At 39.8% G+C, this 57,671-nt stretch carries 54 protein-coding genes, 2 tRNA genes and 2 rRNA genes (2 of these 58 cut by a window edge); 35 read left to right on the top strand and 23 right to left on the bottom strand.

Features of this window, described 5'->3' with window-relative positions; translation table 11 throughout:
- From ACJJVM_RS05410 to ACJJVM_RS05390, 5 genes are all read right to left on the bottom strand, one after another.
- Window positions 1-108: the start of a thioredoxin domain-containing protein gene (locus ACJJVM_RS05410; protein WP_405211027.1), read on the bottom strand. The gene continues 2,010 nt to the left of window position 1, outside the view; the window shows 108 of its 2,118 coding nt (coding positions 1-108); its start codon is at window positions 106-108; the stop codon falls past the left edge of the window.
- 72 nt (window positions 109-180) lie between these two features.
- Complete coding sequence (locus ACJJVM_RS05405; protein WP_298353223.1) at window positions 181-384, bottom strand: dodecin family protein; 204 nt, start codon at window positions 382-384, stop codon at window positions 181-183.
- Window positions 385-579: 195 nt separating this feature from the next.
- Window positions 580-1,410, bottom strand: a complete 831-nt coding sequence (locus ACJJVM_RS05400; protein WP_299147569.1) for a YgcG family protein — start codon at window positions 1,408-1,410, stop codon at window positions 580-582.
- Window positions 1,410-1,850 carry a TPM domain-containing protein gene (locus ACJJVM_RS05395; protein WP_299147567.1) on the bottom strand — a complete coding sequence of 147 codons (441 nt, stop codon included), beginning with the start codon at window positions 1,848-1,850 and terminating at the stop codon, window positions 1,410-1,412. Before ACJJVM_RS05395 ends, ACJJVM_RS05400 begins: the two co-directional genes overlap by 1 nt.
- A complete protein-coding gene (locus tag ACJJVM_RS05390; protein ID WP_038599204.1) occupies window positions 1,851-2,459 on the bottom strand; it encodes a LemA family protein in 609 nt (202 codons plus the stop codon).
- Between the two features lie 179 nt (window positions 2,460-2,638).
- Between ACJJVM_RS05390 and ACJJVM_RS05385 the strand changes: the two genes are divergently transcribed.
- A complete protein-coding gene (locus tag ACJJVM_RS05385) occupies window positions 2,639-2,818 on the top strand; it encodes a hypothetical protein (protein WP_148305664.1) in 180 nt (59 codons plus the stop codon).
- On the opposite strand, the gene ACJJVM_RS05380 is transcribed toward ACJJVM_RS05385, so the two are convergent.
- Both ACJJVM_RS05380 and ACJJVM_RS05375 read right to left on the bottom strand, forming a co-directional pair.
- Window positions 2,802-3,131 carry a MerR family transcriptional regulator gene (locus ACJJVM_RS05380; protein ID WP_035327266.1) on the bottom strand — a complete coding sequence of 110 codons (330 nt, stop codon included), beginning with the start codon at window positions 3,129-3,131 and terminating at the stop codon, window positions 2,802-2,804. The genes ACJJVM_RS05385 and ACJJVM_RS05380 overlap by 17 nt on opposite strands.
- Window positions 3,131-4,102: a M23 family metallopeptidase gene (locus ACJJVM_RS05375; RefSeq protein ID WP_298353237.1), complete on the bottom strand. Its 972-nt coding sequence runs from the start codon at window positions 4,100-4,102 to the stop codon at window positions 3,131-3,133. Before ACJJVM_RS05375 ends, ACJJVM_RS05380 begins: the two co-directional genes overlap by 1 nt.
- Window positions 4,103-4,218: 116 nt before the next feature.
- Between ACJJVM_RS05375 and alaS the strand changes: the two genes are divergently transcribed.
- Entirely contained in the window at window positions 4,219-6,831 is a 2,613-nt protein-coding gene (gene alaS, locus ACJJVM_RS05370) for an alanine--tRNA ligase (RefSeq protein ID WP_405211026.1), read from the top strand.
- A complete protein-coding gene (locus ACJJVM_RS05365; protein WP_405211025.1) occupies window positions 6,831-7,775 on the top strand; it encodes a GSCFA domain-containing protein in 945 nt (314 codons plus the stop codon). The genes alaS and ACJJVM_RS05365 overlap by 1 nt, the downstream gene beginning before the upstream one ends.
- 20 nt (window positions 7,776-7,795) lie before the next feature.
- On the opposite strand, the gene ACJJVM_RS05360 is transcribed toward ACJJVM_RS05365, so the two are convergent.
- Both ACJJVM_RS05360 and ACJJVM_RS05355 read right to left on the bottom strand, forming a co-directional pair.
- A complete protein-coding gene (locus ACJJVM_RS05360; protein ID WP_038599216.1) occupies window positions 7,796-8,107 on the bottom strand; it encodes a rhodanese-like domain-containing protein in 312 nt (103 codons plus the stop codon).
- Window positions 8,108-8,110: 3 nt separating this feature from the next.
- Entirely contained in the window at window positions 8,111-9,838 is a 1,728-nt protein-coding gene (locus ACJJVM_RS05355) for an aromatic amino acid hydroxylase (RefSeq protein WP_298353250.1), read from the bottom strand.
- Between the two features lie 350 nt (window positions 9,839-10,188).
- On the opposite strand from ACJJVM_RS05355, the gene ACJJVM_RS05350 reads away from it, so the two are divergent.
- From ACJJVM_RS05350 to ACJJVM_RS05290, 13 genes are all read left to right on the top strand, one after another.
- The gene (locus tag ACJJVM_RS05350; RefSeq protein WP_405211024.1) at window positions 10,189-10,788 is read left to right on the top strand and encodes a hypothetical protein; all 600 of its coding nucleotides are present in this window, start codon (window positions 10,189-10,191) and stop codon (window positions 10,786-10,788) included.
- 126 nt (window positions 10,789-10,914) lie between these two features.
- The gene (locus ACJJVM_RS05345; RefSeq protein WP_405202845.1) at window positions 10,915-11,493 is read left to right on the top strand and encodes a TetR/AcrR family transcriptional regulator; all 579 of its coding nucleotides are present in this window, start codon (window positions 10,915-10,917) and stop codon (window positions 11,491-11,493) included.
- A gap of 138 nt (window positions 11,494-11,631) precedes the next feature.
- Entirely contained in the window at window positions 11,632-12,705 is a 1,074-nt protein-coding gene (gene paaE / locus ACJJVM_RS05340; RefSeq protein ID WP_405211023.1) for a 1,2-phenylacetyl-CoA epoxidase subunit PaaE, read from the top strand.
- A gap of 35 nt (window positions 12,706-12,740) precedes the next feature.
- Window positions 12,741-13,703, top strand: a complete 963-nt coding sequence (paaA, locus tag ACJJVM_RS05335; protein WP_035327287.1) for a 1,2-phenylacetyl-CoA epoxidase subunit PaaA — start codon at window positions 12,741-12,743, stop codon at window positions 13,701-13,703.
- Between the two features lies 1 nt (window position 13,704).
- On the top strand, window positions 13,705-13,989 hold the full coding sequence (paaB, locus tag ACJJVM_RS05330; protein ID WP_035327289.1) for a 1,2-phenylacetyl-CoA epoxidase subunit PaaB: 285 nt from the start codon (window positions 13,705-13,707) through the stop codon (window positions 13,987-13,989).
- Window positions 13,990-14,089: 100 nt separating this feature from the next.
- Complete coding sequence (paaC, locus tag ACJJVM_RS05325) at window positions 14,090-14,845, top strand: 1,2-phenylacetyl-CoA epoxidase subunit PaaC (RefSeq protein WP_405211022.1); 756 nt, start codon at window positions 14,090-14,092, stop codon at window positions 14,843-14,845.
- Window positions 14,846-14,934: 89 nt separating this feature from the next.
- Window positions 14,935-15,435, top strand: coding sequence for a 1,2-phenylacetyl-CoA epoxidase subunit PaaD (gene paaD, locus ACJJVM_RS05320; RefSeq protein ID WP_298353266.1), 501 nt, complete (start codon window positions 14,935-14,937; stop codon window positions 15,433-15,435).
- 28 nt (window positions 15,436-15,463) lie between these two features.
- Complete coding sequence (locus ACJJVM_RS05315; protein WP_405211021.1) at window positions 15,464-16,243, top strand: enoyl-CoA hydratase-related protein; 780 nt, start codon at window positions 15,464-15,466, stop codon at window positions 16,241-16,243.
- A gap of 92 nt (window positions 16,244-16,335) precedes the next feature.
- The gene (locus ACJJVM_RS05310) at window positions 16,336-17,520 is read left to right on the top strand and encodes a 3-hydroxyacyl-CoA dehydrogenase NAD-binding domain-containing protein (protein ID WP_405211020.1); all 1,185 of its coding nucleotides are present in this window, start codon (window positions 16,336-16,338) and stop codon (window positions 17,518-17,520) included.
- Between the two features lie 13 nt (window positions 17,521-17,533).
- On the top strand, window positions 17,534-17,944 hold the full coding sequence (locus ACJJVM_RS05305) for a PaaI family thioesterase (protein ID WP_038599247.1): 411 nt from the start codon (window positions 17,534-17,536) through the stop codon (window positions 17,942-17,944).
- Between the two features lie 54 nt (window positions 17,945-17,998).
- Window positions 17,999-19,210: a 3-oxoadipyl-CoA thiolase gene (pcaF, locus tag ACJJVM_RS05300; protein ID WP_405211019.1), complete on the top strand. Its 1,212-nt coding sequence runs from the start codon at window positions 17,999-18,001 to the stop codon at window positions 19,208-19,210.
- Window positions 19,211-19,327: 117 nt separating this feature from the next.
- Entirely contained in the window at window positions 19,328-21,865 is a 2,538-nt protein-coding gene (gene paaZ, locus ACJJVM_RS05295; protein WP_405211018.1) for a phenylacetic acid degradation bifunctional protein PaaZ, read from the top strand.
- A gap of 52 nt (window positions 21,866-21,917) precedes the next feature.
- Complete coding sequence (locus ACJJVM_RS05290; protein WP_299147542.1) at window positions 21,918-22,670, top strand: enoyl-CoA hydratase/isomerase family protein; 753 nt, start codon at window positions 21,918-21,920, stop codon at window positions 22,668-22,670.
- 16 nt (window positions 22,671-22,686) lie between these two features.
- Here the strand turns inward: ACJJVM_RS05290 and ACJJVM_RS05285 are convergent, their stop codons facing one another.
- A complete protein-coding gene (locus ACJJVM_RS05285; RefSeq protein WP_298353282.1) occupies window positions 22,687-22,977 on the bottom strand; it encodes a hypothetical protein in 291 nt (96 codons plus the stop codon).
- Between the two features lie 91 nt (window positions 22,978-23,068).
- Between ACJJVM_RS05285 and ACJJVM_RS05280 the strand changes: the two genes are divergently transcribed.
- Window positions 23,069-23,668 (top strand): transferase hexapeptide repeat family protein, encoded by a 600-nt coding sequence (locus ACJJVM_RS05280; protein ID WP_405211017.1) that lies wholly within the window; start codon window positions 23,069-23,071, stop codon window positions 23,666-23,668.
- Here ACJJVM_RS05280 and ACJJVM_RS05275 read toward each other — a convergent pair.
- Entirely contained in the window at window positions 23,665-24,135 is a 471-nt protein-coding gene (locus ACJJVM_RS05275) for an Lrp/AsnC family transcriptional regulator (RefSeq protein WP_035327315.1), read from the bottom strand. The genes ACJJVM_RS05280 and ACJJVM_RS05275 overlap by 4 nt on opposite strands.
- 165 nt (window positions 24,136-24,300) lie before the next feature.
- Between ACJJVM_RS05275 and ACJJVM_RS05270 the strand changes: the two genes are divergently transcribed.
- Genes ACJJVM_RS05270 through ACJJVM_RS05260 form a run of 3 tightly spaced genes read left to right on the top strand, consistent with a single transcriptional unit; the run spans window position 24,301 to window position 28,809 of the window.
- On the top strand, window positions 24,301-25,596 hold the full coding sequence (locus ACJJVM_RS05270; protein ID WP_405211016.1) for a dihydrolipoamide acetyltransferase family protein: 1,296 nt from the start codon (window positions 24,301-24,303) through the stop codon (window positions 25,594-25,596).
- A 49-nt stretch (window positions 25,597-25,645) separates the two neighbouring features.
- Window positions 25,646-26,692 (top strand): branched-chain amino acid aminotransferase, encoded by a 1,047-nt coding sequence (locus tag ACJJVM_RS05265; protein WP_298353291.1) that lies wholly within the window; start codon window positions 25,646-25,648, stop codon window positions 26,690-26,692.
- A gap of 35 nt (window positions 26,693-26,727) precedes the next feature.
- The gene (locus ACJJVM_RS05260; RefSeq protein WP_405211015.1) at window positions 26,728-28,809 is read left to right on the top strand and encodes a thiamine pyrophosphate-dependent enzyme; all 2,082 of its coding nucleotides are present in this window, start codon (window positions 26,728-26,730) and stop codon (window positions 28,807-28,809) included.
- Window positions 28,810-28,880: 71 nt separating this feature from the next.
- Here the strand turns inward: ACJJVM_RS05260 and ACJJVM_RS05255 are convergent, their stop codons facing one another.
- The 3 genes from ACJJVM_RS05255 to ACJJVM_RS05245 form a co-directional block, all read right to left on the bottom strand.
- The gene (locus ACJJVM_RS05255; protein WP_038599275.1) at window positions 28,881-29,447 is read right to left on the bottom strand and encodes a DUF4136 domain-containing protein; all 567 of its coding nucleotides are present in this window, start codon (window positions 29,445-29,447) and stop codon (window positions 28,881-28,883) included.
- A gap of 11 nt (window positions 29,448-29,458) precedes the next feature.
- Window positions 29,459-31,444, bottom strand: a complete 1,986-nt coding sequence (locus ACJJVM_RS05250) for a urocanate hydratase (RefSeq protein WP_405211014.1) — start codon at window positions 31,442-31,444, stop codon at window positions 29,459-29,461.
- 115 nt (window positions 31,445-31,559) lie between these two features.
- A complete protein-coding gene (locus tag ACJJVM_RS05245; protein ID WP_298353301.1) occupies window positions 31,560-31,733 on the bottom strand; it encodes a DUF5522 domain-containing protein in 174 nt (57 codons plus the stop codon).
- Between the two features lie 117 nt (window positions 31,734-31,850).
- On the opposite strand from ACJJVM_RS05245, the gene ACJJVM_RS05240 reads away from it, so the two are divergent.
- Genes ACJJVM_RS05240 through hemL form a run of 4 tightly spaced genes read left to right on the top strand, consistent with a single transcriptional unit; the run spans window position 31,851 to window position 35,272 of the window.
- Window positions 31,851-32,177 (top strand): hypothetical protein, encoded by a 327-nt coding sequence (locus tag ACJJVM_RS05240; RefSeq protein WP_405211013.1) that lies wholly within the window; start codon window positions 31,851-31,853, stop codon window positions 32,175-32,177.
- Between the two features lie 4 nt (window positions 32,178-32,181).
- Window positions 32,182-33,090: a 1-aminocyclopropane-1-carboxylate deaminase/D-cysteine desulfhydrase gene (locus ACJJVM_RS05235; RefSeq protein ID WP_405211012.1), complete on the top strand. Its 909-nt coding sequence runs from the start codon at window positions 32,182-32,184 to the stop codon at window positions 33,088-33,090.
- A 4-nt stretch (window positions 33,091-33,094) separates the two neighbouring features.
- Window positions 33,095-33,928: a glucosaminidase domain-containing protein gene (locus ACJJVM_RS05230; RefSeq protein WP_405211011.1), complete on the top strand. Its 834-nt coding sequence runs from the start codon at window positions 33,095-33,097 to the stop codon at window positions 33,926-33,928.
- Window positions 33,929-33,985: 57 nt separating this feature from the next.
- A complete protein-coding gene (gene hemL, locus ACJJVM_RS05225) occupies window positions 33,986-35,272 on the top strand; it encodes a glutamate-1-semialdehyde 2,1-aminomutase (protein WP_405211010.1) in 1,287 nt (428 codons plus the stop codon).
- Window positions 35,273-35,348: 76 nt separating this feature from the next.
- Here the strand turns inward: hemL and ACJJVM_RS05220 are convergent, their stop codons facing one another.
- The 3 genes from ACJJVM_RS05220 to ACJJVM_RS05210 all read right to left on the bottom strand — a co-directional run bounded on the left by ACJJVM_RS05220 (window position 35,349) and on the right by ACJJVM_RS05210 (window position 40,044).
- Entirely contained in the window at window positions 35,349-35,789 is a 441-nt protein-coding gene (locus tag ACJJVM_RS05220) for a hypothetical protein (RefSeq protein ID WP_298353315.1), read from the bottom strand.
- 241 nt (window positions 35,790-36,030) lie between these two features.
- The gene (locus ACJJVM_RS05215; protein WP_405211009.1) at window positions 36,031-38,508 is read right to left on the bottom strand and encodes a zinc-dependent metalloprotease; all 2,478 of its coding nucleotides are present in this window, start codon (window positions 38,506-38,508) and stop codon (window positions 36,031-36,033) included.
- Window positions 38,509-38,571: 63 nt separating this feature from the next.
- Window positions 38,572-40,044, bottom strand: coding sequence for a hypothetical protein (locus ACJJVM_RS05210; protein ID WP_405211008.1), 1,473 nt, complete (start codon window positions 40,042-40,044; stop codon window positions 38,572-38,574).
- A 153-nt stretch (window positions 40,045-40,197) separates the two neighbouring features.
- On the opposite strand from ACJJVM_RS05210, the gene yiaA reads away from it, so the two are divergent.
- Window positions 40,198-40,659: an inner membrane protein YiaA gene (yiaA, locus tag ACJJVM_RS05205; RefSeq protein ID WP_298353324.1), complete on the top strand. Its 462-nt coding sequence runs from the start codon at window positions 40,198-40,200 to the stop codon at window positions 40,657-40,659.
- Window positions 40,660-40,732: 73 nt separating this feature from the next.
- On the opposite strand, the gene ACJJVM_RS05200 is transcribed toward yiaA, so the two are convergent.
- Window positions 40,733-41,119 carry a thiol-disulfide oxidoreductase DCC family protein gene (locus ACJJVM_RS05200; RefSeq protein ID WP_405211007.1) on the bottom strand — a complete coding sequence of 129 codons (387 nt, stop codon included), beginning with the start codon at window positions 41,117-41,119 and terminating at the stop codon, window positions 40,733-40,735.
- Between the two features lie 107 nt (window positions 41,120-41,226).
- On the opposite strand from ACJJVM_RS05200, the gene ACJJVM_RS05195 reads away from it, so the two are divergent.
- Both ACJJVM_RS05195 and ACJJVM_RS05190 read left to right on the top strand, forming a co-directional pair.
- Window positions 41,227-42,030 (top strand): helix-turn-helix domain-containing protein, encoded by an 804-nt coding sequence (locus ACJJVM_RS05195; protein WP_038599307.1) that lies wholly within the window; start codon window positions 41,227-41,229, stop codon window positions 42,028-42,030.
- Window positions 42,031-42,087: 57 nt separating this feature from the next.
- Window positions 42,088-43,251: a serine hydrolase domain-containing protein gene (locus ACJJVM_RS05190; RefSeq protein ID WP_405211006.1), complete on the top strand. Its 1,164-nt coding sequence runs from the start codon at window positions 42,088-42,090 to the stop codon at window positions 43,249-43,251.
- Window positions 43,252-43,256: 5 nt separating this feature from the next.
- Here ACJJVM_RS05190 and ACJJVM_RS05185 read toward each other — a convergent pair whose 3' ends face one another.
- The 3 genes from ACJJVM_RS05185 to lysS all read right to left on the bottom strand — a co-directional run bounded on the left by ACJJVM_RS05185 (window position 43,257) and on the right by lysS (window position 46,313).
- Window positions 43,257-43,925 (bottom strand): transglutaminase domain-containing protein, encoded by a 669-nt coding sequence (locus ACJJVM_RS05185; RefSeq protein ID WP_405211005.1) that lies wholly within the window; start codon window positions 43,923-43,925, stop codon window positions 43,257-43,259.
- Between the two features lie 4 nt (window positions 43,926-43,929).
- A complete protein-coding gene (locus ACJJVM_RS05180; RefSeq protein ID WP_405211004.1) occupies window positions 43,930-44,340 on the bottom strand; it encodes a carboxypeptidase-like regulatory domain-containing protein in 411 nt (136 codons plus the stop codon).
- Between the two features lie 278 nt (window positions 44,341-44,618).
- Window positions 44,619-46,313, bottom strand: coding sequence for a lysine--tRNA ligase (lysS, locus tag ACJJVM_RS05175; protein ID WP_405211003.1), 1,695 nt, complete (start codon window positions 46,311-46,313; stop codon window positions 44,619-44,621).
- A 138-nt stretch (window positions 46,314-46,451) separates the two neighbouring features.
- Here lysS and ACJJVM_RS05170 point away from each other — a divergent pair, with 138 nt between their 5' ends.
- From ACJJVM_RS05170 to lipB, 3 genes are all read left to right on the top strand, one after another.
- Window positions 46,452-46,610 (top strand): YqaE/Pmp3 family membrane protein, encoded by a 159-nt coding sequence (locus ACJJVM_RS05170; RefSeq protein WP_081965011.1) that lies wholly within the window; start codon window positions 46,452-46,454, stop codon window positions 46,608-46,610.
- Window positions 46,611-46,612: 2 nt separating this feature from the next.
- The gene (locus ACJJVM_RS05165) at window positions 46,613-47,461 is read left to right on the top strand and encodes a hypothetical protein (protein ID WP_405211002.1); all 849 of its coding nucleotides are present in this window, start codon (window positions 46,613-46,615) and stop codon (window positions 47,459-47,461) included.
- Between the two features lie 82 nt (window positions 47,462-47,543).
- Entirely contained in the window at window positions 47,544-48,260 is a 717-nt protein-coding gene (gene lipB / locus ACJJVM_RS05160) for a lipoyl(octanoyl) transferase LipB (protein ID WP_038599319.1), read from the top strand.
- Window positions 48,261-48,295: 35 nt separating this feature from the next.
- Here the strand turns inward: lipB and ACJJVM_RS05155 are convergent, their stop codons facing one another.
- Window positions 48,296-50,752 (bottom strand): hypothetical protein, encoded by a 2,457-nt coding sequence (locus tag ACJJVM_RS05155; protein ID WP_405211001.1) that lies wholly within the window; start codon window positions 50,750-50,752, stop codon window positions 48,296-48,298.
- Between the two features lie 94 nt (window positions 50,753-50,846).
- Window positions 50,847-51,485 (bottom strand): ribonuclease HII, encoded by a 639-nt coding sequence (locus ACJJVM_RS05150; protein WP_405211000.1) that lies wholly within the window; start codon window positions 51,483-51,485, stop codon window positions 50,847-50,849.
- A 67-nt stretch (window positions 51,486-51,552) separates the two neighbouring features.
- Here ACJJVM_RS05150 and ACJJVM_RS05145 point away from each other — a divergent pair, with 67 nt between their 5' ends.
- The 5 genes from ACJJVM_RS05145 to ACJJVM_RS05125 all read left to right on the top strand — a co-directional run.
- A complete protein-coding gene (locus ACJJVM_RS05145; protein WP_405210999.1) occupies window positions 51,553-53,559 on the top strand; it encodes a putative porin in 2,007 nt (668 codons plus the stop codon).
- A gap of 979 nt (window positions 53,560-54,538) precedes the next feature.
- Window positions 54,539-56,062, top strand: a 16S ribosomal RNA gene (locus tag ACJJVM_RS05140).
- 211 nt (window positions 56,063-56,273) lie between these two features.
- A tRNA-Ile gene (locus ACJJVM_RS05135) sits at window positions 56,274-56,347 on the top strand.
- 133 nt (window positions 56,348-56,480) lie between these two features.
- Window positions 56,481-56,554 (top strand) — tRNA-Ala (locus tag ACJJVM_RS05130).
- A 213-nt stretch (window positions 56,555-56,767) separates the two neighbouring features.
- Window positions 56,768-57,671: ribosomal RNA gene (locus tag ACJJVM_RS05125) — 23S ribosomal RNA — on the top strand; it runs 1,924 nt beyond the window's last position.
- The 16S and 23S rRNA genes sit together here with 2 tRNA genes alongside, the layout of an rRNA operon.

Raw genomic sequence — 57,671 nt, 5'->3', positions numbered from 1 at the left:
TATAAGGTCGTTTGTATAATCGTGTTGCATAGTGGTGTCGGTTTTCCCCTCACAGCTTGTAATGAGAATCGCAGTAATAAAGGCAAGTACAGGGATATGTAATTTCATAAGGTAAAAATACAAACAAAAAAAGTCCCACTTTAGAGCGGGACCTTATATAGCTATTTAAAAAGCCTCTTATTATTTTACTTCAAAAGTAATCTTACAGTTCATACGGTATTCTCTTATTTTTCCGTCGTCGCCCACTACACAGTTTTGCTCATTTACATATAAAGAGCGGATGTTTTTTATAGACTTGCTTGCGTGCTTAAGTGCGTTTTCTGCTGCGTTTTCCCAGCTTTTTTCTGAACTTGCTAATACTTCTATTACTTTTAATACTGCCATTTTATTGGTTTTAAGAATTAATAAATTGTTGTTTTCCTTAAAGTTAAGCAATATGTTAGTAATAAGAGTGCGAGGTGTTTGGAATATGAAGATTAGTCTAATTGTGAGTTACAACGTGAGTTTGTGCAGATTGCCGTCATTTTTTTAATTTTATCAATAAAAAATGCAATAGGCCTGAGTAGATAAAATAAGCATTTACCAACCTCCAGAAGCGCCACCGCCGCCAAAGCCGCCACCGCCAAAACCTCCCCCGAAGCCACCGCCGCCTCCAAAGCTGCCGCCACCTCCAAAGGAACCGCCACCGCCGCCAAAACCGCCGCGCCCCATATTACTGAGTATAATAACGTCTAGTAGTGAGCCAGTTCTTCTAGTACCATTACCACCGTCACGACCACCACCGCGGTGATTGTTACGACTTATGATAATCAATATGATGACAAAGAAGATAAACATTAAGATAGGTTGTATGGGGAAACCACTATCATCTGGTCGAGAGCCTGTAAAATTACCCTGCAACCCTTGAAAGATAGCATCTGTACCTTGGTCTAGACCAGCATAAAAATTACCCTGTTTAAATTGCGGAATCATTATGCGATTTATGATTTGCTCTGCGTCACGATCTGAGATAATACCCTCAATACCATAGCCAGTATTGATATCAATCTTTCGGTCGTCTTTTGCTAGGAGTATAAGAATCCCATTGTCTTCATCTGCCTGGCCTATTCCCCATTTTTGCCCCCATTTTGCACCTAGCATATCGAGACCTTCACCGTTTGATGATGAGATTACAGCAACTACAATTTGTGTTGAGGTTGTATCACTATACTTAATAAGTTTACGTTCTAAAGCATTTTTTTGACCTTCAGAGAGTAAACCTATGTAGTCATAAACAGCATCTGGATTTGCCTTGGTGGGTTTATCTGGTATTGTGTATTGTGCAACTGCCGTCATACTCACAATACAGAGAAGAAGTGTGAGTACGCTTTCGCGAAAGCGGAATCCCATAAAAAAATCTTTTTCTAGCATTAAGAAGTCGTTATTTCGTCTGGAAGTTCATTTACATCTCCGTGCTCCCACGGAAAGTATTGTGCAAGCTTTTCACCAGCACAGCGCACCCCATCTATAAGTCCATCACGGAAGTTGTCTTGCTTAAACTGGGTAATTATTTTGTCTTTTGTAGACTCCCAGAAGTCTGCAGGGACCTTGTTGTTAATCCCCCTGTCGCCACAAATGGCAAGTTTATGATCATCTACAGCTACATAAATGAGCACGCCGTTTTCATCTTTAGTATTGTCCATTTTAAGTAGGTGAAATAACTCTTGAGCACGCACTAGAGCATCCTTTTTAGAATGATGCTCTAGGTGCACTCTTATTTCTCCAGAGGTCTGTTGCTCAGACTCGCGTATGGCTTTAATGATAGCCTGCTCATCTTCTTTGCTTAAAAAGTCTTCTACCGTAGATGCCATCTAGCTTCCAAAATCAAATTCTACATTTGGAGCATCTTCAGATCCAGCGTCTGCCTCAAAGTAATCCATCTCTGCAAAGTTCCCTATAAATGAGTTTATCACGTTATTAGGAAACGTTTTAAGGTGTTTGTTATATGGTTTTACCGTCTCGTTAAATCTGTTACGTTCCACGTTTATGCGGTTTTCTGTGCGCTCAAGTTCGTTTATGAGTTCTTTAAAGTTTTCATTTGCCTTGAGGTCTGGGTAACGCTCAAAAACGGCAAGTAATCTAGACAGGGCAGAGGTAAGTCCTTGCTGCGCTTGTTGAAACTGCTTGAGTTGTGCTGGTGTAATGTTAGAAGGATCTATTTGAATAGAGGTAGCTTTAGATCGTGCTTCTGTTACTTTTATAAGTGTAGACTGCTCAAACTCTGCATAACCCTTTGCGGTGTTTACAATGTTCGGTATCAGGTCTGCTCTACGCTGGTATGAGCTTTCAACATTTGCCCACTGTGAAGTTGCATTTTCTTGTAAATCAATTGCGGTGTTGTAAAATTTAGGCCCTACCATAAATCCTACGATGGCTATAAGAGCGATAATGGCAATGACAGCAATAAGTCCTTTTTTCATAATATAATACTGGTTTTGATTGTTAGTTGTCTTATAGTAGTATTTGTTACACACTACCATTCTAGTAGCAAGGTACTAATTTATGTAACTATTAAGGATAAGGTTTTGTTAAGAGGGCCTAGTCATAACATTTTATGTATGATTTTTGCACTCTTATCGACTTAATGAATAAATTGTTTATGACCTTAAAACTAATACACATACTTGGCTCTATGGGATTGCTCGGTGTTTTTACCGGACTATACCATCTCGTTTATGGAGATTATGCTGTGATGAGTTTTTGCGCTGTGTTAGTAAGTACACTATTTATCATACTCGCTATAATAGATATAGCAAGGCAGTCTAGAGGTCACCTTTAATCTCTAGTAACTGCGCCTTTACGCCTTCTAGCTTGCGTATAATGTCAAAGTTGCTCAAGATCTCCTTTTTTCCTTCCTTAAGATGGATTTTTGCGCCTTCTAGTGTAAAGCCGCGCTCTTTTACTAGGTGATATATAAGCTCTAAATTCTTAATGTCACTTGGAGTAAACTTACGAGTGCCACGCGCATTCTTTTTAGGCTGAAGCACGTCAAACTCTTTCTCCCAGAAGCGTAGGAGCGATGCGTTTACATCAAAGGCCTTTGCAACCTCACCTATACTATAATATCGCTTTTCTGGAAGATCTATGTGCATTAGTCAAGTGATTGATTTTCTAGTGCAGCAGCAGCTAGCATAATATCATACTCCTCAGGAGTAAGGTCATTATGATAAAAATTTACTGGATTTACCACTTTACCGTTTTTCCAAACTTCATAATGCAGGTGTGGTCCAGATGAAAGTCCTGTGTTACCTACATATCCTATAATCTCTCCACGTTTTACCTTGCGTCCTACTTTTGTGTTGTACTTGCTCATATGGGCATAGTAAGTTTTGTAGCCAAAACCGTGTTCTATAATCACCATCTTACCATAACCGCTACCTAAACCTACTTTTTTTACAGTACCGTCACCAGTTGCATAAATAGGTGTGCCTGGAGGGGCTGTAAAATCCATCCCATTGTGCATTTTTCTATACTTTAAAATAGGGTGTACGCGCATACCATAACCAGAGGCAACTCTAGAGAGGTCTTTGTTTTGTACCGGTTGTATGGCTGGTATAGTTTTGAGAAGTGCTTCTTTTTCTTCGGCGAGCTTTGCAATCTCGTCTAGTGATTTAGATTGTATAACAAGTCTTTTTGTGATCTGGTCTATACGTTTTGCACTGTTTGTAATCATTGCAGAGTTATCATAACCCTCAAGGTTTTTGTAACGGTTAACCCCACCAAAACCCGCTAGACGTACATCATTAGGTATAGGGCTCGCTTCAAAGAGTACACGATATACATTATTATCACGCTCCTCTACATTTGCAAGTACACGTTCTATCTGGTCGAGTTTCTTTTCTTGCATCTCAAACTGCAGAGACATATTAGAAAGTTCCCGTTCTAGCTTACGTTCTTTAGGTGTATCTACACCAGAGTTAAATACAGCAATTGTTATAAGAAGCCCCATAAGAGCAGAAGAAGCAATAAATATAAGTGCGGCTCCAAAGGTGCGTCCCTTTTTTCGCTCTACTTTTCGGTAAGATAGTGTCTCACTATCATAGTAATATTTTACCTTAGACATAAGTTAAAATGCTTATTTTTGAGGTTTATTTATGGAGCTGTGCGCTTTCGCGAAAGCGTGATTTCTCAACTTCATAACAGTCAAATATAAAATAAATTATCCACACCTTCTATCGTATGAAATCTCAAGAGGTACGTAAACAGTTTTTAGAATTTTTCAAGTCCAAAAATCATTCCATAGTCGCCTCTGCGCCAATGGTTTTGAAGGATGACCCGACCCTGATGTTTACAAACGCTGGAATGGTTCCGTTTAAAGAATACTTTTTAGGGAACGCTACGCCAAAAAATTCACGACTTACTGACACCCAAAAGTGTTTACGTGTATCTGGTAAGCATAATGATCTTGAGGAGGTAGGAAAAGATACGTATCACCACACGATGTTTGAGATGCTGGGTAACTGGTCTTTTGGAGATTACTTTAAGGAAGAAGCGATTGCTTGGGCTTGGGAGTTTCTTACAGAGGTAGTAAAGGTAGATAAGGACAGTATATATGTTTCGATTTTTGAAGGTGACGAGTCTGAAGGGCTTGAGCGCGATCAAGAGGCATATGATATATGGACAAAACATATAGACGAGAGCCGCATTATAAACGGAAACAAGAAAGATAATTTCTGGGAGATGGGTGCTCAAGGCCCTTGTGGACCTTGCTCTGAGATACACGTAGATATACGCTCTGCCGAAGAAAAAGCAGCCGTAGACGGTAAGTCACTTGTAAATATGGATCACCCGCTCGTAATCGAGATCTGGAATCTTGTATTTATGCAATACAACCGTCTGGCAAATGGGTCGCTCACAAAGCTTCCTAACCAGCACGTAGATACGGGAATGGGCTTTGAGAGATTGTGTATGGTCCTGCAAGGGGTACAATCTAACTATGATACAGATGTGTTTACACCGCTTATGCGTGAGGTAGAAACCATTACTTCATCAAAATGTGGCGAGACAGAAGAAACAGATATTGCTGTACGTGTGATTGCAGATCACGTGAGAGCTGTCTCATTTTCTATAGCAGATGGACAGTTACCGTCTAACACAGGTGCTGGGTATGTGATAAGACGTATACTGCGACGTGCCATTCGTTACGGATTTACATTTTTAGACACAAAAGAACCATTTATATATAAACTGGTTTCTACACTTGTAAACCAGATGGGAGATGCCTTTCCAGAGCTGGAAGCACAAAAAAATCTTATTACAAATGTGATACGAGAAGAAGAGGCTTCGTTCTTGCGCACACTTGATAAAGGACTCATCTTATTAGATAATGTAATTGCAAATACCTCTGGAGATACTGTTTCTGGTGATAAAGCTTTTGAGCTTTATGACACCTATGGCTTCCCAATAGATCTTACAGCACTTATACTTAGTGAGAAAAATCTAAAACTAGACGAAGCTGGCTTTGAAGCTGCGCTTAAAGAGCAAAAAGACCGTTCTCGTGCAGCAACCAAAGTTGAGACAGACGACTGGAATATCTTACAAGAAGATAGCGAAGAGGAATTCATAGGCTACGATACTCTAGAAGCCTCTGTAAAAATCACTCGCTACCGTAAGACAGAGAGTAAAAAAGACGGGGAGTTATATCAACTAGTATTTAATCTTACGCCATTCTATCCAGAAGGAGGAGGGCAAGTAGGTGATAAAGGATACCTAGAAACTCCAAGCGGAGAGGTGGTTTATATCATAGATACAAAGAAAGAAAACAACCTTATTATACATCTTGCCAAAAACCTCCCAAGATCTACTGAGGGAACGTTTAAGGCAGTGGTAGATGTGAAGCAACGTAGCCGCACGGCTGCAAACCATACTGCAACACACTTATTGCACCAAGGGCTTCGTAAGATATTAGGAACACACGTGGAGCAAAAGGGAAGTATGGTACATAGCAGAAACCTACGTTTTGACTTCTCTCACTTTTCTAAAGTGACAAGCGAGGAGTTAAAAGAGGTAGAAGATTTTGTAAATGCACGCATACGCGAAAACTTATCTCTAGAAGAGCAACGTGGTATTCCTTATGATCAAGCTATTCAAGAAGGAGCGATAGCATTATTTGGAGAGAAGTATGGTGATGCTGTAAGGACCATACGCTTCGGGAAGTCTATGGAGCTTTGTGGTGGTACACACGTAAAAAATACAGGAGACATCTGGCATTTTAAAATCACTTCAGAAGGGGCTGTGGCATCTGGTATACGCCGTATAGAAGCAATTACTAGTGATGCTGCCAAAGATTACTTTACATCAGAAACCGAAGCCTATAATCAAGTAAAAGCAACCCTTAAAGGGAATCAAGATCCAGTAAAAGCAATTACTAGCCTACTGGATGAGAATGCTGCTTTAAAAAAGCAAGTAGAAGCACTTATAAAAGAGAAAGCTCAAAACCTAAGTGGTGATCTTGCAAAAGAATTTGTAGACATAGATGGTGTAGATTTCTTAGCAAAAAAGGTAGACCTAGATGCGGGAGCTATTAAGGATCTTGCTTTTAAATTAGGAGAGAATAAAGACAACGTATTCTTGCTATTTGGAACAGAGCAAAACGGTAAAGCATTACTAAGTTGCTACATCTCAAAAGAGCTTGTCGCTTCAAAAAATCTGAACGCAGGTACTGTCGTGCGTGAGTTAGGAAAGCACATCCAAGGTGGAGGTGGAGGACAACCTTTCTTTGCAACTGCAGGAGGTAAAAATCCAGCAGGTATAGACGCAGCAATTGCAGAGGTTAAGAACTATCTTGTATAATGAAACTACAGACCCAAATACCGCTAGAGCCTGCTGCTCGTCAATTTGGGTATGATCATAAATTATTGTTGTTAGGTTCTTGCTTTGCGCAGAACATAGGTGACAAGCTAGCATATTATAAATTCCAAGCGGTTACAAATCCGTTTGGAATTATTTTTAATCCCGTCGCACTAGAACGGTTAGTAGCAGATGCTGTTGCAAATAAAACCTATACAGAAGCAGATGTCTTTGAACTAGACGGCGTCTGGAAATCTTTTTATGCACACAGTGACAAAAATGCCCTTACGAGACTAGGAGCTGTGATACACTTACAAGAGGCGCAGCAATTGCTCAGGCAACAGCTCATAGAGGCTTCTCATCTATTTGTCACATTAGGTACTGCTTGGGTTTATAAACATCTTGAACGTGATGAGGTGGTGGCCAACTGTCACAAGGTTCCTCAACAGGCATTTACTAAAAAACTCCTTTCTGTCACCGAAATTCAACAGAGTCTGTCTCGTATTTGTGAGCTGGTAAAAACACTTAACCCACAAATTGAGATTGCCTTTACGGTGTCGCCAGTGCGTCATATTAAAGATGGTATAGTAGAAAATACCCGTAGCAAGTCACATTTACTTACAGCAGTTCATCAACTTGTAGATAGTCGTGAGGCGAGTTATTTTCCGGCTTATGAGATTGTGATGGATGAGTTGCGTGATTATCGCTTTTATGCAAGTGATATGGTACACCCATCTGAGCAAGCTGTTACCTATGTATGGGAGCGTTTTGTAGAAGTGTACGCTTTCGCGAAAGCGCAACAAACAATGAAAAAAGTAGCTCAAATCCAACAGGGGTTAGCTCACAGACCTTTTAATGAAGACAGCGCTGCGCACCAAAAATTTATTACTGATCTCACAAAAAAACAGCAAGCCCTAACTGAAGTCTATCCTTTTATGAACTTCTAGATAATTAAAGTAAAAAAGGATCACCCATTCATTTTCTTATAAGCACTCATCCAGGCACCTCCATTCATAGCTTCAACACCTTTTGATCTAAGGACCGCTGCGGCTGTAGCACTGCGGCCACCGCTGGCACAAACGCATATTACAGGTTTGTTCCATTTTTTAATCGTTGTGGCTTGGGCGGCTATGTTTTGCACAGGTATGTGCTTTGAGCCTGGTATGGCGCCGCTATCATACTCGGCTTTTGAGCGCACGTCTATAATGATACCACCACGAGAGATGTACTCATTAAGTTTATCCTTTTTATTACCAAAGAGCTTACTTAAAAATCCCATAGTTTACTGTATTAATTCTAGGCCATTTGTGATGAGGTGTGCTACCTTCTCTTTGTGTTTTTGCACCTCTTTAAGATGTGTGAGTACGGCGTTGTCTTTTGTGAGTTCATAAATCTCTAAGGCACATAACCAGTCTTGAGGGTAGTTTTTTTGTAAGCTTGTAAATACCTCAAGAAGTGCTTCTTTGTCTATTTGATTGCTTTCTCTTTGTAATCGTACTTGCTGGTAGAGCCTGTTAAGCGTGTCTTCTTTTTCTGAGAGCGTAGGTTTTACCGTATTAGTCTCTGCGACGTGTGTAATGAGATCAAAAGATAAGAAGTCTGCCGCTCCGGCAAAGGCAGAGACAATTTGTGAGCCTATCACTAGGTCGAAGTCTCCCATAGATGGGTCGTGTAAAATTTTGTCACCATAAGTTACCGTACAATCTGTAAACTGTATAAGCATTAACTGCCCACCTAGGTTACGCATCCCGGTAACATTTAATCCGCTTACGGTGATGCCACTTTCATATTCAAAAGAGATAGGCTTACCATCGTAAAAATCATAAGCTTTTAAGTCTCTTGGCCCCATATTTTCTATAGAGAGATTTATGCCCTTAAGCTTACCTAGAGGAGAGCTAAAACCGTTTTTGTAACGGTTTACTCCGTGACCTATAAGTTCTTTCTCTCTATAAGAAAGTGCTGTTTCACCTTGAGTAGCAAAGTAAACCACCTCATTATCTTCATTTTGAATCATCTCTGTAAATATGCCACTTACTTGTAAACCTGTGTTGAGTTCTAGTGTGCCTATTTGCTTTGATTCTATGAGTTTTTTTAGTCCGCGCCAGCCACCTTTACGTACTGCCATTGTACCTGCAAATTCTTCTAAGACTTGCATTAGGTATGCAAAGTCTGGTGTGACAAAGAGTTGAGGTTGCGGTTTTGTAATGTCAAATTCTTGGTAAGCAGCATCTATCGAGTAAGGTATTTTCTTTACCTCGTCTGTCATACACCAGGTGCTCTCTCCTATAGAAGAGAGTAATCCTGCTCCGTATATTTTTGGGTTTTCTACAGCACCTACCATTCCATACTCTACCGTCCACCAGTGCAGGTTGCGTATAAGTGCAATTTCAGAAGGCTGTACCTCTTTGTTTTGTAATTGTTCTACACTTCTTTCGGCGGCGTCTATGGCCTCTTGTGTGATGCCATCTGCCTCTTTAAGAATAGATAATGTACGTACAGCTTCATACATTTCCATATCGTGGGCACTAGAGATGGCTTTTGCACCTATCTCTCCAAATCTTCTTAAGTACTCTGCATAGTCTGGACTTGCGATAATAGGCGCGTGCCCGGCTCCCTCGTGTATAATATCTGGCGCAGGGGTGTACTCTATGTTTTCTAGCTGGCGTATATCACTTGCAATGACAAGCACTTTGTAAGCTTGAAACTCCATAAAAGCATTAGGTGGTATAAAACCATCTACCGCTACGGCTGCCCATCCTATTTCTTTAAGAATACGGTTCATCCCGTACATAGAAGGGATGTTATCTATAGAGATACCGGTTTTTTCTAACCCCATTACATAGCTCTCGTGGGCTACTTTACTTAGGTAGTCTACGTTTTTGCGCATCACATATCGCCATACGGCTTGATTTATGGGCGTATACTGCTCATAATCTTGTGCTTTGATATATTGTTTTAAGTGCGGCGGAAGCCTGTCTAATAGAGGATTACTCTCAACGTTTGTATGCATAGCGTAAAATTAATTCATAAGTCGTGGTTGTCCTCATATAATTTCAAGATTTGTTTGATAATTGTGGGGAGTGTTGTTGCGCTTTATCGCTTTGCTCTCCATTAGGTAGTGAGTCTCATAAGTTCGCTTTCGCGAAAGCGTTATAAAGCCCATTAGCCCCTTTTTTAGAATAAGGAGTATCATAAGTACTCGTTAATATTTGGAAAAATTATACTAATGCCCCAGCGTTTGTTAAGAGATGGTAGGGTTATGTTAAGGATGTCTCCAGACTTTAGCAAAGGCTTATAACTATATATTTTATGTAGCCTCGATGTCCTTATACATTTGTATCAAACAAAAAATATAAGACTATGAAGAAGACAATAATCACATCGTTATTTGCAATAGCAATAGCAACAGGAATACAAGCACAAACCGAAACAATGGCAGTAAATAATACGCCAGTTGAAATGAATGGTACCCAAGATGATATAAATGAGACAGGCGTGGTAGGGATAAGCGGCTGGACAAGTTTTAATGAGTTGAGCTCACAGATGTATAAACTTAAAGGAGCAAACTACTTTAATACCATTAAAATGATACGCGCTATGGAGCCTACAGTGATGTCACTAGAAGCTACAAAGCCTATGTGGATGAACACAGAAGAAATTAATGAAGACGTAGCAGATTTTAAGAAAGAGTATATGGAACTCACTACAGAGATGAATGTAGGTAATGATGAGTTCAGAGAAAATCTAGAGGAAATTTCAGAGCAGTATGAAGATTTAAGAGAAGAGGCGATGGAAACTTTTATTGACTACCGTAAGACCGTGATGGATGGGAATGAGGAGTATAAAGAAGAAATCGAAAAAGACCGTTCTAAAATGATGAATAGTAAAGATGGTCAAGAAGAATATAAAGAGGAGACTAAGGAGCTCAAGAAGATACGTGATGGTAAAACAAACCAATAGTATTAATTTGATATAATTGTAAAGCCACCCGTTAAGGGTGGCTTTTTTTATGTTGAGTGGGCAATAATCTGGCTGTAATAGTTAAGATGTTTTTACAGTAAGTCGTTGTGCATTATCTTGCACATAATGAAATCTACTACGCTTACGCGAAAACAAGAAATCTGTATCACAGCCGCTAGACTTTTCAAACAGAAAGGGTATAGCGCTGTAACAATGCGTGATCTCGCTGCAGAGGTAGGTGTAAAAGCGGCAAGTTTATACAACCACATTGCCTCAAAAGAAGAAATACTTAACGAGGTGATTGTAAACATAGCCGAAAGCTTTACCGAAGGCATACAAGACATACGCCTTGCAGATACAAAAGTGGCAGAAAAACTTGAAGCCGTTATAGCCCAGCACGTGCATCTCACGGCAGATAATCCTTATGGAATGGCATCGCTCAATAATGACTGGATGCACCTAGGAGAGGGCAAAGAAAAATATCTTGCCTTACGTAGTAGCTATGAGCAGCACTTTAGAGAAATTATAAAAGAGGGTAAAGCACAAAATGTACTTAAGGATATAGATGAGGAAGTGATTCTCTTTTCAACCTTAGGAACTCTAAGAAATCTCTACCTGTGGATTCCTAAAAAGGCAGATTTACAACGATCAAAGCTCATAGATTCTCTCTGTGAGACCCTACTTAAAGGGGTTAAAACTGCATAACTTACTTTTTACTTTTATTGAGATACATTTCATAAACCACTATTTATAAGGGGTAACTTGTTGTGCTTCTGTGGTTTATGTTAAATAGTTGTAATATTAACTAACAATCGTTAGTTTTACATAGTTCTAAACTATACTATGGCACTTTTTCATTCTCTAAGAGTAAAAGATATTTATAAAGAAACCACAGACTGTTCTGTTGTAACCTTTGATGTACCTGTAGATCTCTATCAGGATTTTAGTTTTAATGCTGGGCAGCATTTAACTCTTAAAGCCATTATAAATGGAGAAGATGTAAGACGTTCATATAGCCTCTGTTCTAGTCCGCTAGAGCAGCAGTGGAAGGTAGCTGTAAAGCAAATACCTGGAGGACTCTTTTCTACCTATGTAAATGAAGAGTTGCAAGCTGGAGACACACTTGAGGTAATGGCGCCTAGTGGAAAATTTGGAGTGCCCGTAGATACACAAAAGAAAAAAAACTATGTAGCCTTTGCAGCAGGAAGTGGTATAACACCTATGCTGTCTATCATAAAGACACATCTTGCAGCAGAGCCAGACGCGACCTTCAAGCTGTTTTATTTGAACCGCACGGTTAAATCTATTATCTTTAAAGAAGAGGTAGAACAGCTACGTAATCAATATTTTGGAAGGTTTGAGATATTTTATTTTCTCACAAAAGAGCAACGAGATATCGAGCTTTTTAACGGTAGATTTAATTCAGAAAAATTACAGACGCTTACTAAAACGCTTATCGATGTAAGCACTACAGATGAGGTTTTTATTTGTGGTCCAGAGGAGATGATTTTCTTAATACGTGATGAGCTAGTGGCGGCAGGTTTAGAAAAAGAAAAAGTACACTATGAGCTTTTTGTTACTGGACTCTCAGAAGAAGATAAAAAACGTGCTGCACGACTGGCAGAGCAAAAGGTAGAGGGAGTAGAAGTTACCATTATTGATGGTGGTAAAGAATTTCACTTCACAATGACAGATGAATATGATAATATACTTGACGCAGCACTAGGTGCTGGGGCAGATCTTCCATTTGCTTGTAAAGGAGGAGTGTGTTCTACCTGCAAGTGTAAGGTAGAAGGAGGAAATGTAGAGATGAAAATAAATTATGCGCTAGAAGAAGATGAGGTAGCACAAAACCTAGTATTAAGTTGCCAGGCAGTACCTACAACAGAGCGTGTAAAAGTAAATTTTGATGTTTAAGCTTTCGCGAAAGCGGAAATCTAATACAAATTGCTATGAGTGATAAAGAAGTAAAAAACCTAGAAGATCTTTTTGATGCCCGCATTGCGCGTGACGAAAAGATAGAGCCAAAAGACTGGATGCCTGAGAAGTATCGTAAAACTCACATACGCCAGATAAGCCAGCACGCACATTCTGAAATTGTAGGGATGCTGCCAGAGGGCAACTGGATCTCACGTGCCCCATCGTTACGTCGTAAAGTGGCGTTACTTGCAAAGGTGCAAGATGAGGCAGGTCACGGTTTATACTTATACTCGGCTTGTGAGACTCTAGGTGTATCGCGTGAGGAGTTATATGAGCAACTACACTCTGGTAAGGCAAAGTACTCTTCTATATTTAATTACCCTACGGTTACTTGGGCAGATATGGGAGCGATAGGCTGGCTAGTAGATGGTGCGGCCATTATAAATCAAGTACCGCTTTGTAGTACTTCTTATGGTCCTTATGCACGAGCGATGATTAGAGTGTGTAAAGAAGAGAGTTTTCACCAGCGTCAAGGGTTTGAGATTATGCTTAAACTCTCAAACGGGTCGCAGGAGCAAAAAGATATGGCGCAAGATGCACTTAATAGATGGTGGTGGCCGTCACTTATGATGCTAGGTCCTACAGATGCAGAGTCTGTGCACACAGCACAGTCTATGAAATGGAAATTAAAGCGTAAGACTAATGACGAGCTACGCCAGCAATTTATAGATCAAACTGTACCACAAGCAGAGTTGCTTGGACTTACCATACCTGATCCAGATTTAAAATGGAATGAAGAGACAGGACACTACGATTTTGGAGAAATAGACTGGGATGAGTTTTGGCAAGTAGTAAAAGGTCACGGGCCAAGTAATAAAAAGCGTATGAAAGATAGAGTAGGCGCTTGGGAACGTGGTGAGTGGGTACGTGATGCAGCAATGGCACACGCCAAAAAGAAAGAAGAAAGAAAAAATCAAACTAAGAAAGCAGTCTAGTATGAGCAAAAATTGGCCCCTTTGGGAAGTCTTCGTAAGAAGCAAGAACGGATTGGAGCATAGACACTTTGGAAGTCTACGCGCTGCAGATGCTGAAATGGCAATGGAGAACGCGCGCGATGTATACACACGTCGCAGTGAGGGAGTGAGCATATGGGTAGTAGAAAGCAATAATATCACAGCAAGCAATCCAGAAAATAATGGAGAGCTATTTGAACCAGCTGCAGATAAGGTATACCGCCACCCTACATTTTACGATTTGCCAGATGAGGTAAAACATATGTAATAGTGAAATCGAAATCGAAACTGAAACCCAAAAAATGAAGACATCTACTTAAGATGGTCGATTATAGTTTCAATTTCAGTTTTATTTTTAAAAGTTTATTATGAACAAAGATTTATATAACTACATTATAGGTATTGCAGATAATAGCTTGATACTTGGGCAGCGTCTGGGAGAATTATGTGGTCACGGCCCTAGCCTAGAGACAGATATTGCTGGTACAAACATCTCTTTAGATTTGTTTGGCCAGGTGCGCAGTTATTTTCAATATGCGGCACAAGTCTCGGGTGATGAGAATGCTACAGAAGATACCCTTGCGTTTTTACGTATAGAGAGAGCGTATAAAAACGTGTTACTCGTAGAGCAACCTAATACAGATTTTGCATACACAATCGTACGTCAGTTTTATTTTGATGCCTTTCATCTCTTGTTTCTTAAAGCGTTAGAAACTAGCAAAGATGAGACGCTGGCGGCCATTGCAAAAAAATCCATAAAAGAAGTAAGCTATCACTGGCGTTTCTCATCAGACTGGGTGCGCAGGCTAGGTGACGGTACAGAAGAGAGTCACTCTCGTGTGCTTGAAGCTGTAAATGAATTGTGGATGTATACAGATGAGCTTTTCCACCAGACAGAGGCAGATAAGGCTATGATAGCCCAAGGCGTAGGAGTAGATACCTTAGCACTTAAAGAGACCTATTATAAAATGATAGGAGACGTGCTTGAAGAAGCTACATTACCCATTCCAGAAAGTAAGTACTGGCACAAGGGAGGTAAGCAAGGAATACATACAGAGCATATGGGATATATACTTTCAGATATGCAATATATGCAACGCACCTACCCAAATATGGAATGGTAGAGAATTATGAACACAGAATATTGAATTTTGAACATCGAAGTATTACTTCGGCGTTTCATATTTGTTATTCTTTATTCGATATTTAAAAATTGATATTAGAAACGCAAAACATACAACCGCATTTGATCTCAATACTTGAAGGAGTAAGCGATCCAGAGATTCCTGTGTTGTCTATTATGGATATGGGTGTGGTACGCGAGGCAATAGAGCAAGACGGTATTGTACGTGTAAAAATAACACCTACTTACTCCGGTTGCCCTGCAATGGATGTTATAGGAGATGATATTGTTTCCGCTTTCGCGAAAGCGGGAAAAACCGCAAAAATCCAGCTCGTACTCGCTCCGGCCTGGACCACAGACTGGATAACTCCACGTGGCAGAGAAGCGCTTGAAAAATACGGTATTGCAGCACCATTATCTCCAGAAGCAGATAAAGAAGCCCTGCTGGGAAATAAGAAGATAGTAAAATGTACCAACTGTGGCTCTACAGAGACACATTTGGTCAGTCAGTTTGGGTCTACCGCCTGTAAAGCATTGTTTAAATGTGATACGTGCCAAGAACCTTTTGACTATTTTAAATGTTTAAAATAATTCCCGCAGCAGCGGGATTCTTTGTTATATGAGTAGTATACAGAAATCAATAGAGAATGGTGTAGCAACGCTCACCATTAATCGTCCAGAAGTATTTAATAGTTTTAACCGTGAGATGGCATTCTTACTGCAAGATGAGTTAGATGCTTGTAATAAGGATACACAAGTAAGAGCTATTGTTCTCACCGGTAGTGGTAAGGCATTTTGTGCCGGTCAAGATTTAAAAGAAATTACAGATCCAGAATTAAATCCAGGGTTTAAGAAAATACTAGAAGAGCACTACAACCCGATTATAGAAAAAATACGAGCGATTGAGAAACCTATCATTGCTGCTGTAAATGGTGTTGCCGCTGGAGCTGGGGCAAATATTGCACTAGCCTGTGATATTGTTATAGCACACGAGAAGGTGAGTTTTATACAAGCCTTTAGCAAGATAGGACTTGTGCCAGATAGTGCAGGTACGTTTTTCTTGCCTAGGCTCATAGGTTTTGGTAAAGCAAGCGCATTGATGATGCTGGGTGATAAAATCTCTGCAACAGAGGCAGAGAAGATGGGTATGATTTATAAGGTAACTACGCTAGACGAGTTTAATAATACTGTAACAACGACTGCAGTGACACTAGCACAAATGCCTACAAAGGCAATAGGTCTCACCAAGAGATTACTTAATGTATCTATGACTAATAATCTTGAAGATCAACTTGCGCTAGAAGGTAAATTACAAATAGAAGCATCAGAGAGTGAAGATTTCAAAGAAGGGGTAGACGCTTTTGTAAATAAAAGACGCCCGGTTTTTAAAGGGAAGTAAAGACTGACGAACCGTTTTTATACGAGTGAGAAAAACTTCTGCATTCGATATTCATTAATCGATATTCGGTGTTCAAAAAATAAGCATTGTTAATGATAAATAACATAGGAATTATAGGCGCTGGTACAATGGGTTCTGGCATTGCTCAAGTAGCTGCAACTGCTGGTTGTGATGTAAAACTCTTTGATGTAAATCAAGAGGCGCTTGATAAAGCAAAGGCAGCACTAGAAAAAGTACTCAAACGTCTTATAGAGAAGGGACGCATAGACGCCTCAGAAAAAGATAGAATACAAGCTAATATTACGTATGTTACTGCGCTTAAAGAGTTAGCAAACGCAGACCTTACCATTGAAGCTATTGTAGAAAATCTGGAGGTCAAGAAAAAAGTATTTCAAGAGTTAGAAACCTACGTTTCTGACACAGCGATAATAGCCTCAAACACTTCAAGTCTTTCTATCGCATCTATTGCAGCATCATTGCAAAATCCAGAGCGTTGCATTGGGATTCACTTTTTTAATCCTGCGCCATTAATGAAGCTAGTTGAGGTGATACCTGCGGTACAAACCGCACAAAACGTTTTAGACGCTTGCGTTGCCGAAATTACACGTTGGAAAAAAGTTGTAGCCATCGCAAAAGATACTCCAGGGTTTATTGTAAATCGCGTTGCACGACCATTTTATGGGGAGGCGTTACGTATGTATGAAGAAGGTGTGGCAAATTTTGCAACCATAGACGCAGCTATGAAAAGTGTGGGAGGTTTCCGTATGGGACCTTTTGAGTTGATGGATTTTATAGGTAACGATGTAAATTATACGGTTACAGAAACCGTGTTTAATGCCTTTTATCAAGATCCAAGATACAAGCCGTCTTTTACCCAACAGCGATATAGCCAGGCGGGATATCTAGGTCGTAAATCGGGACGCGGTTATTATGATTATAAAAATGTCGAGGCAGATAACGCTTTCGCGAAAGCGTCATCACAAGCAGCAATAGCTACTCAAGATAAGGAAGCAATTTTTGAGCGTATTCTAGTAATGCTTATTAACGAAGCAGCAGATGCCTTGTTCTGGAATGTAGCAAGTGCCGAAGATATAGATAACGCGATGACCAAAGGGGTAAACTACCCAAAAGGGTTACTAGCCTGGGCAGATGAGAAAGGAATAAGCTGGTGTGTGCAAAAAATGGATGCTCTGTATGATGAGTATAGAGAAGATAGATACAGATGTAGCCCCCTTTTAAGAAGGATGGAAAAAGAGGGAAAACAATTTTTTGCCTAATCTAGATGCTATTATGACTGGAGCCCAAATACCTTATAAAATGTTATCTCAAGACGCATACAGCAGTTGGCTAGGTATTGAGATTATAGAGGCACAAGTAGGTTTTGTAAAAGTGGGGATGACTATACGCAAGGAGATGCTTAACAGTATGGGCAAGGCTCACGGTGGGATAAGTTACTCACTGGCAGATACGGCTTTTGGATTTACTGCAAACACGCACGGAAAATATGCCGTGTCTATTGAGACAAGTATAAATCATATAGAAGCTTTAGAAGAAGGAGATTACATCACTGCAGAGGCAACAGTAAATCTCCAGAAAACTAAAGTAGGTTTTAATATTGTTGAAATTAAAAGAGGTGATGAGCTTGTTGCACTTTTTAAAGGGGTAGTATATCGTACTTCAAAAGATTGGGAAATAGATTAAATAATAAAAAAAGAACTTCGATTTCGACTTCGATTTCGACTTCAATTTCAAAATATGGAAGCATATATCATAGACGGAGTTCGTACTCCTATAGGAAATTATAAAGGAACATTAAGTGCTGTGCGCACAGACGATTTGGGAGCGCAAGTGATACGCGAGGTCGTAAAACGTAACCCAAATATCCCAAAAGAAGCATATGACGATGTCATTATGGGGTGTGCAAACCAGGCTGGAGAAGATAACCGTAATGTAGCGCGTATGAGTTTGCTACTTGCTGGACTACCTTTTACCGTACCTGGAGAGACCGTAAATCGTTTATGTAGTTCTGGACTTTCGGCCATTATACACGCAAACCGAGCTATAAAAGCTGGAGACGGAGACCTATTTATCTCTGGTGGTGTAGAAAATATGACACGTGGCCCGTATGTGATGGCGAAGCCTTCTACAGCTTTTGGTGGTGATAGTAAGATGTATGACTCGACTTTTGGGTGGCGTTTTATAAACCCAAAGATGAAAGAACTATACGGAGTAGATGGAATGGGAACCACTGCCGAAAATCTTGTAGAAAAATATAACATCTCACGTGAAGATCAAGATGCCTTTGCATATCACAGCCAGATGAAAGCTGCAGCAGCTCAAAAAAATGGCCGTCTAGCAAAGGAAATTGTACCTGTAGAAATCCCACAGCGTAAAAAAGATCCCATCATCTTTAAGGATGACGAATTTATAAAGCCTAATAGCTCAAAGGAAGTGCTTGCAAAGCTTCGTCCAGCTTTTAAAAAGGAGGGCGGAAGTGTAACCGCAGGTAACAGCTCAGGACTTAATGATGGTGCAGCTGCAACCATTGTAGCAAGTGAAGCTGCTGTAAAAAAATATGGCCTTACACCACTTGCAAGAATTGTAAGTTCTGCAGTAGTAGGTGTCGAGCCACGCATTATGGGAATAGGTCCAGTACAAGCTTCAAACAAGGCGCTTCAAAAAGCAGGTCTTACACTTGAAGATATGGATGTTATAGAACTTAATGAAGCATTTGCCTCACAAGCTCTAGCTTGTATACGTGAGTGGGGACTGGCAGATGATGATGCGAGAATAAACCCTAACGGAGGCTCTATCGCAATAGGTCATCCGCTAGGTGTAACAGGGGCGCGTATTGCATATTCGGCGGCTGTAGAGCTTAAAGAAAAAGGGAAACGCTATGCACTTGTGACAATGTGTATAGGTGTAGGTCAAGGCTATGCCGCAGTGATCGAAAATATGGCTGTTTAGTACTATAATTCCTACTCGATTGTAATACGAGGGTAGACCGCTTTCGCGAAAGCAAAAAAAAGAATAACATCGGCGCTGATATCGATTTCAGTTTCCGATTTCAAAAACGAGCGTTTTATGATTTTAGAATCTTATATAAATGGCCATTGGGTAAAAGGTGATGACAGCAATACACGTAATATGTATGACGCCATCACTGGAGATATAATAGGTCTCACAAGTACCGAAGGTTTAGATATTGCCAGTGCATTACAATTTGGACGTGATAATGGAAAGGCGTTACGAGATATGACCTTTCAGCAGCGTGGTAATATGATTAAAAAACTGGCGCTTTACCTTAACAAGCGCAAGGAGCAGTTTTATGAGATTAGTTACAAAACCGGAGCAACAAGAGCAGATAGCTGGGTAGATATAGAAGGAGGTTTTGGAAACCTCTTTGCAAATGCTAGCTTGCGTAAGCTCTTTCCAGATCAAAGCTATGCTGTAGAAGGTGATGCAATAGATTTATCAAGAGGTGGGCGTTTTATGGCGCACCATATTTTGGTTCCAAAAAAAGGTGTTGCGGTTCATATTAACGCTTTTAACTTCCCTGTATGGGGTATGTTAGAAAAATGTGCTGTAAACTGGATGGCAGGTATGCCAGCAGTTGTGTTACCAGCACCACAAACCGCTTTCTTAACAGAGGCTGTTGTGAGAGAGATTATAAACAGCGGTATATTACCTAAGGGGTCTTTACAATTACTCTCAGGTCTTACAACATCTATACTAGATACCGTAAATAGTCAAGACGTGGTAACCTTTACTGGAAGCGCGCATACTGGGAGAAAGTTAAAAGTACATCCTAGACTTACAGAAGAGAGTGTGCCTTTTACAATGGAGGCAGATAGTCTTAACGCATCAATACTTGGTCCAGACGCTGTACCGGGTACACCAGAGTTTGCTATTTTTATTAAGGAGGTACGTAAAGAGATTACGTCTAAGTGTGGTCAAAAATGTACGGCAATACGCCGTGTGATTGTACCAGAAAACTTGATGGAAGATGTGCAGATTGCTCTAGGCAAACAGCTAGAACGCACGGTTATAGGAGATCCAAAATTGCGTGAGGTAAGAATGGGAGCCCTCATTAATAATGACCAGCGTGATGCTATAAAAACGCAAATTGCCAAAATAGCCCAAACAGCAGATATGGTGTATGGATCTACAGATACCATAGAGGCGATGGGTGCAGACGGAGCAAAGGGTGCTTTTATGAGCCCTATTGTGATGCGTGAAAATAATCCGTTTAAAAATACGCAGGTGCACGAGATTGAAGCCTTTGGCCCTGTAACGACACTTATGCCATATAACGGTGTGGAGGAAGCTATAGAACTCGCCCAGATGGGTAGGGGGTCTCTTGTGAGTAGCGTGGTTACTGCAGATGACGCTTTCGCGAAAGCGTACACCATAGAAGCAGCATCACACCACGGAAGAATATTAACACTTAACCGCGACAGTGCGCCACAAAGTACGGGTCACGGCTCACCATTACCATTACTGGTACACGGAGGTCCAGGTCGTGCCGGTGGAGGTGAAGAGATGGGAGGAATACGTGGTATAAAACATTATATGCAACGTTGTGCCGTGCAGGGAAGCCCTACAAGCCTTACGGAAATTACAGGTATCTACCAGCCTAATGGAGATTACAAGGAGGCAGAACAGCATCCTTTTGCATACCATTATGAAGATATTAAACCAGGGATGAGTTTAAAAACTCATAAGCGTACGATTACTGATAATGATATACAGAATTTTGCAAACCTTACCTGGGATCACTTTTATGCACATACTGATATTACAAGTTTAGATGGAAGTATCTTTGAGAAAAGAACAGCGCACGGTTACTTTATTATTTCGGCTGCTGCAGGATTATTTGTGTATCCTAATAAAGGTCCGGTGAGTGCAAACTATGGGCTTGAAGATATTCGCTTCTTGAGACCGTTATATCACAATGATACCATCTATGTGCGCCTTACCTGTAAGGAAAAGCGTGAGAGAGATGTGAGCGGTAGGGAGCACCCTAGCGGTATTGTAAAATGGTATGTTGAGGTGTTTGACGCAGAGCCAGTAGATTATGAAAATGGAAAGACAGATGAAGAGGCAGAGGCGCTAGTAGCAGTGGCGACCATCCTTACAATGGTAGAAAAGAAACAAACTACCTTTGTTGAGATGACAGAGAGTCGCATTGATACTTGTCTCTCAAAACTTAATGAAGATACAAAGCCAGTCTGGGGAACAATGACGCCACAACAAATGGTAGAGCACCTTGAGTTAACCTACCGTATAGCCGCTGGTGAAATACAAGATTTTGAGGTGGCCACACCAGATAAAGTACTTGACAAGGTGGCTGCGACACTCTGGGATTATAATAAAATGCCTAGAGATTACAACTTCCCGCTATATGAAGCAGGAATTCAACCGGCTTTACAACACAAAGACCTAGATGAAGCAAAAAAAGCGATGCTAGACGCAAGAAAGGCATATCTAGATTTTTACAAGAAGAATAAAAAGGCCACGACTAACAATGCAGTCTTTGGCGAGCTTAACAAATATGAGTGGTACTTAATGGAGCGCAAGCACCTTAATCACCACTTTGAACAATTTAACCTTATAGATTAATAAACGTATTGCCTGTGATTTTTACAAGCAACGATAATAGTAATTTTACAATATGAGTGATCCACACGTAAAAGAACATATAGAAAACGGAATTTCAACGATTGAGTTTTTTCACCCAGCGCATAATAGTTTACCAGGTGATATACTTGCAAAACTAGCCTTGACTATAAAAGAAGCTGGTGAAAATGATGACGTAAAAGTAATTGTACTTAAATCTGGAGGTGACCGTACTTTTTGTGCAGGAGCAAGTTTTAAGGAGCTTATAAGTATTAACGATAAAGAGACGGGACGTGTGTTTTTCTCGGGCTTTGCAAATGTGATTAATGCAATGCGCAAGTGTCCTAAGTTTATTATAGGTCGCGTGCAAGGTAAAACTGTAGGTGGCGGCGTAGGTGTTGCTAGTGCTACAGACTACTGTATGGCTAGTAAATTTGCCAGTATAAAACTGAGCGAACTAAACATAGGGATAGGCCCTTTTGTGGTAGGTCCAGCTGTAGAGCGTAAATTAGGGCTTACAGGGATGTCTCAAATCGCTATCGATGCAAATACTTTTTATGATGCAGAGTGGGCAAGGCAAAAAGGGTTATATGCACACGTTTATGATAGTACAGAAGAGCTAGATGCTGCCGTACAAACCACTGCCGAAAATCTGTGCAAGTATAATCCAGAGGCAATGCGTGAGATGAAAAAGATGATGTGGGCTGGTACAGAGCACTGGGATGAGCTACTTGCAGAGCGTGCTGCTATATCTGGAAAACTCGTATTATCAGACTTTACAAAAGAAACCCTCAAACGCTTTAAATAAGCGTTTGAGGATTATATTACTCTACGCGCTCTATACTATGTATAGGGATGAGTGTTCCTTTTTTAAGTATGACATCCTTCTGGGTAACACCCCAAATGGTTGTGTTTACTTTTATAAGACGGTTTAATGAATCTCTAAAGTATATGGAGACTTTGTTTTTAAAGAGATTGCCTAAGCGCATAGCTCTAATAAGTGCTAGCGATCTTTTACGTTTTTCGGTCTCGTTATTTATTACTTCTTTATTTGCAAATCGTAATAAGTGAATCCTTTCTTTTGTAGTGTTATATATGCTTGTTTCTCCTTTCATAATCCTTCTCGTTTTTAAATACGTCGTATTTTTATCTTAAAGCTAACAACTCTTTCTATTTTAGAGTTCCATTTTAAAACAACTTTAGCATATGGTCTATTCATTTAAAGGACACATTCCCGTGGTTCACGAGTCTAGTTTTGTGCATCCGCTGGCTGCGGTTACTGGTAATGTAATTATTGGTAAAAATTGCTACATAGGTCCTGGAGCAGCAATACGTGGTGATTGGGGTGAGATCATTCTTGAAGATGGTGTAAACGTACAAGAAAACTGTACCGTACATATGTTTCCAGGTAAGAGTATACGCTTTCGCGAAAGCGCACATATAGGTCACGGAGCCGTCATACACGGAGCAAACTTAGGGCGTAACTGCTTGATAGGGATGAATAGCGTGATTATGGATGATGCCGTTATAGGTGATGAATGTATAGTAGGTGCAATGGCATTTGTAAAAGCCGAAAGTGTTTTTGAATCTCGCCAGCTCATCGTAGGAAATCCTGCAAAGGCTATTAAAGAGGTTACAGATCAAATGATAGCTTGGAAAACTGCAGGAACAAGGTTATACCAGCAGTTACCTGCAGACTGTCACGAGAGCTTAAGAGAGGTGGAGCCTTTACTAGAGATACCCCTAGACAGACCAGAGCAAGAAGATTTTTATAAAACGCTGCAAGACTTTAGAAAAGAAAACTAAAACAAGGAGCTCAAGTCTAGCCTATTAGTTTCCTTACTACTGGATAGTACAATGTGACTTTGTAAATTACCTATGTATGGGAGCAGGGTAAGCTTTGTGATGATAAAGCGCTCATAGGCTTCTATATCTTCAACCACAAGTTTGAGTAGGTAGTCAAAACCTCCACTCACACGGTGACATTCTATTACTTCTGGAAAGCCGTTTATCTCATTAACAAATTTCTCTAGGTAGCTACGCGTATGTCCTTGCAGCGATATAGCGATAAAGACGGTTTGTTTAAGCCCAACTTTTTTTGCATTTATACGAGCAGAGTAGCCATCTATCAATCCTTCTTTTTCTAACTTTTTAATACGTTCAAAAATGGGCGTTGTAGACTTACCTAGCTTTTCTGCCAGGGCTTTTACCGTTTGGTTAGAATCCTCTTGTAGTAATATGAGTAATTGCTGGTCTGTAGCATCTAGTCGCATAATAAATCACTTTATTTAGACTGTAAAGATGAGCTATTTAGAATAAAAAAACAATTAATAAGATAAGATAGTGGTTTATTCTATTATGAAAGTATAAGGTAGATTTTATAAATAAAATTAGCTTATTCTGTAGTAATTTGTATGGATATAGAAATACCTATACTTATGAGCGCTACATCTTTATTAATGCCCAAAATGGGAGAGTCTATCACAGAGGGAACCATCATAAACTGGCTTGTTGCCGAGGGTGAATCTTTTGAAGAAGGTGATATCCTTGTAGAGATTGCTACAGATAAAGTAGATAACGAGGTGCCTGCTACCAGCGCAGGAGTGATGCAAAAGCACCTTTATGATGCAAATGCCGTTGTTGCTGTAGGCGAGCCTATCGCAACCTATCTAGCACAAGGAGGAGATGCAGAAAAAGCTATCAACCCTTCAGAAAAGAAAGAAGCGCAGCCTACTAAAGCGCAAGCACCAAAAAAACAAGCAAAACCAAAAGTAGCACCAGCTAGAAGAGCAATTGTCTCAAACGAGAATGTTTTTGTGAGTCCGCTTATAGATAGTATTGCGCGCAAGCATCATATATCTTATGAAGAAATCGCTAGAATACCTGGTACGGGTACTAAAGGCAGATTAAGAAAGAAAGATATAATGCAATATATAGATGATGGTAGACCATTTCAATTTGCACAGCCAGTAGCTCAACCAGATCCAGATGCTTATAAAATACCAAATCTCAAACTCGATAAGGGTAAAGGTAAAATAGTAGAGATGGACCGTATGCGCCAGATGATTGCAGATCATATGGTCTACAGTAAGCATACCAGCCCGCACGTGACCGCATATGTAGAGGCAGATTTAACAGAGATGGTACAATGGCGCAACGATAATAAGGTTGCCTTTCAAGAAAAACACGGTGAGCGTCTTACGTTTACACCTCTTTTTGTAGAAGCCGTAGCAAAAGCCGTCGAAGAGTTCCCAATGATAAACGTATCTGTAGATGGTAAAAATATCATTGTCAAAGAAGATATAAATATAGGGATGGCGACTGCATTACCCTCTGGAAACTTAATTGTACCAGTAGTAAAAAATGCAAATCAAAAAAACCTTGTAGAAATCGCAGCAGAGGTAAACAGACTTTCGTCACTAGCTAGAGAAAATAAACTAGGAGGTGATGATGTAAAAGGGAGCACCTTTACCATAAGTAATGTAGGGACCTTTGGGAGCGTGATGGGAACACCTATTATAAACCAGCCAGAGGCGGCCATTCTTGCCACAGGGATTATTAAGAAAAGAGCTGAGGTAATGGAACGCCCAGAAGGCGACACCATAGAGATACGCCAGATGATGTACCTGTCTCTAAGTTTTGACCACCGTATAGTAGATGGTTATCTGGGCGGGAGTTTCTTGCGTAAAATAGCAGACCATCTCGAGCAGTTTGATACCACTAGAGCATTATAAAAACCAACCAGCACACCACTGCATAACGCGGCGGTAAAAACCTATTGCTATGAAAATAGAAGTCACAAAAACAACAAATTCTAAACTAGCGAGTATAGATTTTGATAACATCCCACTAGGAAGAACCTTTACAGATCATATGTTTATCTGTGATTATGAAGATGGTAAGTGGCAAAACCCCCGTGTAGAGCCTTTAGCAATGATACCTACACACCCAGCAGCAATGGCGCTTCATTATGGTCAAGCAATTTTTGAAGGGATGAAGAGTACGCTTTCGCGAAAGCGTGAACCCCTACTTTTTAGACCATATGAAAATGCTGCCCGTCTTAACGCGAGTGCAGAGCGTATGGGGATGCCGGCATTTCCAGAAGATCTTTTTGTAGACGGTTTAAAAGCGCTAGTTAGTATGGAGCAAGACTGGATTCCGCCGGTAGATGGTAGTGCATTATACTTAAGACCATTTATGTATGCAGATGAACCTTTTATAGGGATGCGCGCAGCCACTAGTTATAAGTTTATCATCATAGGCTCACCAGCAGGACCATTTTTTACAAAGCCTGTAAAGCTTTGGGCAGAAAAGCATTATATACGTGCTGCCAGTGGAGGAACTGGAGAGGCAAAAGCCGCAGGAAATTATGCTGCCGCCATACGCCCTACAGAGATTGCAAAGTCTAAAGGGTATGATCAAGTGCTATGGCTAGATGCACAAGAGCACGCCTATATACAAGAGGTAGGTACAATGAATATTTTCTTTAAAGTAGATGGCAACTTTATAACGCCTACGCTAGACGGGTCTGTGCTGCACGGTATCACTCGTAAAAGTGTGATAGATGTTTTAAAGCACAAAGGCTATACGGTTACAGAGCGTAAAATATCGATACAAGAAATAAAAGAAGCTGCAGCACAAGGAACGCTTGAAGAAGCTTTTGGTACAGGTACTGCAGTAGGTATTGCTCATATACAAGAAATAGGTTGGGGTGATGATGTAATACCTGTTTCTACAGAGTTCCCTGTAGGTAAGGCGGTAAATGATATGCTTAACGATATCAAAACAGGAGGCGAAGACCCTTTTAACTGGATGACACCGGTACTTTAATAATAGTTTACTACAGCACATTAATACATTGTAAGATGAATAAAGAGGTATTAAAAAAAGCATTTCATAACGTAAGTACGGCGAAAGCACTCACAGAGTTATATGAAGAAAATTTTAAGGTGGTATCAAAGTATGTACACGCTACAAGCCGTGGTCACGAGGTGATACAAACCGCTATAGGGATGCAGTTGCAACCGCAAGATTATGCTTTTCCTTACTACAGAGATGATAGTATGCTTCTTGCCATAGGGATGAAGCCTTATGAGTTAATGTTACAAGTGCTAGCAAAAAAGGATGATCCATTTTCGGCGGGGCGTACGTATTACTCACACCCAAGTTTACGAGATGATGATAAGCCTAAAATACCACACCAGAGTAGTGCTACAGGTATGCAAGCCATACCAGCAACGGGTGTTGCAATGGGTTTTTATTATAAAGAAGGACTGTCTGAAAAACTGTCGACTGCGCTCAATGAGACAGAAAGTGCAATTTCCAGCACAGAAGCCCCTTTTGTAGTTTGCTCACTAGGAGATGCATCTGTGACTGAGGGTGAAATCGCCGAAGCATTCCAGATGGCAGCGCTCAAGCAGTTACCTATCTTATATTTAGTGCAAGATAACGGCTGGGACATTTCTGCAAATGCTGCCGAGACTCGTGCTCAAAATGCATTTGAGTACGCACAAGGTTTTCACGGTCTTGAGGCAGTAACTATAGACGGGACAGATTTTAAAGAGAGTTACACGACGCTCGAGAAGGTCATTAAGACCATCAGGACAGAGCGTAGACCATTTTTAGTACACGCAAAAGTTCCCCTGCTTAATCACCATACCTCTGGTGTGCGTATGGAGTGGTACAGAGATGATTTAGAAGAGGCACAAAGCCGCGACCCGTATCCAAAAATGATTGAGCTACTACTCAATAATGGATTTGATAAAAAAGAGATTGAGGATATGACCGCTTTCGCGAAAGCGGAAGTCCAAAAAGATTTTGACAAAGCACAACAAGCCGAAGATCCAGTTCCAGCAGATTTATTTACACACGACTTTGCTCCCACACCAATCACCGAAGAGCGTGGCGAGCGCTCTCCAAAGGATGGAGAAAAGGTAGTGATGGTAGACTGTGCATTGTTTGCCGTAGAGGAGCTTATGCGTAAACATCCAGAATGCTTGATGTATGGTCAAGATGTAGGAGGTAGACTGGGAGGTGTTTTTAGAGAAGCGGCGACACTTGCTCAAAAATTTGGTGATAACCGTGTTTTTAATACACCTATACAAGAAGCTTTTATCGTAGGGTCTACAGTAGGGATGAGCGCCGTAGGGCTCAAGCCTATCGTAGAAGTTCAATTTGCAGATTATATATGGCCGGGCCTCAATCAACTATTTACAGAGGTGTCTCGATCGTGTTACTTGAGTAATGGTAAATGGCCAGTCTCAATGATTTTGAGAGTACCTATAGGAGCTTATGGTTCTGGAGGGCCGTATCACTCATCTTCTGTTGAGAGTGTGGTGACTAATATACGTGGTCTCAAAATTGCATATCCTTCTAATGGAGCAGACCTTAAAGGACTTCTTAAGGCGGCTTACTATGATCCTAACCCAGTTGTGATTTTTGAGCACAAAGGGCTATACTGGTCTAAGGTAAAAGGAACGCAAGGCGCTACATCTGTAATGCCAGATGAAGATTATGTACTTCCTTTTGGGAAAGCAAATGTGCTGCAAGAAATTTGGAAGCAAGAAGATGAAGAAACAATTTCTATCATCACTTACGGTATGGGTGTGCACTGGGCTATGAATGCTAGTGCAGAGCTAGGGCTGCAAGATAGCGTTGAGGTGGTAGATTTAAGAACATTACATCCACTAGATTATGAGACGGTATTTAAGTCTGTAAAAAAATGTGGCAAGTGTCTTGTTATAACAGAAGAGCCTTCTAATAATGGCTTTAGCAGAGGACTGCAAGGAAGTATACAAGAAGAATGTTTTCAATATCTAGATGCGCCAGTAATGCTCATAGGATCTGAAAATATGCCAGCAATACCGCTCAATTGTGTGTTAGAACAAACGATGATACCTAGTACTGAGAAGGTAAAGAAAAAGATAGAAGAGTTAATTGCTTACTAGGACGCCTAGCGTGAGTAATAAAAAAAGCACCCATCTGGGTGCTTTTTTTATTGTTACTATTAAACTATGGATTAGTTACCCGCTACTTGTGGAGGGTATACTTCCATAATTTCTTGTACGATGAGGTTAATACGCTCCTCACGTTTGTTTACATCTCCAGATACGAGTGGTGCTGTACCTTGCCCTTGCCATATAAGTTGTTTCTTATTTGCATCTATAAGGTCTATGTACAATGTTCCTTGTGTAGTTCTTGAGACGGTATTGCTATTAAAGCCGTTATTCCATCCCCAAGGGCCGCCCCAGAAGCCGCCTCCCCAGCCCCAACCGCCGTTGAAGCCAAAGTTGTTTTGATATACATCCACACGCTCTTTTGCTTTTGTAAAGATGCTTACAAGCACAGCTGGGTTGCTAGATTTTGTAAAACCTTTTGCGAGCATTTGTGCCTCTACGGCGCGTAGCACACGTTTTTTATCAAGATCAGATATCTCTGCTTTATCTATACCTGGCTTGTAGAAGGCAAATGTTTTGTAATCACTAAAGTTTGTGTCTTTGTCGTAGTCTGATGCTACGCGCACAGTGCTACAAGAAGCCAGTAATAATACGGCTCCTAGTAAGGGTAAAAGTCTTAATGCTTTCATAGTAGTTTTTTTTAAATGTTATTAAATAAATCTTCTTCTACAATATTTGGTATGGTGACCTTAAGATTTGGTTCGATTTCCATTGCTCTTTTTATGGCAAAAACAGCACCTTCATTACGAGCCCAACTTCTTCTTGCAATTCCGTTGTTTACATCCCAGAAAAGCATTGATTGTAAGCGTCTTTCGGCTTCCTTACTACCATCAATTACCATACCAAAACCACCATTTACAACTTCTCCCCAGCCTACACCACCACCATTGTGAATACTCACCCAGGTAGCTCCTCTAAAGCTATCACCTATTACATTGTGAATTGCCATATCTGCCGTAAAGCGACTGCCGTCATAGATATTACTCGTCTCGCGGTACGGAGAGTCTGTACCAGATACATCGTGATGATCACGACCTAATATAACTAATCCTATCTCGTTGCGAGCAATAGCATCGTTAAAGGCTTGTGCAATTTTTGCACGTCCCTCTGCGTCTGCATACAGTATACGTGCTTGTGAGCCTACTACGAGCTTGTTTTGTTGTGCACCTTGTATCCAGGTGATGTTATCTTGTAATTGCTGTTGTATTTCTGCTGGAGCATTTACTGCTAGTTCTTCCAGAACAGCGCAGGCTATAGCATCAGTTTTTGCAAGGTCTTCTTCCTTTCCAGAAGCGCAAACCCACCTAAAGGGGCCAAAACCGTAATCAAAACACATAGGTCCCATTATGTCTTGTACATAGCTGGGGTATTTAAAGTCAATGCCATTTTCGGCGAGTACATCTGCTCCTGCACGGCTGGATTCTAGTAAAAAAGCATTTCCGTAATCAAAAAAGTAGGTGCCCTTTGCGGTGTGTGCATTTACTGCTGCGGCGTGACGACAAAGGGTGGTTTTTACGCTTTCGCGAAAGCGCTCTACATCATTTGCCATCATATCATTTGCCTCCTCAACAGTGTATCCCATAGGGTAGTAACCACCAGCCCAAGGATTATGTAAAGAGGTCTGATCGCTACCTATATCAATCTTTATATTGTGCTCATTAAAGGCCTCCCATACTTCTACCACATTACCGTGATATGCGATGGAGACCGTCTCCTTATCAAGTTGTGCCTGCTGTACACGGGTAACGAGAGCTGTTGTGTTATCAATTATTTCATCTACCCATCCTTGTGAGTGCCTAGTGTGTACCGCTTTTTTATTTACTTCTGCACATATGGTGATACAGCCTGCAATATTACCAGCCTTAGGTTGTGCCCCAGACATACCGCCTAGTCCAGAAGTGACAAAAATACCTCCCTTGGGTGATTTGCCTATTTTTCTAAAAGCGTTAAGAACAGTAATTGTGGTGCCGTGTACAATGCCTTGAGGACCTATGTACATATAACTGCCAGCCGTCATCTGGCCGTACTGGGTGACACCTAGTGCGTTGTATTTTTCCCAGTCGTCTGGTGTGCTGTAGTTAGGAATCATCATTCCGTTTGTGACAACTACTCTAGGTGCTTCTTTGTGAGATGGGAACAAGCCCATAGGGTGACCAGAGTACATAACCAGCGTTTGCTCATCTGTCATCTGAGCGAGGTATTGCATCGTGAGGCGATACTGAGCCCAGTTTGAAAAAACTGCTCCATTACCACCATAAGTGATAAGCTCTAGCGGGTGCTGTGCCACAGCGTGATCTAGATTGTTTTGAATCATAAGCATAATAGCTGCCGCTTGCTTAGATTGAGCCGGATATTCTTCTATAGGTCTCGCATATATCTTATATTCTGGCGCAAAACGATACATATAAATGCGGCCATACGTTTCTAGTTCATTTTTGAATTCAGGTAATAGTGTTGCGTGATGCTGGGGTTCAAAATAGCGCAGGGCGTTTTGAAGTGCTAGTTTCTCTTCACTAGGAGAGAGTATCTTTTTTCTTTTTGGGGCGTGGTTTATAGCTGGGTCATATTCCTTTTGTGTAGGAAGTACTGCAGGAATCCCTTCAAGTATTTGTTGTTGAAATGTCATAAGTAGTGATATTAAGTAAGTACTAGTTTAAAAACTCTTACTCACACACTATGGATAACGTATATCTACTCTATGGTAGCTTCTATAAACACACTTACGATATAAGAGTAGCAGTCTATCCATTTTGAGTATTTGTCTTTTTACTATAGCCATAAGGGCAATGACGGCAGCCACTCTCACAACAGTATCCTCTTTTGAGATGATACTGTTCTGTAAAACATCTATAGCCTTCTGGCGTTAAGTAATAGTCGCCGTCTTCTATAGGGATATGTTTTTTTAAGTAAGACATATACAAAGATAAGGATACGGCACAAACTTTGAATACTGCTTAACCTGTTAACAATGCGGTAGATAAATATATGGCCGGCGTTGTTTTTTAAAAAAGATATTAAAGTACTTTTGACTTATGTTTTTTGTTGTAAATAAATACTTGTTGCGCAGGCGCTTTGTGGGAGTTACACTCTGGCCATTTATTGTGATGCGCACATCAGATCTCAAAAAGGATGAGGTATTTATTAATCACGAAAAAATACACATAAGACAGCAAGCCGAGATGCTGGTGATTCCTTTCTTTATATGGTATGCAATAGAGTACCTATATAGGCTTATACAGTATAGAGATAATTATGTGGCATATCTTAATATAAGTTTTGAGCGAGAGGCTTATGCTCGTGAGTGTGAAATTAATTATCTTAGAGAACGCCCGTTCTGGAGCTTTATAGCCTATTTATAAACTTGTGAATTTTACTTCAAAAAATCAATTTGTCTTTGAGCAAAATGGCTGTACGCTTTACATAAAACGTGAGGACGAGTTACACCCCACCGTTTCTGGTAATAAGTTTAGAAAACTTAAGTATAACCTACTTCAAGCCAGAGCACTTGGTCACGATACATTGCTCACCTTTGGTGGTGCATACTCAAATCATATTGCTGCTACCGCGGCGGCGGGTAAACTAGAAGGGTTTAAAACCGTAGGTGTTATAAGAGGTGAGGAGTTGGGCCGTGATCTTAAAAAAACACTAGCTCAAAACCCTACGCTTGCATTTGCTCACTCTTGTGGGATGGAATTTTATTTTGTTACTAGGGCTGAGTATAAGGAGAAAGATAAATTACGCTTTCGCGAAAGCGTAAAAAAAACCTTTAATAACCCATTTATTATACCCGAAGGAGGCACAAATGCGCTTGCAATAAAAGGGTGTGAAGAGATTCTAACTACAGAGGATAGTCAGTTTGATTATATAAGTTGCCCTATAGGAACGGCAGGTACGATATCTGGTATCATAAATAGTGCGGGTAAACATCAAAAGGTACTAGGCTTTCCCGCGCTAAAAGGAGATTGGGTTCGTGATGAAGTAGCACAATATGTGGATAGTGAGCAATGGGAAATCATAGCCGACTATCATTGTGGAGGATATGCAAAAGTAAATAGAGAGTTAATCACTTTTATAAATGATTTTAAGGAAGCATACGGGATTCCGCTTGATCCTGTGTATACGGGTAAGATGCTTTTTGGGCTTTCAGACTTGATGAATCGTGGGTATTTCCCAGAGAATTCTCGTATTTTAGCCATTCATACGGGAGGTTTACAGGGCATCTCGGGTATGAATACTCGACTTGCAAAAAAGGGACTCCCACTCATACAATAGATTTATGTTAAAAAGAATATTAGTCGTTCTAGTAATAGGATTGCTCTCAGTAGGTTGTGGGGGTTCAAAAAAAGCAACACGTAGTACAAAACGTGTAAAAAAGACACGTACTGTTGTAAGAACAAATTCTGAGCTCGACGTAGAGGAAGCTGCAACACCAGATGATAATCTTGATAATGGTGTAAATCCTGTACCAAAAGGCGGAGTAGATGGTTATATAGAGCAATATGCTGCCATAGCAAAAGAAGAGATGGAGCTTTACGGCATACCAGCCTCTATCACACTGGCACAAGGAATTCTAGAGTCTGGAGCAGGAAAAGGAGAGCTTGTGCAAAAGGCAAATAATCATTTTGGTATAAAATGTCACGACTGGAAAGGTCAAAAAGTATATCACGATGACGATACACAAGGCGAGTGTTTTAGAAAATATAGCTTACCAAAATTCTCATATAGAGATCACTCTTTATTCTTAACTGGACGCAAGCGATACACAGACCTTTTTAAACTCCCAAAAGACGATTATGAAGGGTGGGCAAAAGGACTACGTAGAGCAGGATATGCTACAGATAAAAAGTATCCTCAAAAATTAATAAGTCTCATAGAACGTTATAAACTTTATACCTATGATGGTGAAGTGCTAGGTAAAGCTGTAGAAGATTATGATAAGGTTACAGATAATAACAACCAGCATACAGTTAGAAAGGGAGAAACACTTTTTCGACTAGCAAAGAAGTATAAAGTTACCGTAGATGACCTTAAGAAATGGAATGGTATCGATGGCGATAACATCTTTGAAGGACAGGTGATATACATCAAGCCTTTTGATAGAGGTTACTAGATAATTGTCACAAACGTAGAATAAAGAAACACTCTAGCGGAGTGAAACATACAGCATATGATTTATAAAAGAAGTAGTGAGTTATTTGTAGCGGCTCAAAAAGTAATACCAGGTGGAGTAAACAGCCCAGTAAGAGCTTTTAAATCTGTAGGTGGTGACCCTGTTTTTATAAAAGAAGCAAAAGGAGCTTATTTATATGACGAAGATGGTCGCAAGCTTATAGACTATATCGCATCTTGGGGGCCTATGATACTAGGTCACGCACATAAGCCTGTGGTAGATGCCGTAGTACAAAAAGCTCAAAAAGGAACCTCTTTTGGAATGCCTACAGAGATAGAGACAAAAATAGCAGAGCTTGCTATCTCAATGGTGCCAGGGATAGATAAAATACGATTTGTAAATAGTGGTACAGAGGCTTGTATGAGTGCTGTACGACTTGCTAGAGGATTTTCTGGAAGAGAGAAAATTATAAAATTTGCAGGTTGCTATCACGGTCACTCTGACTCGTTTTTAATACAAGCAGGTAGTGGGGCAGTGACTTTTGGGTCTCCTAATAGTCCGGGAGTAACTACCGGTACGGCAAAAGATACTTTACTAGCAGACTATAATAATCTTGATCAAGTAAAAGCGCTTTTTGCAGCAAACCCTGGAGAGATTGCGGCCATTATCATAGAGCCTGTTGCAGGTAATATGGGGTGCATACTCCCAGCCGAAGGTTTCTTACAAGGACTTCGTGAGCTATGTGATGAAAATGGTGCCTTACTTATATTTGATGAGGTGATGACAGGTTTTCGTCTTGCAAAAGGAGGTGTTCAAGAACTTATGGATGTAAGAGCAGATATTGTAACCTTTGGAAAAGTAATAGGAGGTGGTCTACCTGTAGGAGCATTTGCAGCTCGAGCAGAGATTATGAGTCACCTCGCACCAGAAGGGCCAGTTTACCAAGCCGGTACACTTAGTGGTAACCCGCTAGCGATGGCAGCAGGTCTTGCAATGCTTACAGAACTTAATGAGAACCCAGAAGTATTTACAAGCCTTAAAGACAAGACCGAGTACCTACATAAAGGTATAGAACAGGCACTTACAGAAAGCGGTGTAACATTTACAATAAATAGACTAGGGTCTATGATCTCTGTGCACTTTGCAAAAGAGACTGTAGTAGATTTTAAAACAGCGGCCGCTGGGGATAATGATACCTTTAAAAAATTCTTTCACGGTTTACTTGCAGAGGGTATTTATATAGCACCTAGTGCGTATGAGAGCTGGTTTTTAAACGATGCACTGTCTTATCAAGATCTTGATGATACAATTGCTGCTGTAGCAAAGGTGAGTAAAACCTTATAAGTTTACATAAAAAAGAAAACGGCATCCTAACTAAAGGATGCCGTTCTCAAACCAAATTAATCAATCAATAAAAACATTATTTGCCACGCTGGCCTCTACCACGTTTGCCACCGCGTCTTCCTTCACCTTTGCGCTTTGCGCTCATCTTCTTAAACTGCTTAAATTGGTCTTCAGATAAGATACTTTGCATCTCTTGTTGCATAGCTATTTGTTTATCTAGACGTTCATTTGTCTTAGCAAATTTTTGCTCTTTTGTAAGCTCAGGTTTTTCTGTTTGAGCTTTGCGAGCTTCCATCGCTTGCTTGCGGTCTTTTGCTTGTGCAAGTAGTACGTTATACACTTTTTTAGACTGATTATTGTCTAGAGCAAGTGCTAGGGTCATTTTCTTAGTTTTAAGCGTAGCCATTTGTTCTACAGTAAGGTCTTTTCCTTTTCTGTCTTCTCCGCCTCTTGGTCCTCTTTGTGCAGACATTGATATAGTAGCTAGTACTAAAAATGCCATTATTAACTTTTTCATATTCTTTATTTTTTTAATTACTGAACACTTATATGACTGTGTAAAATGCACAAAGTTTAATCCATTTTTATTTTTAGGATTTATTTGTGATTTGTTACGCTTTCGCGAAAGCGTATATATCTTCAGTAATTTATGAACTCTAGAGTAGTCTGGTAACGAGAATTTTTTACATAAAAAAAAGCCGACTGTCAATGACAGCCGGCTTATATGTGAAGGGGAAATCTTAGGGGTAAATTATCCCTTATTTAGGGTCAAGTATTAAATTGATGCGCTCTACAAGATCTTCTGTGTGTATGCGACTCATACGATCACGCAGTCTGCTGTTTTGTAAATCACCTTTAAGATCTTTAAGCTCTGCACGTACTACGGCTCTAATGTCACTCTGGCTTACATCAATAGAAGTTCTAGTGCTAAAACGGCTAGAAGCTCCTTGCTCTCTAGTCATTAAGTATGCTAGACGCTCTACATATGCACGCTGTAAGTTACGGCGGTAGATGTCTATGGTACTTCTTGACTTTAACTCACTAAAGAGGCCATCACGAGTATCTTCCATCATATCCATAAAGGTATATGCACTGTTGCCATTAAGAGTTTCGTTCTCTAGCATACGTCCCATTCTTCCAAAATCTAGAAGGTTGTTAAGCGTTCTAGTCTGGAAACGTCTTATACGTTCTACACTACCTGCATTTTCTATTTTATCAAAAATGTTTGTGTCTAGTAACCACTCTGGTGTCTCAAAAAGATTTTCTTGTAAGAAGGTAAGTGCTTCTTTTTGTTTCTCTTTAGGTACGTGTGTGTATACAGCTCCATCTTGATCATAGGTTTTATACATCTCATACACACCACCTACATTTGCGGCAACGTGACCCATATAGCGGTTATACTGAGAGAGTACTTGACCATACATTTTATCTAGCTCATCATAGTTTTGGCCCTCTTCTGCAGTCCAAGTGATAAGGTTAGGTACAATACGTTTAAGGTTTGCAATACCATAAGCACTTGCTTTCATAGCATCATCACCTAGATCTTCTGTTTGAGAACTAGGGTCTATGACTCCAAACTGCTGTCTCCCAAAACGGTACATAGGGTCTCCAGCGTGCTCTAGTATCCAGCTGTCTAAGGTTTTCTTTTCATCTTCTGCACTTTTTGCCTCAAGTATAGGGCGGTATCCCCACTTAATAGCATACTTGTCGTAGATACCTATGTTAGGCATCAAGGCAACATCACCATCACCTGGTTGTGCGATATAGTTAAAACGAGCATAATCCATAATAGAAGGTGCTGTTCCATACTTTTTTGTAAACTCAGGATTACGTAAATCATCTACAGCATATGCTACACTACTTCCCATATTGTGAGGAAGACCTAGTGTGTGACCTACCTCGTGAGAACTCACAAAACGAATCAATCGTCCCATAATCGCATCTTTAAACTCGTTAGATCTTGCTTCTGGATTAATCGCTGCTGTCTGTACAAAGTACCAGTTATGTAATAAGGTCATAACATTATGGTACCAGTTTATATCACTTTCTAAAATTTCTCCAGATCTAGGATCACTCACGTGTGGTCCATTTGCATTAGGAATAGGAGACGCAAGGTAGCGCACTACACTATAACGTACATCTTCTGGGCTCCAGTCTGGATCTTCTTCTACAGAAGGAGGATCTGCCGCGATTATGGCATTTTTAAATCCAGCAGCTTCAAAAGCTACTTGCCAGTCTTCTATACCTTGTTTGATATATGGCACCCATTTTTTTGGTGTTGCTCTATCTATATAATAAACGATTTGCTTTTTAGGCTCAACAAGCTCACCTCTTTTAAAGGCTGCCATATCTTCGTCCTTAACTTCTAGTCTCCATCTGTCTAAGTAACGTATGGTTTTACTTTTTTGTAAGTCTAGACCGTAATCTGTTTGCCCGCGGCCAAACCACCCTACACGCTCATCAAACATACGGCGTTGCATAGGTACTTCTGGTAATAAAATCATAGAGTTACTCATCATAAGTGAGAGTGTACCTGTAGCATTATTAGACGGTAATGCACTACCGCTGTATGTCTTTACGGTACGTACTTCTATATTTTGCGGGTAACTTCTTATTGTATCTATGTAAGAGCGCTTTGCATCTAGCTTAGAAACCTTAAGACTTTTGCGACGTCTCTGTGGTAAACCGAGTGGTTTAACATCTGTTTCAAATAAAGGGCTCGCGTCTATCACAATATTCTTATTGCCAGAAACAGAATCCTTCTTATATGCCTTTACATCAAAAGCATACAGCACTGGCTCAAAATTACTGTTCTTTACAGCCTCAGAAATAGGAAGTGAGTCTGCGGCATAAATTTGATGTGACACCACACGTAGTAATACCTTTTTATCTTTTACTTCCCAGCGTAGTACAGAGGTGTTTTGTTTTCCTCCCCCAAAGCCAAGTCCTGTGGCAGTCTTTGCAATACGAGTGACCATAAGCATCTCGCGACCCATCAACGTGTCTGGAATCTCATAAAAGTACTTGCCGTCTAGTTTATGTACGGTAAAGAGACCTTCGTCTGTTTTTGCTTCTTTTGTGATTACTTTGCCATAAGGTTTTATGGCACCTTTCTTGTCTTTTTTTGCAGATTTTGAGGCACTTGCCTTACTGGCAACTTTAGATTGTGATGCGCCACAACTCGCAATTGTAATAGCTAGTAGTGTAGCAATTACGTAGGATAATTTTCTATTCATTCAATTGGATATTTTACAAGGGTAAAAGGTACTGCCCAGAACCCGCCTATCTTGTTAAGAAAATCATAACAAGTGAAGGGTAGTGTCATAAAGTGGTGTATTGTCAAGCTTAGATTTTATCCAGGCAAAAAAGCTCACCATAAAGATGTCTTCTTCTTTAAGGGTGGAGGTGGTAAAGTTATTTTTTACGCTTTCGCGAAAGTGGTCTTCATCTATCACAAGAGGATTATTATGCATAGCTGTGTAAACTGCAATAAAAGAATGTAACCTCGCCTCAGAGCGAATAATAGATTTATGCTTGCGCTTAAAACTTCTCAAAGTAGCGTGCGCCAGATCTACATACTCTAGTTCATAATAAATAATAAGGGTGAGAAGATCTCTTTTTATTAACCAGTCTTTGCCTAATTGCGTCTCATACCATTGGTCTGAGTGTTTTAATTTATTAAGCTGGCCTAAGGCTTCTTTATATAAACCTTGCTGGGTGAGAAAAACAACAAGCGCTAGTATGGTGTCTGGGTGGGATTTTCCTTTAGTATTTTTTATGTATTCTTTTAAAGAGGTGATGGCGGTTGTATAACTGCCACTATAATTCATAACAAAACTGTGTATGAGTAAGTAGCTTTCGCGAAAGCGGGATTCCCATTTTCTTCTATCTGCACCTATTTGCTCGTCCATAAGCTTGAGATATGACTGAGCCTGTGTAAAATCACGCACTCTAAAATGTGCATTTGCCATAAAATAGAGGACCTGTATATGGTAAAAACGATGCTTTGCAGCAACGTGATCCTTCTGCTCTATAAGTTTATAAACCTTTGTTATAAACGGTAATGCCTTGCTAAAGTTATGATCTAGATGTGCTGCTGTATTAATAATCTCAAGGAGTTGGTAGAGGGACTTATAGGTAAGATCTTTTTGTATGTCTATTTTAAAATCTGCTAGAATTTGTTCTATAGTTTCTTGTACGCCTTGTTGTAATAGGGCTGTGTTAAACTGGACGGTTCTCTTAATGTGAGCATATGCCATATTGAGCCTTTCTTGCTGTAAAAAGAGCTTGTGACACTGCTGTGCCGCTGCCACAAGCTCAGGTAGATCTTGCTCAGGGTGAAGGTGGCTGTATTGTATTTGTGTATGATATGCCTCGACTAGTGCTGTGTAGAGGTCTAGTTGTTTTGCTTTTTTAATGGCCTTTTTGAGTAGTTTATGGGCAGGGTTAATATGGTCTTGCTCATAAAGTATACGTGCCGTAAGTATCCACTTAAAGATGGTCATATCTTCTGAGGTTTCTGTCTCAAAACTGCGTGTAGCAATAAAGTCTATGAGTGAGTCTTGCAGTCGCTTTGATAATGCGTGATAGGCATTTCTATTTGACGAGCCATATAATGTGGTGATGATATCATTTACAGGTACTCCTTTACGCAAGAGCATATAGAGATCTATGTTTTTTGTGTCCTTTCTTTTATTTCTGGAGCGTATGTATTGTATAAAAAGATCACTTTCTTCTTTAGAAAAACTAGTAATAATAGAAAATAATGACATTTTATATCGTAAGTTATATGTGTGTAAAAGCTTATTTTGATTGTATAAATGTAATATTAGTATATTATATATCGTAAGTAATAATGAAATTATTGATTTTTTGATGTGAGGTTGGGTTGCATCTTTGACCTCGTTAAACAACAACAAAACATTATGGAAAATCAATTTGAAACACCAGTAACTGAGAAGAAAGTAAAAGAAAAACCTTCATTTTCAAATAAGCCTACCGGCGCTTTTATAAGTGCATCTTGGAGTGCCTTATTTGTTGGGATGATATCGTTCTGTGTAGGTTTATGGAACGCAGATATGTATCTCAATGAAAAAGGATATTATTTTACAATTTTACTCTTTGGTCTTTTTGCAGTAGTCTCTGTGCAAAAAAGTGTACGCGATAGGCTAGAGGGAGTACCTGTTACAGACATTTATTATGGCATAAGTTGGTTTGTGACCATTATTTCAATCTTATTACTCGTAGTAGGTCTATGGAACGCAGATCTAGAGTTAAGTGAAAAAGGTTTTTACGGGATGTCATTTACGCTAAGTCTCTTTGCTGCTATTGCAGTTCAAAAAAACACGAGAGATGTAAAATTTATAGATAATCAAGAAGATAAGTAACAAAATGCGGTGCTCTAGGGCACCGCATTTTGTTGTTTGATAACCCGATGCTCCCTAGGGAGTGTTGGGTTTATTATTTAAAATTAATAGTACAAGAGGAAGATGTACCAAACCATCGTACCCTATTGCGAGAAGCCGTACGGTATACAAAGTCTCTAAGCATTCTAGGTATAAAAGCGAGTAAGGCGGCAACACGCTGCCACTTTGGTATTTTTGATACAATCTTTAAAAACCCATCAGAGTGTGTGTGCAAAACATTATTATCTATAAGAATTACCGTGTCTAGACTATCTGTAGGTCTGTTGTTATCTCTCAAAATATGTTGACCTCTAGGAGATTGATACGCTACAAATTCAAAGAGGTCTTCTGGAGCAAATTTTAATAACCACCCCACAACGCCATTGCAAAGGTTACACTCTCCGTCAAAAATTATAAGGCTCTTAGTAGCTAGACTCTTCATAGTAAATCAATTTTGTAATTAACCATTGAGTCGAAAAAAAATAGTAAACTTTTCAAAAACAGTTTTTTAAGAGTAGGTTTCTATTTTTTAATGAGTAGCTTGGTCTTATGATTTTTGAGCCACATATAGCAGAGGTAAAAAAGCACATAGACCATTACTGGATTGTAAAAGATGCTGCGCTCTTGTCTATGGGAAGCCCAACAATGTATGCATACCCTGGCATTACTCCAGATATGATTATCGTGCTAGATGGTCATTACACAATGAGCTATATGGGTAAAACCTATACATCTAATAGAAGTAAGCTGTATAGCTTTATTCATAAAGAAGTGGTTGTAGATCTCTCGCATCTCAAAAGCTGTATCATCATTAAATTTAAAAGCAGGGGACTGTCTTCGCTCAAACCATTTTTAGATCTCAAGACAGAAGCCATTATGAAAGACAGCGTCGCCTTTGCAGATGATGTTTTTGGGATGGATGTCGAGCTACTTAAGATTCATCTACTTACATTATCACCTTCAGAAATTGCAAGTGAATTAGATCAATGGTTTGCAGAGAGGTATAAAAAGGAGCGAGAAGGTTTTGTAGTGGCAATGGCGCAAGAAGTGAGTGCTAGTTGTGATATACAAACTATTATTAAGGCTACAAATTACTCCTATTCTACACTAGAGCGTCACTTCAAGAGAGATACAGGTCTCACTCCAAAAAAGTTTCAATCACTCCAGCGATATAAAAAAGCCATACGAGAGTTATATGTCACTCGCAATAGCGACTGGCAGCATTATGTAGTAAAGTATGGATATTACGATCAGAGTCATTTTATTAAAGAGATAAAAAGATATACAAATCATACACCGTCGCAACTCTTAAAGACACCATCTTTTATAGAAGTAAGACCTAACTACTTTTGACGAAAATTTACAATGACCGCTTTCGCGAAAGCGTAATCTTTGTAAAAAATAACACGAATGAAATATATCCCATACCTAATTGCACTTTGTTTTATAACCCTAAGCTGTAACAGTACACAAGAGGTAAACTATACTCAAGATACTGATAAGCAGCTGCAATTTTTTCTAGATGACACTTTTACTGATACAAAGCAAGATGTAACCGGTGTCTCATTATCTGTAATTGCCCCTTTTGCCGAAATAGATTTTTCTGGAGCGGCTGGATATGATAGTATAGATAAGGATGCGTTGTTAAAGGCAAATCAGCCTTTTAGGATAGCGAGTGTGACTAAGGTGTTTGTAGCCGTGGCTATATTACGTCTGTATGAGCAAGGAGAAGTATCGCTAGAAGATGCTATCTCAAAATATATCTCTGCGGAGCATATCGCATTACTTAAAAAGGGCGGTTATGACCCAGATAAAATAACTATACGCCACTGTCTAGGTCATACAAGTGGTTTATATGATTATGCAGAGGGAGGGCCAGAATATATAGAAGCCGCCTCAAAAACTCCAAACAAAATATGGAGCCGTACAGAGCAAATACAATTTGCAATAGATAATGGGAGTCCTTATGCTGCTCCCGGAGTAGAAAATAATTATAGCGATACAGGTTATATCTTACTTGGCGAAATCATAGAGCGCACAACTAAGCTTGATCTTGCGGCTGCACTTAGGTCATTACTTAAGTTTGACGAGCTAGGTATGACTTCTACCTATTTACAAAGTCTAGAAGAACCTACGCAAGAGTTACCACAAGAAGTGCATCGCTATGTAGGTAGTCTTGATGCTACAAAGTGGCATAATTCTGTAGATTTATATGGAGGAGGTGGTCTGGTTTCTACTACAAGAGATTTAAGTGTATTTCTTCAAGCGGTTTTTAATAATCGTGTTTTTGAAAATAAAAATACCTTAGACACAATGCTATTACTAGATGGCAAGTATGATGAAGGAAATATCCCTAAGCAGCGTCTAGGTTTTGATAGCTATTACAGTAAAAAACTAGACGTGGAGACCTATTTGCATTCTGGTTTTTGGGGAACGCTGTTTGTTTATATCCCCAGTTTTAATGCTAGTATAGCAATAAATAATACACAAGATGGTGATGTAGATGGTGATGTGTTAACAAACGTAATTTATTACCTGCAATGGCTAGATAAACAACCCAGTGGTAAAATGTAATGTCATTATTGCATTACAAGTAAGTCGTTCCATTGTTCATTAGTAGCGTGATGCTTTTTTAAAAACTCCTCTGGTTCCATTAAAAAGTAGCTAGGGTCAAAGTCGTAAATAAAAAGCTGGCTTTTTACATCAGTATATCCACTAGACCAGGTAGCATCGCATACATACCATTTCCCGTTAAGTCGTACGCTATTCCACGCGTGATTTGCAATAAGTTTCCCATTTGATTTAAAAGTACTTGTAGGATCATATCCATTTATGACCTCACAAGTAATTCCAGATAATAGGGCAAGCTTTTTAATTAGATAGGCATATCCCGTACACAGGGTTTCCTTATCATTAACTAACGTTGTAAGAACTTCTTGCTTAAATAAAGAACGCTTTGCATCTGAGTAACTTTTATCCAGATACATCTTCTTGCTCTTGCGTGTAAGTGCATCATTGCCTTTTATATTATGAGTAACCCAGTAATAGATTGCTCTAAATTTTTCAACATCTGTAGTAAGCGTTGAGGTGAGTTTGTGGCTTAATAGTGGGAGATTATATAATTCTTCACCTTCAAGAAGTGATGCCTTATAATCGGCAGTAGTAAATTCAATGTGCGCAAAGTCTGAGCGCTGTGCACTTGTCACTGTTGTGAAGATGAAGAATATAAAGAACGTAAGCTTGTACATATAGTTACATAGATTTAGGTATAGCTTTCTTTTGGGCAGGTGCAGTTCTCAAAGCTCCTACTATAACAATGGCTGTACCTTCTAAAAATGGTTCGATGTAGGTAGTGCCACGTTCAATTTTTACCTCCATATCTTCAAAAGCCATTGAGCTTACGATAAGAACATCATTATCCTTAAGCGGTTGCGGAAAGGTAAAAGCGCCATCGTCATCTGCCATAACACCTATGTTTGTTCCTTTAAGAACGATTGCCGCTCCCGGCACAACGCTATTATGCGTTTTTACTACGCCAGATACTGTGCGCTCTACAGCTTGTGCTTGTGCCGTTTGAGATGTAAACACGAAGGCTAGCATCATACAGATAGTCGCAATGGCGCCTGTTACCTTCTTCTTTGTTGTGATGTGTTTTGTTTTCATAATAAATGTGTTTTTGTTTATATCAAAACTATGAGGAGAAGCTCTTTCTTAAAATTATAAATGCGCAAATGCCAGTTATATGACTGTAAACTGTCCTTTTCACTTAGGGAAGTATAATGCTGCTGGATCTAAGTGCGCTTTCGCGAAAGCGTAATAAAGCCCCCATAAACTCATATAATGAAGATGTAGTTATCAACTATAACATTGAGCACATCACTAAAAATAAGAAAACCCCTGCCGATAGACAGAGGTTTTATATAGTAAGAAAGGCGGTTGCCTTAGTCTGCGATGGTTACAAATAGACCATCATCTGTTTTTGAAACTTTTGCGGCGCCCATTTTTGTAAGCCCTTTTATTCCTTTATCCCAAGCCTTGTTGCTTAATCCGGCTGCTGCCTTTAAAGCACTAAGCTCCTGCGGACTTTCCTTTTTAAGTAGCTCATAAATGGCTTTTTCATTTTCATTAAGGTCAAGCGCTTTCTTCTCTGGTTTCATCTGTGGGAAGAAAAGTACTTCTTGTATAGACTGGTTATTTGTTAAGAACATTATTAAACGATCCATCCCTATTCCCATACCAGAAGTAGGAGGCATTCCGTACTCTAATGATCTCAAGAAGTCATAATCTATAGAGGCTGTTGCTTCATCATCACCTCTCTTTGCAAGTTCTAGCTGCGCTTCAAAACGCTCTCTTTGATCTATAGGGTCGTTAAGCTCTGAGTATGCATTTGCAATTTCTTTACCACATACCATAAGTTCAAAACGCTCTGTAAGCTCTGGGTTGTCACGGTGCTCTTTACAAAGCGGACTCATCTCTTTAGGGTAATCTGTAATAAAGGTAGGCTGTATGTAGTTACCCTCACACTTCTCTCCAAAAATCTCATCTATGAGTTTTCCTTTACCCATTGTATCATCTACCTCGATACCCATACCCTCTGCAGCGGCACGTATCTCATCTTCGGTCTTACCATTAATGTCAAAACCTGTGAAGTGCTTGATACTATCTGCCATAGTAACGCGGGCATATGGAGCTTTAAAGTCTACCTTGTGCTCTCCAAAGGTAGCCTCTGTTGTACCATTTACTGCAATGGCACAAGTCTCTAGTAATTGCTCACAGAAGTCCATCATCCAGTTGTAATCCTTATAGGCTACATAAATTTCCATTGCGGTAAATTCTGGATTGTGCGTGCGGTCCATTCCTTCATTTCTGAAGTTTTTTGAGAACTCATATACTCCTTCAAAACCACCTACAATAAGACGCTTTAAGTATAACTCATTTGCGATACGCATATATAATGGCATATCTAGTGAGTTATGGTGCGTTATAAATGGTCTTGCAGCTGCACCACCTGCGATAGGTTGTAATACTGGTGTCTCAACCTCAAAGTATCCTGCGTCGTTAAAGAAATTACGCATTGCGTTAAAGAGCTTTGTACGTTTTACAAAAACCTCTTTTACGTGCGGGTTTACAGTAAGGTCTACATATCGCTGTCTGTAACGCATCTCTGGATCTGTAAATGCATCGTGCACTTTACCTTCATCATCTGTACGTGGTTGTGGTAATGGCTTGAGTGCTTTACTTAATAGCGTGAAGTCTTTTACTAGCACAGTGATCTCTCCTACCTTAGTGGTAAACATCTCACCTTCTATACCTATAAAGTCTCCTATGTCAAGAAGCTTTTTATAAACCTCGTTATACTTAGATTTATCTTCTCCTGTACAGATTTCATCACGGTTAAAATATACTTGTATGCGACCTTCACCGTCTTGTATTTCGGCAAAAGAGGCATTTCCTTGTATACGTCTTGACATTAGCCTTCCAGCCATTACTACTTTTTCACCTTCTGTGTAGTCATTTTTCGCTTTCGCGGAAGCGTGAGTCACGTGGTATTGTGCTGCGGGATAGGGGTTGATTCCTATTTCGCGCAAGCGAGATAATTTCTGACGGCGTACTTGTTCTTGTTCTGACAGTTGCATACGGTAATTTTTAAGCTTGCAAAGATAGTCATAGCAGGGTCAGAAACGAAATGGTTGTAACAATTCTAATAATATGTAGACATATTAAGTACATCAATCAAGCGTTACCTTTGTGGTAACCTATCAAAATCAAATTATATGAGTATCTGGCGTGTCTTACTAGCCATCTTTTTTCCGCCCCTTTCTGTTATAGGTAAAGGGTGTGGGTCTGTATTAATAGTTTTCTTACTTTGGCTCTGTGGCTGGGTGCCTGGCGTGATTGCAGCACTCGTTATTTTAAACAATCCCAAAAATTAAAAATGAATAAAAAAAATTACCTATCACTAGTAGTGCTACTTGTATTACTGGTGAGTTGTAGTATGCAAGAGCGTATCGTCTTTAATGAAGATATGGGTGGTCGATATGAGTCTGTAGTAGACTTGTCTCAACTTATGGCGCTGGGAGCCCAAGGAAGACCAGCATCTGTCGACAAGAAAAAGGAAAAGATGGACACACTTGTTGTGTTTAATGATTTTCTGGAGACGTATAAAGATAGTATTGCAACCTTACCAGCGGCTAAACAAGAGGATATAAAAGCGCTAAGAGACTTCTCTATGCAAATGAATATAGATGAGGATAATGGTGTTATGGTACTTACCATCATAAAGGACTTCAAGCAGTTTAATGAAATAGAGCGCATCGCTTATGATATAGAGAAGGTATTTGATACAGCAAAGAAAACAACACCAGGAAGTGAGAAAGCTACTAGCAGCCCTGCAAGTAGTATGCTTAGTACAGATAAGGTGATATATACATTTACAGATAATACCTTTAGAAGAACAGACCCAAAAGCACTTGCAGAACACCTAGGTGAAGAGGTTGTCTTGTCACAAAAGACGCAAGAAACTATAGGGCAAAGCTCAAGCGGAGAAGTAGGAGATGAAAATGATATGATGTCTGGTATGCTCGCCCAGATGGATAAGGAGCTTAGTAAGTCTACAATGACACTTGAGTATGTGTTTCCTAGAAAGGTTATTTCTGTAACGCCAGATGGAGCGAGTATAGGAGCAGATGGTAAGACGGTTACTTTTGAAATAGACTATCACAGCTTGCTTAATAATAAGAGCAAGGTATTAGAAAATTTTGAGGTGGTTCTTGAAGAGCAGTAAGAGCTGTTTTTAACGATATTTTATAACCTCCTACCATCTGGTAGGAGGTTTTTTAATGTGAAGTAATTCTTACCTTTGCGGCGTGAATAAAAATATCATTTTTCAGGATTTAGGACATCGCGATTACAAGGAAACTTGGGACTATCAAGATGAGCTTTTTAAGAAAACGGTTGCGATGAAAATCGCAAACAGAAGAGAAGATGCAGGATTAGTAACTCCTAACCATTTTCTCTTTGTAGAGCATCCACACGTTTTTACGTTAGGTAAGAGTGGTGATATGTCTAACCTGCTTGTGAGCGAAAAAGAGCTAGCCGAAAAGAATGCTACATTCTATAAAATAAATAGAGGTGGTGATATTACCTACCACGGGCCGGGTCAGATAGTGGGATATCCTATATTAGATCTTGATAACTTCTTTAGAGATATACATAAATATTTACGGCTACTTGAAGAGATGGTTATTCTCACTCTAGCCGAATACGGACTCAAAGCCGAGCGTTCTCCAGGGGAGACAGGAGTTTGGTTTGACGTAGGGACGCCATTTGCCAGAAAGATATGTGCTATGGGTGTGAGAGCGAGCCGCTGGGTTACTATGCACGGCTTTGCACTTAATGTAAATGCAGATTTAGGCTATTTTGACCTTATGATACCTTGCGGTATAAAAGATAAGGCCGTTACCTCACTTAATGTAGAGCTAGGGAAAGCTACAGTAGATCAAGAGGAGGTGAAGGCTAAGCTTAAAAAGCATTTTACAGCCCTTTTTGAAGCGGAGTTTGTTACTCCAGAAGTTGCAGAGTAATCTCCACATCTCTCAATTACTTGAAACCCATTTTACTAGTTTATTTTATAAATAAGGATAGACTTGTCACCACCCTGTGTGACAAAACCTAGTGACTTGTTTTTTTCTAGTAAACCTACAGAGGCTTTTGATGTGCCGTAAATAGGGAAGTTAGGAAGTAGATTTCCTTTGCTGTCATATAGATACACCTCACTGGATTCTGTATTAGTAAGTGTGATGTATTGCTTTTTTGCAGCTTCAAAAACTTGTGGAGCACTATAAGAACCATAAGCTATTTCTTTTTTCTTACCGTTTATTAATAGTAGATTCTCTCGCTGTCCTACCGCAAGAGACTTGCCTAGCGCTATACGTGAGTCTGAGTCAAAATCTGAGATGGTCTGTATGACTTCTCCCTTTGTAGTAACTCTTACCTTCTCTCCGTTTACAGTATATGTTTCAAACGTATTTCTGTTTCTATAAACTGGCACATCACCAAAGTTTATATTTTTCTTTACCTCTATACGAGCTGTACCAGTACGACTCAAGATGTTGAGTTTTCCATTGTTTTCGGCAATTACGATATAATCCTTATTTGCAATACGAATGTGTGCTGGCGGAAATATAACTGTACTCGTAGCTTCCTTAAAAGTAAAACCAGAAACAGGGCTTGCCTTTTTATCATACATAAGTACCTTTTCACCCTGCACAATAACAAAACGATAGTTGCTATTATTATCGTAATCAAATATCGCAAGTGGTTGTGTGATGGTGTCTTTAAAAGACAGTGGGTATGGTCCCACATCATTACCATTACGGTCTAGAATGTAGAAAGACTTCTCTGTGGTGAAGGCTAGCTGTAATCTCCCGTTACGGTAGATGTCTACCTGCTGCATATCGCCCAGTATTTGACCATCCAGATCCTTTTGCCATAACACCTTGCCAGCATTACTTATAAGGTATAGGGTATTATTTATGTCTTGCACAACAATATCTTGTCCATCTGTACGATGATTTTTTACCAGCTGTGGAGACATTGTAATAGGTGCGCTAAGCTTCACATTTGCAATTTGTGCAATGCTAGCATCTGCAGTATTGTCTTCATTTTTAAGTATTGTCGTGTTGAGCAGTAGGTAATCTTTCTCTTGCACGAGTTGTAGAGCGGCATAGTGATAGCCTTCTAGCGTAGTTTCTTTTAGGTTTTTTTGTCCCTGTTGAGATACAAGTCGCTGGTAGTTTTTGCTATCAAGGTTTGTGATGTGTAAGTAACTTGAGGCACGACTCAATGCGTTTTTTGTAGGAGCAAATGCCGCACTGGTAGCTAATATTGCTTGGTTCTGATAATTTGCAATAACAGTTTCTAGTGCTTCTTGATTTTTGGCAAAGAGATAAAAGTCATCTATTGTGGCATACATCTTTGGAGAAGAGAGGTTGAGTAGAGGTGAGTACGCTTTCGCGAAAGCGGAAGCATTTTCAACTTCATAGATCTTAACTTTTCTAAAGGTCGCTAGCTCTGATCCGCTTGCAAGCACATTATCTGTAACACTCACATCTGCCGAAACACCCACAATTACCGAACTCTTTGCAAGATGAATAACACCTATCTCTGTAAAACTAGCAAAGAGATCTTCTTGCGGGATATTATATTGAGCAAGGTCTACCTTGAGCAAGTCTGCTTTATTAGATTTAAGTTGTTCCCAGCTATCATAGCTTATAGCTTCTACAGCTACGGCAGCGGTGGGAGTGATGCTAGTGATTCTGTTTACCACAGGGTTTGTGTTCTTGAGTAGGGAGAGACGCAAGTTTGTAGAGTCTTGTACGAGTACTACGCCATTGAGACGTACATCATTTTGGTCAAGGTCAATATCTGCCGTGGCCCAAGTAAAGGAGTCTTTAAGTGCATTTACGCCAGCCGCAGGAAAGAGTGTTTTGTATAAATCTCCTCCTTCAGATCCTTTTATAAAAATAGAAGCAGTCGCACTGTTACTAGAAGAATTATAGGCGCGGTCAAACATAGGGTCTGTGTACGTTTCTCTATTTTTCTCTCTCAGTACATTCTCAAGCAAAATTTTTGAGGTGCTTGCTATAAAAACATCGTTATATATAAGGTAATGAGCATTTGCTCCTAGTGACTTAATTTTTTTGTCATTGAGTGAGGCTTCTCTTATAAGTGTTGAGTCATTTTTAAAAAGGCCTAGGTGGTTTTTTGTAATAATGCTCAAATCGTAGGCTTTGCGCCCTAGCTTAGTATAGCAAAACAGTGTCTCTCCATCTGGTTGTACAGCTGCAAATGCGGCTTGGTTATCTACCAGTGTTTTGTATAGACTAGTGGTGCCCAGCTCTTGTATGAAATCATTATTGACTAGTGCACTTTTAAAATCTTTAAGATTTGTAGTTTTTATAACAACAGATGCCTTACGAGGAATGTATTTTGTGAGTGAAGACGAGTTCTTTGTTGAGGTTGTGCAGCTAGCTAGCAATACAACAACGGCAGAGAGGTATAATAGAATTTTCATAAATAGTAAAGACTGGTTGTTCAAAAATACAGTCTTGTGTGAGACCTACGGCCTTTGTGGTCATAATATTATTGACCACCTTTTCAACAGTATATTACTTATGGTCTTTAAAAGTAAAGTCTAGCGAGTATTGTTCGGGTAATAGTTTAAAGCTTTTGCGGTGGTATTTTGTAATACCATAGGTGCGTATCGCTTCTCGATGTTCTTTTGTAGGATACCCTTTGTTTTTTTTCCAGTTATACATAGGGTACTCTTCGTGTATGCGGTCCATAAATAGGTCACGCTCTGTTTTGGCAATGATAGATGCCGCGGCTATGGGGAGGTATTTTCCATCACCTTTAATAACAGTTGTGTGATCTAGGCCAGTAAATGGTTTAAAGCGATTACCGTCTACAAGTATGTGTTGCGGTTTTTTTTGCTTTCGCGAAAGCGTACCTATCATACCTTCAATACTACGATGCATTGCAGTGATAGAGGCGTTAAGGATATTAATTTCGTCTATTTCCTCCATCATCACGTGAGAAAAAGAGTAGGCAATTGCTTGTTGCTCTATAATAGGTTTGAGTAAATCACGTTTCTTCTCTGTGAGTTGTTTTGAATCTGTAAGAATCTCGTTTATAAAACTATCGGGCAGCATCACAGCAGCTGCCGTAACGGGTCCTGCAAGACAGCCACGACCAGCCTCGTCTGTGCCACATTCTATAAGATGAGTATGATATTTAAGTTTAAGCATATATTGAACGGGTCAAAATACTAGAATCGGTGCAAATAATGTAATTTTGACACATCAAATTGTTTATATGAATAAGATTTTTGGGTTTATTTTTTGTCTAGCGCAAGTAGCAGTCTTTGGGCAAACATCACCTATACAGCAAACACCTACATTACAAAGAAGTGAAGGTCTTGGTGATAATAACGACCCGCTTAATGCTAGAGATGCAAAATCTACAAATATTAAAGAGTTTGAAAGACCACCTGTAGAGGATTATAAGATTATCTCTGTAAAAAGAGATACCTTATATGTAGATACGACTCTTACTATAGAAAAGGATTATAAATTTAATTACCTGCGTAAAGACCGGTATGGTTTATTGCCGTTTGCAAATACCGGGCAAACTAATAATACGCTCATACATCATTTTGATAACAGGCGCACCACGCCTGGCTATATTGCAAATGCTAGACACTTTGCTTATCAAGAGGTAGAAGATATAAAATATCACTACCTACCTACGCCACTCACAGAGTTGTTTTATAAGAGCGCTTTTGAGCAAGGACAACAACTAGATGCTTTCTTCACTCTTAATATACACCCTAGACTTAATATGTCTATAGCATATAAAGGAGTGCGTAGCTTAGGTAAATATCAAAATGCATTAACCAGTTCTGGTAATTTTAGATTTGCGGGTAGCTATAACACAAAAAATAAGCGATACTATATAAAGGCACACTGGGTTGCTCAAGATTTAAGTAATCAAGAAAACGGAGGATTAACCACTTTAGGTATAGAGCAGTTTAATAGTGGTGACGAAGATTTTGATGATAGATCAAGATTGCCAGTAAACTTTGAAGATGCCGAAAATATACTAGATGGTACAAGAGTGTATGTAAACCATCACTATAATATTATTCAAAAACAAGATAGTCTTAAGGACTATAGTTTGAGAGTAGGTCACATTTTTAATAGCGAAAATAAATTTTATAGATATAGCCAAGATGCAGCAAATGATCTTTTTGGAGAAGCATTTAGACAAACCGACTTTTCAGACAGAACAGATCACGAAGAAACCTATAACGAACTTAACGTTGTTTATGAAGATAAAAAACTAGGGCAACTCAAGTTTCAAGCAAATGCTACGTATTTTAATTATGGCTATGATGCAGTACTTATACAAGGTATAGATCAAGATGGTGATGGTATAGACGAGCAAACGGTAAGAGTACCTAATAGAATACAAACCACCACAATTGCAGTAGGAGGAGGGTATAAAAATAAAATAGGTGGTTTTGATATACTGGGAGATGCTCAAATAAATGTCTCAGGAGATTTTGATGGATACAATATATATGGAGAGGCTGGATATGCTATTGATAAAGACAAGCGCTTTTCGGCAAGTATATTGAGCAATGCAAGACCAGCAGGATTTAACCATCTACTTTTTCAGAGCAACTATATAAACTATAACTGGTCTAATCAAGAAGCTTATGCAACTGTAAAGACTAATACACTCACGGCTCAGTTAGATTCAAAAAAGTGGGTAAACCTCAAAGCCTCTGCTGCTACTATAAAAGACTATGCATATTTTGCATTAGATCCTGTAGACTCACTTGTAAACTCTTTTCAAACCAGTGAGTCCATAAATCATCTTCAGGTCACAGCTAGTAAAAATATCAAGTATAAGAAGTTTAATCTAGATCTCACCGCCACATATCAAAACGTGAGCGGGTCAGAGGGTGTGCTCAATGTTCCAGACTTCGTGGGTAGAGGAAGCTTATATTTCACAGACCGTCTGTTTAAAAAAGCACTCTTTTTACAAACAGGGTTTACTGCAAACTACTTTACAAAGTATAATCTCAATGCATATGACCCTATACTTGCGGAATTTTATGTGCAAAACTCTCAAGAGTTTGGGAACTTTCCCCTATTAGACTTCTTTATTAATATGAAAGTTCGCCAGACAAGAATCTTTCTCAAGGCCGAACACTTTAATAGTAGCTTTACAGGTAACGACTTTTATAGCGCACCAGGATATCCATATAGAGACTTTAATATACGTTTTGGTATCGTTTGGAACTTCTTTCTTTAAATAATTACGCTTTCGCGAAAGCTTAAGTAGATCCACAAAAAGCTCTATAATAAGACACCTTTACTATTTGTAGGAAGAAAAAAGCCTTTGTGGTCTATTTACGGGTATCTTTTTTAGTAGTAAATGAGTGATAAAAATGCTTTAATAAAGAAATAATAAAGCTAGACTAAACAAGGTCAAAGGATTAGGTTTTTATTTGAATTAAATATCAAAAAATACTTGTCAGACTTGAACTTCTGTGTATCTTTGCCGTCCGTTTAAATGTGAGCGGTAGTTCTTATAAACGTCTGTTTAATTGGCTTTAAAATTTATTTCAAATTATTTTCAAAAGATAGTTTGTAAAGTCAAAAAAGGTTGTAGTTTTGCAGCCGCTAACAAATGGAGGTTTATTTGTAGGAGTTGTTCTTAGAATTGTTGTTTTTATTGCTTCAGAAAAAAATAATTTNCTTGTCAGACTTGAACTTCTGTGTATCTTTGCCGTCCGTTTAAATGTGAGCGGTAGTTCTTATAAATGTTTGTTTAATTGGCTTTAAAATTTATTTCAAATTATTTTCAAAAGATAGTTTGTAAAGTCAAAAAAGGTTGTAGTTTTGCAGCCGCTAACAAATGGAGGTTTATTTGTAGGAGTTGTTCTTAGAATTGTTGTTTTTATTACTTCAGAAAAAAAATAATTTTTTTTTCAAAATAAAGTCGTCAGTATTAAAAACAGTTGTATATTTGCACCCGCTTAGAGAAACAGTAACATATCTAGCGAAGTTCAAGTAATTTTTTTGAATGTTTTGGAAGGGTAAAAAGGGGTTCGATTCCTCTTGCATTAACATTGATTTTCTAGTTTTTAGGGATTAGGAAAAGTTCATTGACTTATTGAATTGACAGCGCGTATTAATACTTTCGGGTATTATTACAAAGAATTTGAAAACTAGAAGTTTATTATTGACCGGATATTTCGAGTTGTGAGGAGTTAAATTATTAACAACACACGATGAAGAGTTTGATCCTGGCTCAGGATGAACGCTAGCGGCAGGCTTAACACATGCAAGTCGAGGGGTAACAGGAGTAGCTTGCTATTTGCTGACGACCGGCGCACGGGTGCGTAACGCGTATAGAATCTACCTTATACTGGGGGATAGCCTTTGGAAACGAAGATTAATACCCCATAGTATTATTTTTTGGCATCATTAAATAATTAAAGTTTCGGCGGTATAAGATGACTATGCGTTCTATTAGTTAGTTGGTAAGGTAACGGCTTACCAAGACTTCGATAGATAGGGGTCCTGAGAGGGAGATCCCCCACACTGGTACTGAGACACGGACCAGACTCCTACGGGAGGCAGCAGTGAGGAATATTGGACAATGGAGGCAACTCTGATCCAGCCATGCCGCGTGTAGGAAGACTGCCCTATGGGTTGTAAACTACTTTTATATGGGAAGAATAAGGTCTACGTGTAGATCGATGACGGTACCATAAGAATAAGCACCGGCTAACTCCGTGCCAGCAGCCGCGGTAATACGGAGGGTGCAAGCGTTATCCGGAATCATTGGGTTTAAAGGGTCCGTAGGCGGGCATATAAGTCAGTGGTGAAAGTCTGTGGCTCAACCATAGAATTGCCATTGATACTGTATGTCTTGAATTATTGTGAAGTGGTTAGAATATGTAGTGTAGCGGTGAAATGCTTAGAGATTACATAGAATACCGATTGCGAAGGCAGATCACTAACAATATATTGACGCTGATGGACGAAAGCGTAGGTAGCGAACAGGATTAGATACCCTGGTAGTCTACGCCGTAAACGATGGATACTAGTTGTTTGGCCTTCGGGCTGAGTGACTAAGCGAAAGTGATAAGTATCCCACCTGGGGAGTACGTTCGCAAGAATGAAACTCAAAGGAATTGACGGGGGCCCGCACAAGCGGTGGAGCATGTGGTTTAATTCGATGATACGCGAGGAACCTTACCAGGGCTTAAATGTAGTCTGACAGCTTTAGAGATAGAGTTTTCTTCGGACAGATTACAAGGTGCTGCATGGTTGTCGTCAGCTCGTGCCGTGAGGTGTCAGGTTAAGTCCTATAACGAGCGCAACCCCTGTGGTTAGTTGCCAGCGAGTAATGTCGGGAACTCTAGCCAGACTGCCGGTGCAAACCGTGAGGAAGGTGGGGATGACGTCAAATCATCACGGCCCTTACGTCCTGGGCCACACACGTGCTACAATGGTAGGGACAGAGAGCAGCCACTTAGCGATAAGGAGCGAATCTATAAACCCTATCTCAGTTCGGATTGGAGTCTGCAACTCGACTCCATGAAGCTGGAATCGCTAGTAATCGGATATCAGCCATGATCCGGTGAATACGTTCCCGGGCCTTGTACACACCGCCCGTCAAGCCATGGAAGCTGGGGGTACCTGAAGTCCGTCACCGTAAGGAGCGGCCTAGGGTAAAACTGGTAACTGGGGCTAAGTCGTAACAAGGTAGCCGTACCGGAAGGTGCGGCTGGAACACCTCCTTTCTAGAGCTTGTCCCTGTTATTGTGCGTTATATATTTTATATATGTAGCTATATCTTTAACAAACAGCAAACGACTTACAACCGAATGGTTAGTAATAGGTTTTAGTTTTCAATAGCTGTCGATTTAATTATTAATAAGGAAGTAGGGATTGAGTAAGTGGGAATTAGTTTTTGCTAACAACTACCGCTTAATTACTATAGACTATTAAGACAGTCTCATAGCTCAGCTGGTTAGAGCGCTACACTGATAATGTAGAGGTCGGCAGTTCGAGTCTGCCTGAGACTACTTTTTATGCTTTCGCGAAAGCTTTATAAATCGTGACGTTCATACGTATTACATTTTGAAGGAAATTTTAGAAGTTGAGAATCATTACTTCGTCATTCGAAATCTGATGTCATCATCTTGATTTCATAGAAATGGGGGATTAGCTCAGCTGGCTAGAGCGCCTGCCTTGCACGCAGGAGGTCATCGGTTCGACTCCGATATTCTCCACATCAGCTATCAATTTTAAATTGTTGGCGATTAGTTATGAGTTTACTTGTAATTAATACCGTTCATTGACATATTGGGAAATAATTAAAGAATACGAGAAGTCGTGTATAGCCTAGCCGCTATATACGCAAATTAATAATAATATGAATAACTCATTATAATATAAAGGTTTATGTATTTTATACATAAGCCCTTAAAAGAGCAATTAAGTACAATAAGCTAATTAAGGGCGTATGGGGAATGCCTAGGCTCTCAGAGGCGATGAAGGACGTGATAAGCTGCGAAAAGTTGCGGGGATCTGCACACAAGAATTGATCCGCAAATATCCGAATGGGGCAACCCGGTATATTGAAGATATATCACCAGAAATGGGGCAAACCCGGAGAACTGAAACATCTAAGTACCCGGAGGAGAAGAAAACAATAGTGATTCCGCTAGTAGTGGCGAGCGAACGCGGATTAGCCCAAACCAGTAATGTTACGGCATTGCTGGGGTTGTAGGACCACGTTATTTTGTGCTTTATGAACTAGAATGCTTTGGAAAGAGCAACGATACAAGGTGATAGTCCTGTATAGGTAAAGACAGTTACAGATAGTGGTATCCTGAGTAGTGCGGGGCACGTGAAACCCTGTATGAATTTGTGGGGACCATCCCATAAGGCTAAATACTCCTGAGAGACCGATAGTGAACCAGTACCGTGAGGGAAAGGTGAAAAGAACCCTGAATAAGGGAGTGAAATAGAACCTGAAACCATACGCTTACAAGCGGTCGGAGGTCTTCGGACTGACGGCGTGCCTTTTGCATAATGAGCCTACGAGTTACTTTAACTAGCAAGGTTAAGATTTTTAGGATCGGAGCCGTAGCGAAAGCGAGTCTGAATAGGGCGACCATAGTTAGTTTGAGTAGACGCGAAACCGTGTGATCTACCCTTGGGCAGGTTGAAGCTTTGTTAACCCAAAGTGGAGGACCGAACCCGTTGACGTTGAAAAGTCTTGGGATGACCTGAGGGTAGGGGTGAAAGGCCAATCAAACTCGGAAATAGCTCGTACTCCCCGAAATGCATTTAGGTGCAGCGTTGATTTATAGTTTTATAGAGGTAGAGCTACTGATTGGATGC

The sequence above is a fragment of the Dokdonia sp. Asnod2-E02 genome (genome assembly GCF_045063915.1).
In the GTDB taxonomy this organism is placed as follows: domain Bacteria; phylum Bacteroidota; class Bacteroidia; order Flavobacteriales; family Flavobacteriaceae; genus Dokdonia.
The sequence above is the reverse complement of the archived record's forward strand: the minus strand, read 5'-3'. Positions and strand labels throughout refer to the sequence as shown.

Excerpts from the sequence above, each read along its gene's own strand:
- ACJJVM_RS05195 (WP_038599307.1), top strand. The coding sequence starts at position 41,227 with ATGATTTTTGAGCCACATATAGCAGAGGTAAAAAAGCACATAGACCAT.
- ACJJVM_RS05150 (WP_405211000.1), bottom strand. The coding sequence starts at position 51,485 with ATGCTTAAACTTAAATATCATACTCATCTTATAGAATGTGGCACAGAC.
- ACJJVM_RS05365 (WP_405211025.1), top strand. The coding sequence starts at position 6,831 with ATGAAACTACAGACCCAAATACCGCTAGAGCCTGCTGCTCGTCAATTT.
- ACJJVM_RS05405 (WP_298353223.1), bottom strand. The coding sequence starts at position 384 with ATGGCAGTATTAAAAGTAATAGAAGTATTAGCAAGTTCAGAAAAAAGC.
- ACJJVM_RS05260 (WP_405211015.1), top strand. The coding sequence starts at position 26,728 with ATGAATAAAGAGGTATTAAAAAAAGCATTTCATAACGTAAGTACGGCG.
- ACJJVM_RS05380 (WP_035327266.1), bottom strand. The coding sequence starts at position 3,131 with ATGCACATAGATCTTCCAGAAAAGCGATATTATAGTATAGGTGAGGTT.
- ACJJVM_RS05190 (WP_405211006.1), top strand. The coding sequence starts at position 42,088 with ATGAAATATATCCCATACCTAATTGCACTTTGTTTTATAACCCTAAGC.
- ACJJVM_RS05315 (WP_405211021.1), top strand. The coding sequence starts at position 15,464 with ATGAGTAGTATACAGAAATCAATAGAGAATGGTGTAGCAACGCTCACC.
- ACJJVM_RS05265 (WP_298353291.1), top strand. The coding sequence starts at position 25,646 with ATGAAAATAGAAGTCACAAAAACAACAAATTCTAAACTAGCGAGTATA.
- ACJJVM_RS05165 (WP_405211002.1), top strand. The coding sequence starts at position 46,613 with ATGAATAAAAAAAATTACCTATCACTAGTAGTGCTACTTGTATTACTG.
- ACJJVM_RS05270 (WP_405211016.1), top strand. The coding sequence starts at position 24,301 with ATGAGCGCTACATCTTTATTAATGCCCAAAATGGGAGAGTCTATCACA.
- hemL (WP_405211010.1), top strand. The coding sequence starts at position 33,986 with ATGATTTATAAAAGAAGTAGTGAGTTATTTGTAGCGGCTCAAAAAGTA.
- pcaF (WP_405211019.1), top strand. The coding sequence starts at position 17,999 with ATGGAAGCATATATCATAGACGGAGTTCGTACTCCTATAGGAAATTAT.
- lysS (WP_405211003.1), bottom strand. The coding sequence starts at position 46,313 with ATGCAACTGTCAGAACAAGAACAAGTACGCCGTCAGAAATTATCTCGC.
- ACJJVM_RS05305 (WP_038599247.1), top strand. The coding sequence starts at position 17,534 with ATGACTGGAGCCCAAATACCTTATAAAATGTTATCTCAAGACGCATAC.
- ACJJVM_RS05310 (WP_405211020.1), top strand. The coding sequence starts at position 16,336 with ATGATAAATAACATAGGAATTATAGGCGCTGGTACAATGGGTTCTGGC.
- paaC (WP_405211022.1), top strand. The coding sequence starts at position 14,090 with ATGAACAAAGATTTATATAACTACATTATAGGTATTGCAGATAATAGC.
- paaZ (WP_405211018.1), top strand. The coding sequence starts at position 19,328 with ATGATTTTAGAATCTTATATAAATGGCCATTGGGTAAAAGGTGATGAC.
- ACJJVM_RS05345 (WP_405202845.1), top strand. The coding sequence starts at position 10,915 with ATGAAATCTACTACGCTTACGCGAAAACAAGAAATCTGTATCACAGCC.
- ACJJVM_RS05390 (WP_038599204.1), bottom strand. The coding sequence starts at position 2,459 with ATGAAAAAAGGACTTATTGCTGTCATTGCCATTATCGCTCTTATAGCC.
- ACJJVM_RS05360 (WP_038599216.1), bottom strand. The coding sequence starts at position 8,107 with ATGGGATTTTTAAGTAAGCTCTTTGGTAATAAAAAGGATAAACTTAAT.
- ACJJVM_RS05350 (WP_405211024.1), top strand. The coding sequence starts at position 10,189 with ATGAAGAAGACAATAATCACATCGTTATTTGCAATAGCAATAGCAACA.
- alaS (WP_405211026.1), top strand. The coding sequence starts at position 4,219 with ATGAAATCTCAAGAGGTACGTAAACAGTTTTTAGAATTTTTCAAGTCC.
- ACJJVM_RS05230 (WP_405211011.1), top strand. The coding sequence starts at position 33,095 with ATGTTAAAAAGAATATTAGTCGTTCTAGTAATAGGATTGCTCTCAGTA.
- ACJJVM_RS05355 (WP_298353250.1), bottom strand. The coding sequence starts at position 9,838 with ATGCATACAAACGTTGAGAGTAATCCTCTATTAGACAGGCTTCCGCCG.
- ACJJVM_RS05240 (WP_405211013.1), top strand. The coding sequence starts at position 31,851 with ATGTTTTTTGTTGTAAATAAATACTTGTTGCGCAGGCGCTTTGTGGGA.
- ACJJVM_RS05385 (WP_148305664.1), top strand. The coding sequence starts at position 2,639 with ATGACCTTAAAACTAATACACATACTTGGCTCTATGGGATTGCTCGGT.
- paaE (WP_405211023.1), top strand. The coding sequence starts at position 11,632 with ATGGCACTTTTTCATTCTCTAAGAGTAAAAGATATTTATAAAGAAACC.
- ACJJVM_RS05200 (WP_405211007.1), bottom strand. The coding sequence starts at position 41,119 with ATGAAGAGTCTAGCTACTAAGAGCCTTATAATTTTTGACGGAGAGTGT.
- ACJJVM_RS05245 (WP_298353301.1), bottom strand. The coding sequence starts at position 31,733 with ATGTCTTACTTAAAAAAACATATCCCTATAGAAGACGGCGACTATTAC.
- ACJJVM_RS05290 (WP_299147542.1), top strand. The coding sequence starts at position 21,918 with ATGAGTGATCCACACGTAAAAGAACATATAGAAAACGGAATTTCAACG.
- ACJJVM_RS05180 (WP_405211004.1), bottom strand. The coding sequence starts at position 44,340 with ATGAAAACAAAACACATCACAACAAAGAAGAAGGTAACAGGCGCCATT.
- yiaA (WP_298353324.1), top strand. The coding sequence starts at position 40,198 with ATGGAAAATCAATTTGAAACACCAGTAACTGAGAAGAAAGTAAAAGAA.
- paaB (WP_035327289.1), top strand. The coding sequence starts at position 13,705 with ATGAGCAAAAATTGGCCCCTTTGGGAAGTCTTCGTAAGAAGCAAGAAC.
- ACJJVM_RS05255 (WP_038599275.1), bottom strand. The coding sequence starts at position 29,447 with ATGAAAGCATTAAGACTTTTACCCTTACTAGGAGCCGTATTATTACTG.
- ACJJVM_RS05185 (WP_405211005.1), bottom strand. The coding sequence starts at position 43,925 with ATGTACAAGCTTACGTTCTTTATATTCTTCATCTTCACAACAGTGACA.
- paaA (WP_035327287.1), top strand. The coding sequence starts at position 12,741 with ATGAGTGATAAAGAAGTAAAAAACCTAGAAGATCTTTTTGATGCCCGC.
- ACJJVM_RS05395 (WP_299147567.1), bottom strand. The coding sequence starts at position 1,850 with ATGGCATCTACGGTAGAAGACTTTTTAAGCAAAGAAGATGAGCAGGCT.
- ACJJVM_RS05220 (WP_298353315.1), bottom strand. The coding sequence starts at position 35,789 with ATGAAAAAGTTAATAATGGCATTTTTAGTACTAGCTACTATATCAATG.
- ACJJVM_RS05145 (WP_405210999.1), top strand. The coding sequence starts at position 51,553 with ATGAATAAGATTTTTGGGTTTATTTTTTGTCTAGCGCAAGTAGCAGTC.
- ACJJVM_RS05215 (WP_405211009.1), bottom strand. The coding sequence starts at position 38,508 with ATGAATAGAAAATTATCCTACGTAATTGCTACACTACTAGCTATTACA.
- ACJJVM_RS05375 (WP_298353237.1), bottom strand. The coding sequence starts at position 4,102 with ATGTCTAAGGTAAAATATTACTATGATAGTGAGACACTATCTTACCGA.
- ACJJVM_RS05285 (WP_298353282.1), bottom strand. The coding sequence starts at position 22,977 with ATGAAAGGAGAAACAAGCATATATAACACTACAAAAGAAAGGATTCAC.
- ACJJVM_RS05250 (WP_405211014.1), bottom strand. The coding sequence starts at position 31,444 with ATGACATTTCAACAACAAATACTTGAAGGGATTCCTGCAGTACTTCCT.
- ACJJVM_RS05170 (WP_081965011.1), top strand. The coding sequence starts at position 46,452 with ATGAGTATCTGGCGTGTCTTACTAGCCATCTTTTTTCCGCCCCTTTCT.
- ACJJVM_RS05400 (WP_299147569.1), bottom strand. The coding sequence starts at position 1,410 with ATGCTAGAAAAAGATTTTTTTATGGGATTCCGCTTTCGCGAAAGCGTA.
- ACJJVM_RS05155 (WP_405211001.1), bottom strand. The coding sequence starts at position 50,752 with ATGAAAATTCTATTATACCTCTCTGCCGTTGTTGTATTGCTAGCTAGC.
- ACJJVM_RS05280 (WP_405211017.1), top strand. The coding sequence starts at position 23,069 with ATGGTCTATTCATTTAAAGGACACATTCCCGTGGTTCACGAGTCTAGT.
- ACJJVM_RS05210 (WP_405211008.1), bottom strand. The coding sequence starts at position 40,044 with ATGTCATTATTTTCTATTATTACTAGTTTTTCTAAAGAAGAAAGTGAT.
- ACJJVM_RS05275 (WP_035327315.1), bottom strand. The coding sequence starts at position 24,135 with ATGCGACTAGATGCTACAGACCAGCAATTACTCATATTACTACAAGAG.